This window comes from Roseateles sp. P1_C1_2 (genome assembly GCF_056406535.1).
In genome coordinates this window covers 1-53,326 of record NZ_JBFUAB010000034.1, presented here as the reverse complement: position 1 = coordinate 53,326, position 53,326 = coordinate 1, and the positions used below count along the sequence as shown (strand labels likewise).

49 protein-coding genes are annotated in these 53,326 nt (G+C 68.0%); 29 read left to right on the top strand and 20 right to left on the bottom strand.

Annotation, left to right across the window (positions count from 1 at the left end):
- Positions 1–789: citrate/2-methylcitrate synthase (locus AC1D2H_RS27860; protein ID WP_478013133.1), on the top strand; the 789-nt coding region annotated here is incomplete at its 5' end.
- On the opposite strand, the gene AC1D2H_RS27855 is transcribed toward AC1D2H_RS27860, so the two are convergent.
- A complete protein-coding gene (locus AC1D2H_RS27855; RefSeq protein ID WP_478013132.1) occupies positions 777–2,888 on the bottom strand; it encodes a TonB-dependent receptor plug domain-containing protein in 2,112 nt (703 codons plus the stop codon). The two genes, AC1D2H_RS27860 and AC1D2H_RS27855, sit on opposite strands and share 13 nt — an antisense overlap.
- A 529-nt stretch (positions 2,889–3,417) precedes the next feature.
- Here AC1D2H_RS27855 and AC1D2H_RS27850 point away from each other — a divergent pair.
- Complete coding sequence (locus tag AC1D2H_RS27850; RefSeq protein WP_478013131.1) at positions 3,418–4,395, top strand: ABC transporter substrate binding protein; 978 nt, start codon at positions 3,418–3,420, stop codon at positions 4,393–4,395.
- A gap of 8 nt (positions 4,396–4,403) precedes the next feature.
- Positions 4,404–6,083: an ATP-binding protein gene (locus AC1D2H_RS27845; RefSeq protein ID WP_478013130.1), complete on the top strand. Its 1,680-nt coding sequence runs from the start codon at positions 4,404–4,406 to the stop codon at positions 6,081–6,083.
- Between the two features lie 43 nt (positions 6,084–6,126).
- Here AC1D2H_RS27845 and AC1D2H_RS27840 read toward each other — a convergent pair whose 3' ends face one another.
- From AC1D2H_RS27840 to acnA, 8 genes are all read right to left on the bottom strand, one after another.
- A complete protein-coding gene (locus AC1D2H_RS27840; protein ID WP_478013129.1) occupies positions 6,127–6,957 on the bottom strand; it encodes a hypothetical protein in 831 nt (276 codons plus the stop codon).
- A gap of 35 nt (positions 6,958–6,992) precedes the next feature.
- Positions 6,993–9,371 (bottom strand): ATP-binding cassette domain-containing protein, encoded by a 2,379-nt coding sequence (locus AC1D2H_RS27835; protein WP_478013128.1) that lies wholly within the window; start codon positions 9,369–9,371, stop codon positions 6,993–6,995.
- Positions 9,372–9,373: 2 nt separating this feature from the next.
- Entirely contained in the window at positions 9,374–9,784 is a 411-nt protein-coding gene (locus AC1D2H_RS27830; RefSeq protein ID WP_478013127.1) for a VOC family protein, read from the bottom strand.
- Positions 9,785–9,825: 41 nt separating this feature from the next.
- A complete protein-coding gene (locus AC1D2H_RS27825) occupies positions 9,826–10,269 on the bottom strand; it encodes a helix-turn-helix transcriptional regulator (protein ID WP_478013126.1) in 444 nt (147 codons plus the stop codon).
- Positions 10,266–11,381, bottom strand: a complete 1,116-nt coding sequence (locus AC1D2H_RS27820; RefSeq protein WP_478013125.1) for an acyltransferase family protein — start codon at positions 11,379–11,381, stop codon at positions 10,266–10,268. Before AC1D2H_RS27820 ends, AC1D2H_RS27825 begins: the two co-directional genes overlap by 4 nt.
- Positions 11,382–11,450: 69 nt before the next feature.
- A complete protein-coding gene (locus AC1D2H_RS27815; RefSeq protein ID WP_477933766.1) occupies positions 11,451–11,954 on the bottom strand; it encodes a hypothetical protein in 504 nt (167 codons plus the stop codon).
- A 128-nt stretch (positions 11,955–12,082) separates the two neighbouring features.
- Positions 12,083–13,159, bottom strand: a complete 1,077-nt coding sequence (locus AC1D2H_RS27810; RefSeq protein WP_478013124.1) for a M35 family metalloendopeptidase — start codon at positions 13,157–13,159, stop codon at positions 12,083–12,085.
- 198 nt (positions 13,160–13,357) lie between these two features.
- Complete coding sequence (acnA, locus tag AC1D2H_RS27805; RefSeq protein WP_478013123.1) at positions 13,358–16,069, bottom strand: aconitate hydratase AcnA; 2,712 nt, start codon at positions 16,067–16,069, stop codon at positions 13,358–13,360.
- Positions 16,070–16,414: 345 nt separating this feature from the next.
- Between acnA and AC1D2H_RS27800 the strand changes: the two genes are divergently transcribed.
- From AC1D2H_RS27800 to dut, 12 genes are all read left to right on the top strand, one after another.
- Positions 16,415–17,764 carry an MATE family efflux transporter gene (locus AC1D2H_RS27800; RefSeq protein ID WP_478013122.1) on the top strand — a complete coding sequence of 450 codons (1,350 nt, stop codon included), beginning with the start codon at positions 16,415–16,417 and terminating at the stop codon, positions 17,762–17,764.
- Positions 17,765–17,842: 78 nt separating this feature from the next.
- On the top strand, positions 17,843–18,826 hold the full coding sequence (locus AC1D2H_RS27795) for a BMP family lipoprotein (RefSeq protein ID WP_478013121.1): 984 nt from the start codon (positions 17,843–17,845) through the stop codon (positions 18,824–18,826).
- 76 nt (positions 18,827–18,902) lie between these two features.
- Positions 18,903–20,438 carry an ABC transporter ATP-binding protein gene (locus AC1D2H_RS27790; protein ID WP_478013120.1) on the top strand — a complete coding sequence of 512 codons (1,536 nt, stop codon included), beginning with the start codon at positions 18,903–18,905 and terminating at the stop codon, positions 20,436–20,438.
- The gene (locus tag AC1D2H_RS27785; RefSeq protein ID WP_478013119.1) at positions 20,435–21,538 is read left to right on the top strand and encodes an ABC transporter permease; all 1,104 of its coding nucleotides are present in this window, start codon (positions 20,435–20,437) and stop codon (positions 21,536–21,538) included. Before AC1D2H_RS27790 ends, AC1D2H_RS27785 begins: the two co-directional genes overlap by 4 nt.
- Positions 21,538–22,512, top strand: a complete 975-nt coding sequence (locus AC1D2H_RS27780) for an ABC transporter permease (RefSeq protein ID WP_478013118.1) — start codon at positions 21,538–21,540, stop codon at positions 22,510–22,512. Before AC1D2H_RS27785 ends, AC1D2H_RS27780 begins: the two co-directional genes overlap by 1 nt.
- 1 nt (position 22,513) lies before the next feature.
- A complete protein-coding gene (cdd, locus tag AC1D2H_RS27775; protein WP_477933750.1) occupies positions 22,514–22,930 on the top strand; it encodes a cytidine deaminase in 417 nt (138 codons plus the stop codon).
- Between the two features lie 8 nt (positions 22,931–22,938).
- The gene (locus tag AC1D2H_RS27770; RefSeq protein WP_478013117.1) at positions 22,939–23,775 is read left to right on the top strand and encodes a purine-nucleoside phosphorylase; all 837 of its coding nucleotides are present in this window, start codon (positions 22,939–22,941) and stop codon (positions 23,773–23,775) included.
- Complete coding sequence (gene deoC, locus AC1D2H_RS27765) at positions 23,772–24,536, top strand: deoxyribose-phosphate aldolase (RefSeq protein ID WP_478013116.1); 765 nt, start codon at positions 23,772–23,774, stop codon at positions 24,534–24,536. Before AC1D2H_RS27770 ends, deoC begins: the two co-directional genes overlap by 4 nt.
- Entirely contained in the window at positions 24,537–25,850 is a 1,314-nt protein-coding gene (deoA, locus tag AC1D2H_RS27760) for a thymidine phosphorylase (protein ID WP_478013134.1), read from the top strand.
- Positions 25,850–26,593, top strand: coding sequence for a tRNA (guanosine(46)-N7)-methyltransferase TrmB (gene trmB / locus AC1D2H_RS27755; protein ID WP_478013115.1), 744 nt, complete (start codon positions 25,850–25,852; stop codon positions 26,591–26,593). Before deoA ends, trmB begins: the two co-directional genes overlap by 1 nt.
- A gap of 36 nt (positions 26,594–26,629) precedes the next feature.
- Positions 26,630–27,835 (top strand): bifunctional phosphopantothenoylcysteine decarboxylase/phosphopantothenate--cysteine ligase CoaBC, encoded by a 1,206-nt coding sequence (gene coaBC, locus AC1D2H_RS27750; protein ID WP_478013114.1) that lies wholly within the window; start codon positions 26,630–26,632, stop codon positions 27,833–27,835.
- Complete coding sequence (dut, locus tag AC1D2H_RS27745) at positions 27,835–28,284, top strand: dUTP diphosphatase (RefSeq protein WP_478013113.1); 450 nt, start codon at positions 27,835–27,837, stop codon at positions 28,282–28,284. The genes coaBC and dut overlap by 1 nt, the downstream gene beginning before the upstream one ends.
- A 26-nt stretch (positions 28,285–28,310) precedes the next feature.
- Here dut and AC1D2H_RS27740 read toward each other — a convergent pair whose 3' ends face one another.
- Positions 28,311–28,832, bottom strand: a complete 522-nt coding sequence (locus AC1D2H_RS27740) for an FKBP-type peptidyl-prolyl cis-trans isomerase (RefSeq protein ID WP_477933738.1) — start codon at positions 28,830–28,832, stop codon at positions 28,311–28,313.
- A 40-nt stretch (positions 28,833–28,872) separates the two neighbouring features.
- On the opposite strand from AC1D2H_RS27740, the gene AC1D2H_RS27735 reads away from it, so the two are divergent.
- The 3 genes from AC1D2H_RS27735 to AC1D2H_RS27725 all read left to right on the top strand — a co-directional run bounded on the left by AC1D2H_RS27735 (position 28,873) and on the right by AC1D2H_RS27725 (position 30,847).
- Positions 28,873–29,988 (top strand): JmjC domain-containing protein, encoded by a 1,116-nt coding sequence (locus AC1D2H_RS27735; protein WP_478013112.1) that lies wholly within the window; start codon positions 28,873–28,875, stop codon positions 29,986–29,988.
- Positions 29,985–30,479 (top strand): hypothetical protein, encoded by a 495-nt coding sequence (locus AC1D2H_RS27730; protein WP_478013111.1) that lies wholly within the window; start codon positions 29,985–29,987, stop codon positions 30,477–30,479. Before AC1D2H_RS27735 ends, AC1D2H_RS27730 begins: the two co-directional genes overlap by 4 nt.
- Positions 30,480–30,643: 164 nt before the next feature.
- Positions 30,644–30,847, top strand: coding sequence for a hypothetical protein (locus tag AC1D2H_RS27725; RefSeq protein WP_477933732.1), 204 nt, complete (start codon positions 30,644–30,646; stop codon positions 30,845–30,847).
- A 118-nt stretch (positions 30,848–30,965) separates the two neighbouring features.
- Here AC1D2H_RS27725 and AC1D2H_RS27720 read toward each other — a convergent pair whose 3' ends face one another.
- The 7 genes from AC1D2H_RS27720 to AC1D2H_RS27690 all read right to left on the bottom strand — a co-directional run bounded on the left by AC1D2H_RS27720 (position 30,966) and on the right by AC1D2H_RS27690 (position 37,202).
- The gene (locus AC1D2H_RS27720; protein WP_477933730.1) at positions 30,966–31,748 is read right to left on the bottom strand and encodes an MBL fold metallo-hydrolase; all 783 of its coding nucleotides are present in this window, start codon (positions 31,746–31,748) and stop codon (positions 30,966–30,968) included.
- 28 nt (positions 31,749–31,776) lie between these two features.
- Positions 31,777–32,952: an outer membrane protein assembly factor BamC gene (bamC, locus tag AC1D2H_RS27715; RefSeq protein WP_477933728.1), complete on the bottom strand. Its 1,176-nt coding sequence runs from the start codon at positions 32,950–32,952 to the stop codon at positions 31,777–31,779.
- Positions 32,953–33,022: 70 nt separating this feature from the next.
- Positions 33,023–33,904 (bottom strand): 4-hydroxy-tetrahydrodipicolinate synthase, encoded by an 882-nt coding sequence (gene dapA / locus AC1D2H_RS27710; RefSeq protein ID WP_477933726.1) that lies wholly within the window; start codon positions 33,902–33,904, stop codon positions 33,023–33,025.
- Between the two features lie 44 nt (positions 33,905–33,948).
- Positions 33,949–34,452: a class I SAM-dependent methyltransferase gene (locus tag AC1D2H_RS27705; protein ID WP_478013110.1), complete on the bottom strand. Its 504-nt coding sequence runs from the start codon at positions 34,450–34,452 to the stop codon at positions 33,949–33,951.
- Positions 34,449–34,574 carry a hypothetical protein gene (locus AC1D2H_RS27700; RefSeq protein ID WP_477933722.1) on the bottom strand — a complete coding sequence of 42 codons (126 nt, stop codon included), beginning with the start codon at positions 34,572–34,574 and terminating at the stop codon, positions 34,449–34,451. The genes AC1D2H_RS27705 and AC1D2H_RS27700 overlap by 4 nt, the downstream gene beginning before the upstream one ends.
- Positions 34,571–35,794 carry an MFS transporter gene (locus tag AC1D2H_RS27695; protein ID WP_478013109.1) on the bottom strand — a complete coding sequence of 408 codons (1,224 nt, stop codon included), beginning with the start codon at positions 35,792–35,794 and terminating at the stop codon, positions 34,571–34,573. The genes AC1D2H_RS27700 and AC1D2H_RS27695 overlap by 4 nt, the downstream gene beginning before the upstream one ends.
- 13 nt (positions 35,795–35,807) lie before the next feature.
- Entirely contained in the window at positions 35,808–37,202 is a 1,395-nt protein-coding gene (locus AC1D2H_RS27690; protein WP_478013108.1) for an amidohydrolase family protein, read from the bottom strand.
- Between the two features lie 55 nt (positions 37,203–37,257).
- On the opposite strand from AC1D2H_RS27690, the gene AC1D2H_RS27685 reads away from it, so the two are divergent.
- The 6 genes from AC1D2H_RS27685 (at position 37,258) to AC1D2H_RS27660 (ending at position 44,486) form a co-directional block, all read left to right on the top strand.
- Positions 37,258–39,252 carry a DNA topoisomerase IV subunit B gene (locus AC1D2H_RS27685; RefSeq protein WP_478013107.1) on the top strand — a complete coding sequence of 665 codons (1,995 nt, stop codon included), beginning with the start codon at positions 37,258–37,260 and terminating at the stop codon, positions 39,250–39,252.
- Entirely contained in the window at positions 39,252–40,283 is a 1,032-nt protein-coding gene (locus AC1D2H_RS27680; RefSeq protein WP_478013106.1) for a histone deacetylase family protein, read from the top strand. The genes AC1D2H_RS27685 and AC1D2H_RS27680 overlap by 1 nt, the downstream gene beginning before the upstream one ends.
- Positions 40,280–40,804 (top strand): GNAT family N-acetyltransferase, encoded by a 525-nt coding sequence (locus AC1D2H_RS27675; protein WP_477933712.1) that lies wholly within the window; start codon positions 40,280–40,282, stop codon positions 40,802–40,804. The genes AC1D2H_RS27680 and AC1D2H_RS27675 overlap by 4 nt, the downstream gene beginning before the upstream one ends.
- Positions 40,801–41,466, top strand: a complete 666-nt coding sequence (locus tag AC1D2H_RS27670) for a lytic transglycosylase domain-containing protein (RefSeq protein ID WP_477933710.1) — start codon at positions 40,801–40,803, stop codon at positions 41,464–41,466. The genes AC1D2H_RS27675 and AC1D2H_RS27670 overlap by 4 nt, the downstream gene beginning before the upstream one ends.
- On the top strand, positions 41,463–43,790 hold the full coding sequence (gene parC / locus AC1D2H_RS27665; RefSeq protein ID WP_477933708.1) for a DNA topoisomerase IV subunit A: 2,328 nt from the start codon (positions 41,463–41,465) through the stop codon (positions 43,788–43,790). Before AC1D2H_RS27670 ends, parC begins: the two co-directional genes overlap by 4 nt.
- Before the next feature lie 201 nt (positions 43,791–43,991).
- The gene (locus AC1D2H_RS27660; RefSeq protein ID WP_477933707.1) at positions 43,992–44,486 is read left to right on the top strand and encodes an FxDxF family PEP-CTERM protein; all 495 of its coding nucleotides are present in this window, start codon (positions 43,992–43,994) and stop codon (positions 44,484–44,486) included.
- Between the two features lie 97 nt (positions 44,487–44,583).
- Here AC1D2H_RS27660 and AC1D2H_RS27655 read toward each other — a convergent pair whose 3' ends face one another.
- Together AC1D2H_RS27655 and AC1D2H_RS27650 are read right to left on the bottom strand one after the other, a co-directional pair.
- Positions 44,584–45,081, bottom strand: a complete 498-nt coding sequence (locus tag AC1D2H_RS27655; RefSeq protein WP_478013105.1) for an outer membrane protein assembly factor BamE — start codon at positions 45,079–45,081, stop codon at positions 44,584–44,586.
- Positions 45,082–45,091: 10 nt separating this feature from the next.
- Positions 45,092–46,132, bottom strand: coding sequence for a quinone-dependent dihydroorotate dehydrogenase (locus AC1D2H_RS27650; RefSeq protein ID WP_478013104.1), 1,041 nt, complete (start codon positions 46,130–46,132; stop codon positions 45,092–45,094).
- A 123-nt stretch (positions 46,133–46,255) separates the two neighbouring features.
- On the opposite strand from AC1D2H_RS27650, the gene AC1D2H_RS27645 reads away from it, so the two are divergent.
- The gene (locus AC1D2H_RS27645) at positions 46,256–47,998 is read left to right on the top strand and encodes a zinc ribbon domain-containing protein (RefSeq protein ID WP_478013103.1); all 1,743 of its coding nucleotides are present in this window, start codon (positions 46,256–46,258) and stop codon (positions 47,996–47,998) included.
- On the opposite strand, the gene AC1D2H_RS27640 is transcribed toward AC1D2H_RS27645, so the two are convergent.
- Positions 47,995–48,939, bottom strand: a complete 945-nt coding sequence (locus AC1D2H_RS27640; protein ID WP_478013102.1) for a LysR family transcriptional regulator — start codon at positions 48,937–48,939, stop codon at positions 47,995–47,997. The two genes, AC1D2H_RS27645 and AC1D2H_RS27640, sit on opposite strands and share 4 nt — an antisense overlap.
- Before the next feature lie 105 nt (positions 48,940–49,044).
- Here AC1D2H_RS27640 and AC1D2H_RS27635 point away from each other — a divergent pair, with 105 nt between their 5' ends.
- The 4 genes from AC1D2H_RS27635 to AC1D2H_RS27620 all read left to right on the top strand — a co-directional run bounded on the left by AC1D2H_RS27635 (position 49,045) and on the right by AC1D2H_RS27620 (position 53,150).
- Complete coding sequence (locus AC1D2H_RS27635) at positions 49,045–49,971, top strand: DMT family transporter (protein WP_478013101.1); 927 nt, start codon at positions 49,045–49,047, stop codon at positions 49,969–49,971.
- Between the two features lie 30 nt (positions 49,972–50,001).
- On the top strand, positions 50,002–51,123 hold the full coding sequence (locus AC1D2H_RS27630; protein ID WP_478013100.1) for a 3-deoxy-7-phosphoheptulonate synthase: 1,122 nt from the start codon (positions 50,002–50,004) through the stop codon (positions 51,121–51,123).
- A gap of 104 nt (positions 51,124–51,227) precedes the next feature.
- Positions 51,228–51,656 (top strand): DUF2141 domain-containing protein, encoded by a 429-nt coding sequence (locus tag AC1D2H_RS27625; RefSeq protein ID WP_478013099.1) that lies wholly within the window; start codon positions 51,228–51,230, stop codon positions 51,654–51,656.
- Positions 51,657–51,668: 12 nt separating this feature from the next.
- Positions 51,669–53,150 (top strand): carotenoid oxygenase family protein, encoded by a 1,482-nt coding sequence (locus tag AC1D2H_RS27620; protein ID WP_478013098.1) that lies wholly within the window; start codon positions 51,669–51,671, stop codon positions 53,148–53,150.
- The last annotated feature ends 176 nt before the right edge of the window (positions 53,151–53,326 follow it).

The following is a 53,326-nucleotide window of genomic DNA, read 5'->3' as shown; positions in this document are numbered from 1 at the left end:
ACAGGTGGCCGCATGAAGCCTCTGCAGACACGCGCCGGCAAGGCCTTCGTCGGCACGCGCGCCGTCTTCCTCGGGCAAGACCTGCACCAGGATCTGCGCCACGCAGACTGGGTCGAGCTCTACATGCTGTCGATCACCGGCCGGCGTTTCGACGCCGCCGCGCTGAAGCTGCTGCATGCGATGTGGGTCTGCACCAGCTACCCCGACGCGCGCCTGTGGAACAACCGCGTCGCGGCACTGGCGGGCAGCGCGCGCAGCACGCCGGCGCTGGGCATCTCGGCCGCGCTCGGCATGTCGGAGGCGACGGTCTACGGCGGACATCCCTGCGTGCGCGCCATCGACTTCCTGACCGGCGCGCAGCGCCGCGTTGGCGCGGGTGAGTCGCTGGCTGACATCGTTCAGCAGGAGCTGGCTCAGCGCCGCATCTATGGCTACGGCCGGCCGATCCATTCGACCGACGAGCGCCTGCCCTGGTTGCTGGGCATTGCGCGTGAACAAGGGCTGGCCGACGGACCGCACCTGGCCCTGGCGCACGAGGTCGAGCGCCTGCTGGTGGCGCGCGACGCGCGCTTGAAGATGAACTACGCGGCGTTCACCGCCGGGTTGGCCGCAGACCTGGGCCTGTCGGTCACCGAGTTCCACCATTTCCAGGTGCCGATGCTGCTGGCGGGCATGACGCCTTGCTTCATCGAGGCGGCCGAACGACCGGCGGGCGCTCTGTTCCCGCTGTCCTGCGAGCACATCGCCTACGAAGGAACGGCCAAGCGGCCGTGGCCTCAGAAGCGATAACTCGCTTGGGCCGACAGCGAGCGGCCCGCCATCGGCAGGTCGTTGGCGATGCCGGCGCTGGGCAGGCTGGGCTCGCGCACGTCGGCGTCGAAGGCGTTCAGCAGCGCGAAGGACAGCTCCCAGCCCGTCTTGGCGAGCGGCGCCCTCAGGCTCACGTCCAGCGTCGTGTAGCCGCGCAGGTTGGGCCGCGCGTCCCCGAACGCGCGCACGCGGTCGCCCACATGGTTGACCCGCCCGCTGAGCGTGGAGCCGCCCGCGAACGACCAGTCGAGCCGGGCGTTCAGGTGCTGGTGCGGCGCATAGCCGGCGTCGGTGCGGTTGAGCTCGTCGATGGAGCGCTGGTAGGCATAGCTGCCGGCAAAGCGCAGGTCGCGCCGCGCGTCCCACACCCACTCCACTTCGGCGCCGGTGCCATGTTGCGAGCCGGCGTTGCGGAAGGTCGCGCCGGGCACGGGCGCCGGGTTGGGGGTGGTCTTGATGATGTCTCCCATCTCGTAACGGAAGACATTGAAGTTCAGCTGCAGCTCGCGGCTGGCATGCCATTGCAGCGCCGCTTCGACGGTGCGCATGGTTTCGGGCCTGATGGCCGCATTGCCGCTGGCCACCGGGTTGACGCCGTACTGCTCGTTGAGCGATGGCGCCCGGAACGCGCTGCCGTAAAGCAGCTTGGCGGTGAGGTCCAGGCTGGCGTCCCACACCAGCGCGACGCGCGGGTTGGTGGTGCGGCCGAAATCGGAGTAGCGGTCCTGCCGGACGCCGGCCGTCAATGTCCAGTCGGGCGCGAAGCTCCATTCGTCCTGGACGTAGGCGTAGTCGACGCGGCGCTGGTGCGGCGCCAGGAAGGAGTCGTTCACCGGCGCCTCGATGAGCTGGCCACCTGGCGTGGGCACCGGCACGCCGGTGAGAGGCCCAGAAGTGATGACGTTGAAATTCCTGAACTCCCGGGTGCGGTAGAGATTCAGGTCATCGTGGCCCAGGCCCATGCGCCACTGGTGGCCGGCCCAGCCGCTGTAGCTGACGGCCGCGGAGGCGCGCAGCTGCCGTTCCCAGGTATTGGGCGAACCGAACACGCCGTTCGGGAACGAGCCGCCAAAAGCGCCGGGCGGGAACAGCTGGACCGGCACCGACAGTTTCTGCGTGTAGTGCAGATAGCTGGCGTTCGCGCTCAGGCGCCAGCCCGGCGCCAGGTCGACGTCATTGACACCGGTATCCAGGACTTTCCGCTGGGATCCCATCCGCCCCACGGGGTCGAGGGCGCCCGCGATGCCCGCGCCCGTACCCACGTCGCGGCGGTCCTTGTAGCCGGCATGCAGCCGCCACTTGCCGTAACCCAGCTCCAGGCCGCCATCGACGGCGTGATAGGCCGTGTTGACCGGCCCCGGCGCCAAGCTGGCCCGGGTGCCGAAGACAGCGTCCAGGCCGGTCTGCGCGTCCGACTCGACGATGCGCCTGAAGCCGTCGCTGCGCCCCACGCGCAGGAAGGCCGCCAGGTCCAGCGCTCCCAGCTTGCCGCCGTGCTGCAGCCAGGCGTCTGTCGTGTTGAACGAGCCGGCACGCAGGCCCAGCTCGGTGCCCTGGATGTCCTGGCCGCTCTTGGTGATGATGTTGATGACACCCGAGTACGCGTCGGCGCCGTACAGCGCCGAGCCCGGGCCGCGGATGATCTCGATGCGCGCGATGTTCTGCAGCGGCAGGCCGCCCCAGATGATGCCGCGGCTGCCGACATACAGCGTGGTCATGGGCACGCCGTTCTGCAGCATCAGCACCTGCGGATTGAAGTCGCTGGCCACGCCGCGGATCAGGTATTGCGGCGAGTAGGCGCCGTTGGCGCGGCTCACATGCAGGCCCGGCACGGTCTCCAGCACCTCATCCAGGTCGGCGGCGCCCATGGCCGCGATGTCCTGGGCGGTGATGACGGTGGCAACCGCAGGCGCGCGCCGCAAGGTCTGGGCGGTGCCGGTGGCGATGCTGATGGTGGTCTTGTCGCCGTAGATCTGCGCCAGTTCTTCCTCTTCGCTCGGTGTCTGCGCGAAAGCGACCGGCAGCCCTGCCGTCCAGCAGGCGCTGCCCAGAATCACCAAACCAAGGAAAGGTCTCATTGCCAGCTTCTCCGACGAGGGCGGTGAATGGGCGCGTATTGTGCTGTCGCCGCGGTGGTGCCAGGAGGCTTGTGGCAGGGGATCGTGGCGCTTCGTGAACTCTGCCCGACAAGCGGCGCCACAGGGCTGTCGGGGCTGGGGGCGTCTGCATAATGCCGCACGCCGCGCCCGGCGTTGCCGTGCCCCTGAAGCCGATTTGATTGCCCCCTGGTTGCCCGCCCCAAGCCACTTGCCGCATCTTGCGGCGACGGGTGCTTGCCGGTGCGGCCATCGCATGGGCCTCGGCGCCCGGCCATGCCGCCGCGCAGACCGACGAAGACGGACTGCCCATCGCCCGCAGCGACCGGCGCTCGGTGAGCATCGCGGCCGGCACGCGCCAGCCGCTGCGGCGGTGGCATTGTCAACGATCTGCCGGTCTACCCGCGGGCCACTCATGTGCAGGTCATGGTCCGGTTCTGAACCCGGCCCCTTTGCATAATGCCGCCCACCCCTCCTGCCCCTCAATGCGCCTCCATCCAACACGCTTTCCTTGACTGAGCCCGTTTGCCCCGTCCAAGCCACGCGCCGCGCCCTGTTGCGACAGGCCTTGGGCGGTGCCGTGGCGTTGGCCGGCGGTGGGGGGGCGGCCGCGGCCGAGCTCGGGCGGCAACTGGTGGTCGTCTACCCGGAGCTGGGTGACCCCTTCCGCCAAGTCTTCACGAGCATCATCGAAGGCATTGAAGACAAGCTGGGAGGTGCGGTGACGAGCTTTGCGATCGCCAACAACGCCAGCCCGGCGCAGGTCGCCGACGATGTGCGCAAGCGCGACGTCAAGGTGCTGATTGGCCTGGGTCGTGGCGGCATGCGCGTCGCGGCTGCCTTGGCGGATGAGCTGGCGGTGATGGTGGGCTGCGTCGTGTCGGTGCAGGAGTCGGAGGCGCGCAGCTTCCCCATCCACACGCTGGCGCCCGACCCGGCGCTGCTGCTGGCGCGGCTCAAGCGCCTGAAGCCAGGCACGCGGCGCGTGCATCTGGTCTACGACCCCAAGCTGAATGCCTGGCTGGTGAAGCTGGCGCGGGAGGCGGCGCGCGCCGAAGGCCTGGAGCTGTTGGCCCAGGAGGCCGCCGACCAGGCCGAGGCCCTGCGCGCCTACTCGCAGCTGCTGGCCTCGGCCGATGCCGCCCGCGACGCCGTCTGGCTGCCGCAGGACCCGACGACGGTGGACGACAACGTCGTGCTCACGCTGGTGCTGAAGGAGGGCTGGAACCGCAACATCGCCGTGTTCTCCAGCCACCTGGCCCATGTGAAGCGCGGTGCGCTGTTTTCTCTCTACCCGGACAACCACGAACTTGGGCGCTCGCTGGCCGTGTCGGCGCAGCGCCTGGCCGCCAGCCCCAAGACGGGCGTGGCCGGTGTGCTGCCGTTGCGCCAGGCGCGGGCCGCCATCAACATCCGTACCGCCGCGCACCTGGGGCTTGACGTCGCCTCGGTGCAGTCGGGATTCGATCTGGTCTACCCCACCAGCTGAGGCCCAGCTTGACGCCACCCCTTCCACTGGACAGCCAGCCACCCGCCATCCTCCGGGATGAGCGCGTGCCCCTGGCCCCGCCGCCGCAGCGCCCCTGGCCGCTGCGCGTCTATGCGCGCTGGCTCAGGGAAACCTCGTTCCGCCGCCATCTCAGCGTGGCCGTCGCGCTGGGCACCCTCTGCCTGGCCCTGCTGATGGCCGCCGTCAACGCCTGGCAGGGCGGCCGCCAGGTGCGGGCCATGCTGATGGAGCAGGGGGGGCGCGTCGCGGCCAACCTGGCCTCCAACAGCTCGCTGGCCCTGCTCTATGCCGCAGCCGACAACGCGGAGGAGGCCGTGCGCGCATCGCTGGCCTTCCCGGATGTGATGGGCATCGAGATCCGCGACACCAAGGGCCGGCTGCTGCTGGCGCTCGGCCCCGAACGGGACCGCCTGCCCACGGCGACGTCGCCGGCAACGCCTGACCCCGCGGCCAGCGAGCCCTGGCTCGATCAGGAGACCGAGGACAGCTGGGCCTTCGCCGCGCCGGTCTGGACCCGCCCCGAGGCCTCGCCCTTTGACGTGACCCTGCGCCCGGCCCAGTTGCTGGGCCATGTGCGCATCGTGCTGAGCAAGGCGACGCTGCACCGCACCCAGGCCTCGCTCTTCCTCGCGAACTTCGGCGTGGCCGTGCTGTTCGCGACCGTCTTCCTGCTGGCGGTGCGCTTCCTGATCCTGCGGCTCACCCGGCCGCTGGGTGCCTTGTCCCAGGCCATGGAGAGGGTGGAGCTTGGCGACAGCGACGCCCGCGCGCCGGCGGGCGGCCCGCGCGACATCGCGGCGATGGCCGAGACCTTCAACCGCATGATCACCGCGCTGCAGGAACGCGAGACCGAACTCGGCGCCCACCGCGACCACCTCGAGGATCTGGTGCGCGAGCGCACGCTTGAACTCAGCGACGCCAAGGAGCGCGCCGAGATCGCCAGCCGCGCCAAGAGCCAGTTCCTGGCGCGCATGAGCCATGAGCTGCGCACGCCGCTGAACGCCGTCATGGGCTATGCGCAGATCCTGAAGATGGACAACGGCCTGACGCCCAAACAGCGCAATGGCCTGGACATCATCCACAGCAGCGGCCAGCACCTGCTGACGCTGATCGTCGACATCCTGGACCTGTCGCGCATCGAGGCCGGCAAGGCTGAGCTGCGCATCGGCCCCGTCGAGCTCGTCCCGCGCCTGCAGGCCGTCGTCGACATCGTGCGCGTGATGGCCGAGGACAAGCACATCACGCTGGATCTCCAGCACGACGCCAATCTGCCGGCCGTCGTGCTGACCGACGAGAAGCGGCTCAACCAGATCCTGTTGAACCTGCTGGGCAATGCGGTCAAGTTCACCCACGTGGGGGGCGTGCTGCTGATGGTGCGTGCACTGCCACCGTTGGCCGACACGGAGCCGGGCCATGTGCGACTGTGCTTCGAAGTGCAGGACACCGGCGTCGGCATCGCCGAAGACCAGGCCGCACGCCTGTTCGAGCCCTTCGAGCAGGCCGGCAGTGCCGAGCAGCGCGTCGGCGGCACCGGTCTGGGCCTGGCCATCAGCCGCCAGCTGGTGCGCATGATGGGCGGCGAGATCCAGCTCGAGAGCCGGCTGGCCCAGGGCAGCCGGTTCTGGTTCGAGATCAGCGTGCCGGTGCAGGACAGCGCCTCGAGCTAACGGCGGTGGGCCAGCAATGGCAAGGACGGGATGGCCGACAGGCTCAAGGGCTCGTTGCAGCAGTTTTCAGATGAGCTCCGCAAGATGCCAATAGCTTGTCTCGCCCAATATTGCGCCCGCCGGTTTCATTCACCTCTTGATAGGCGATCGTCTGCATCAGCTCCGCAAAGGATCTGTATCTGTAAGCCCCCGCCAGTTGGGGGGACAGAAGCCAAGCTTCCCATTCACCGTCAGCAGTGACTTCCAGTGGATTGATCAACAGAACAGCCCCCTGTTCAAGCTCGCCCACCTTGATCAGCTTGTCCAGGTAGGACCATCTGAAGAAGTCCTGCTTGTCGTTGTATTGGTAGTAGTCGGCGTCAGACAAAGGGCGCTCGGCCGTGCCTCCCATCGCCTGGTGCCATACGCTCCAGTTGACTGTGTCCACGGTCTTGAACAGACCGACGGAAGAGATCGGGAGAAAGTTGGATGGGTGTGGGGATTCGCTCCTGGGCATCGCGAGCCATTGGCCGCCGGTCACCAAGGAGAAGTGCCGAAATGATCTCGGAAGCGCTCCGCTGTTCAGCTGCTTCTCCAGATGCACCAGAGCGACAGATCTGGCGTCATGTTCTTTGTCGCCAATAGCGGCTAGCTGATTGGTGCTCTCTTGAGTGGGCGAATCTCGCTTTCCTGTGCGCCGCAGGCCCTCGTTCCAGCAGGTGAGGAAATTCAACCAGTCGGATTCCGAGGAGACGTATCCGGAATTGATTTCCTTCATGCTTTTTGCAGCCGTGGCCGGGTCCTCCGCACGCGGCGAACAGCCTGCGAAAGCACAGATGACGGGGATCACCGCGGTGGCGTTTCTTAAGGCGATCAACTTGCTGACCCCATTCAAGTTCGAATCCTTCAGGTAGCGGAGGAATGCAGTCCTCAGCGCCGCTTGCGTGGCGGGGCACCGAGGTTCACAGGGGAGCCTACATAGTCCGCCAGATGCTGCCCCGTCAGTGTTGAACCTGCCTTGACCAGATCGGCCGGCCTGCCCTCGAAGACGACCTTGCCGCCGTCATGCCCGGCGCCCGGCCCGAGGTCGATGATCCAGTCCGCATGCGCCATGACGGCTTGGTGGTGCTCGATGACGATGACGGATTTGCCAGAGTCGACGAGGCGATCCAGCAAACCCAGCAGCTGCTCGACGTCGGCCAGGTGCAGGCCGGCGGTGGGCTCGTCCAGCACATAGATGTCGCCCTTCTCGGCCATCTGTGCCGCCAGCTTGAGGCGCTGGCGTTCGCCGCCTGACAAGGTCGTCAGCGGCTGTCCGAGGCTGAGGTAACCCAGGCCGACGTCGGACATGCGTTCCAGGATGGCGTGTGCAGCGGGCGTCAGCTTGGCGAAGAACGCCGTTGCTTCGGCGACCGACATGGCCAGCACCTCGCTGATGTCCTTGCCACCCAGCTTGTAGTCGAGCACCGCGTTCTGGAAGCGCTTGCCGCCGCAGTCCTCGCAGACGGTCGACACGGTGGCCATGGGCCCCAGGTCCGTGAAGATCAGGCCGTTGCCATTGCAGGTCGGGCAGGCGCCCTCGGAGTTGGCGCTGAAGAGGGCCGGCTTGACGCCGTTGGCTTTGGCGAAGGCGCTGCGGATGGGGTCGAGCAGGCCGGTGTAGGTGGCCGGGTTGCTGCGCCGCGAGCCGCGGATGGCAGCTTGGTCGATGGCGACGACGCCGTCCAGCTTGGACACCGAGCCGTGGATCAGCGAGCTCTTGCCCGAGCCGGCCACCCCGGTGACGACGCAGAGAACGCCCAGCGGGATGTCGACATTGACCTTCTGCAGGTTGTGCGTGCTGGCGCCGCGAATCTTCAGCGCGCTCGTGGATTTGCGAACGGTGTCCTTCAGCGCGGCGCGGTCGTCCAGGTGGCGCCCGGTCAGCGTGCCGCTCTTGCGCAGGCCGGCGACGCTGCCCTCGTAGACCACCTCGCCACCCGCCGAACCGGCGCCGGGTCCGAGGTCGACGACATGGTCGGCAATCGCGATGACCTCGGGCTTGTGCTCGACGACGAGGACGGTGTTGCCCTTGTCGCGCAGCCGGCCCAGCAGCTCGTTCATGCGCTGGATGTCGTGCGGGTGCAGGCCGGTCGTCGGTTCGTCGAAGACATAGCTGACGTCCGTCAGCGAGGAGCCGAGGTGGCGGATCATCTTGACGCGCTGGGCCTCACCGCCCGACAGCGTGCCGGTCGGCCGGTCCAGCGACAGATAGCCCAGGCCGATCTCGGCAAAGGCGTCCAGCAGATGACCCAGCGCCTTCAGCAACGGGGCAACTTCGGCGCCCTTGAGCCCGCGCACCCAGTCGGCCAGATCGCTGATCTGCATGGTGCAGGCATCCGCGATGCTGTGCTTGCCGATCTTGCAGGACCGTGCCGCTTCGCTGAGCCGCGTGCCGTGGCATTCGGGGCAGGTCTGGAAGGTGATGACGCGATCGACGAAGGCGCGCACGTGCGGCTGCAGCGCGTCAACGTCCTTGGACAGGAAGGACTTCTGGATCGACGGAATCAGGCCGGCATAGGTCAGGTTGATGCCGTCGACCTTGATCTTGGTCGGCTCCTTGTGCAGCAGGTCGTGCAGTTCGCGCTTGGTGAACTTGGCGATGGGCTTGTCGGGGTCGAAGAAGCCGCAGCCGCGGAAGATGCGGCCGTACCAGCCTTCCATGCTGTAGCCGGGGATGTTGATCGCGCCGCCGTTGAGGGACTTGCTGGCATCAAACAGCTCGCTCAGGTCGAAATCGCTGACCGAGCCCATCCCCTCGCAGCGCGGGCACATGCCGCCGGTGCGCGAGAAGGTCTGCTTGACGGCCTTGCTGGCGCCGCCCTTGTCGACGGTGATGACGCCGGTGGCCTGCACCGACGGCACATTGAAGGCGAAGGCGCTGGGCGGGCCGATGTGGGGCTTGCCGACGCGGCTGAACAGGATGCGCAGCATCGCGTTGGCGTCGGTCGCCGTGCCGACCGTGGAGCGGGCGTTGGCGCCCATGCGCTCCTGGTCGACGATGATGGCCGTGGTGATGCCCTCCAGCACGTCCACCTCGGGCCGCGCCAGTGTCGGCATGAAGCCCTGCACGAAGGCGCTGTAGGTCTCGTTGATGAGGCGCTGCGACTCCGCCGCGATGGTGCCGAAGACCAGGGAGCTCTTGCCCGAGCCCGACACGCCGGTGAACACCGTCAGCCGCCGCTTGGGGATGTCGACGCTGACATCCTTGAGGTTGTTCTCGCGCGCGCCCTGGACGCGGATGCGGTCGTGGTTGTCAGCGCCTCCCATGCTCAGCGACGCTCTTGAATGCGGAGCAGATTGCCGGCGGGATCTCGGACTGCGCAGTCGCGCACGCCATAGGGTTGCATCGTCGGCTCTTCGACGATCTCGGCGTCCTCGGCTTGCAGCTTGGCGAAGGTCTTGTCCAGGTCGGCGGTGGCGAGGATGAGCATGCCGAAGGTGCCCTTGGCCATCATCTCGGTGATGGTGCGGCGCTCGTCCTCGGTGATGCCGGGCGTGACCGCCGGCGGGTGCAGCACGATGGAGGTGTTGGGCTGGCCGGCCGGGCCGACCGTGATCCAGCGCAGGCCGTTGTAGCCGACGTCGTTGCGCACCTCGAAACCGAGGGTGTCGCGGTAGAAGGCCAGCGACGCCTCCGGGTCGGATTGGGGCAGGAAGCTGGAGTGAATGCTGATGTCCATTTGGGGATCTCCGTGAGAGTGGTTAGGGCACGGAAAGAAGTCTAGGTTTCGCTCTCCTGCGGCGCTTCTCGATTCCTGATCGGTTTGGTCACCTGGCGTGCGACGCAGGCCGGCATGCCTTGCGTGGCCAGGGCCTGGTCGCGCTTGTAGGCGCTCGGCGATTGGCCCACCAGCTCGCTGAAGCGGGTGCTGAAGGTGCCCAGCGACGAACAGCCCACGGTGAAGCAGGCCTCGGTGACGCTCACGTCGCCACGCCGCAGCAGGGCCATCGCGCGCTCGATGCGCCGCGTCATCAGATAGCTGTAGACCGACTCGCCATAGGCAATGCGGAACTGCCGGCTCAGGTGGCCGCCCGACATGTGCACGCCGTGGGCCAGGGCCTCGACGTCCAGGGGTTGGGCGTACTCGCGGTCGATGCGGTCGCGCACGCGGCGCAGGCGCGCGAGGTCGCGCAGGTGGAGTTCGGAGCCGGGCAGGATCGTCATGCCGGCATGCTGCCAGCTTCAACGGCTCGCGGCGAGCGGGCCAGCCGGTCGCGCAGCTGCAGGCCCGGCTTCTCGACGAGATAGTGCAGGGCGGCGCCCACGGCCAGGATGACGACGGCATAGACCGGGAACAAGGCCAGCCCCTGCAGCGGCAACGCGGGTGCGATCCAGGTCTGGACGGCGTGCATCGCGAGCTTGTGGCTGAGATACAGGCTGTAGGAGACGGCGGCCAGCCAGCCGGCGCCGGGCACGGTCCAGCGGCCCAGCCAGCCCTGCCGCGAGGTGGCGGCCAGCACCAGCAGGCCGAAGCCCCAGGACAGCAGCGGCCAGCCGATGGCGTTGGCGATGAGGCCGGTGCGCTCCCGGAACAGCGCGAAGGCGAGGACGGCGGTGGCTAGGCCGGCGACCGTCAGCAACGTCGAGCGCGCCTGCAACCTGGCCCACCACTGCGGACGGTAGACATGGATGGTCGCCAGCATGACGCCCACCAGCAGGCCGTCCAGGCGCATCCAGGTCGGGTAGTAGATGTCCTCGATGAACCAGTTGCGCTGCGGCTGGAGGGCGTCGTTGTGCAGCCAGACGCCGGCGCGCAACGCGATGCCGCCGAGCACCAGCAGGGCGCACAAGCCGATGAAGCGTGGCGCCGAGGGCCGGCGCGTGAACCACCAGGCGAGCAGCGGGAAGCACAGATAGAAATGCTCTTCCACGCACAGCGACCAGGCGTGCGAGAAGGCCTGGTTGTGGCCGTAGTCGATCAGCAGGTTCAGCGTGAAGCTGGCGAACTGCCACCAGGCTTCCAGATTCGGCTCTTCGCGCAGCACGGGGAAGGCGACATAGACGGCCAGCACGACGGCGAAGGCCGGCAGGATGCGCCAGGCCCTGCGCCAGTAGAAATCGCTCAGGCGCAGGGCCTCGCCACGCTGCAGCGTGCGCAGCAGCTGCGAGCCGATCAGGAAACCGCTGAGCACGAAGAAGATGTCCACGCCGGCCCAGCCGAAGCGGGTCAGCCAGGTCCAGTCCGGCCCCAGGCCGCCGATCAGGAAAGTGTGGAAAAACATCACCCAGACGATGGCAATGCTGCGCAGGAGGTCGAGGCCGGGAAGGCGATGCATGACTGAGGGTGTGCGACGAAGGGACGAGAGCGTAGCGCCAGCCCGCGCGGGTGTCGTTCGTCAGTGCAGTCAACGTGTCAGCGTGACTTCGCCGCAGTCCTGGTCCAGGCCCTGGTGCCGGGCACGCGGCCGCGGGGGTGTGCCGCGGCTCATCACGTCATGCCAATGCCAGCTGGCCTTCAGGCGCAGCACGCCGGTGGGCGGTAGTGCGAAGGCGTCGTTCAGCGTCAGCTCAGCGCTCAGGCTCTGGCCGGCGGGCAGGTGCAGATAGTCCTCGGCCGAAGGATCGCCGCGCTTGCGCATCGCACCCTGGAAGGCCAGTTCGCCCTGCGCCGTGCTGGCCTTGACGAAGGGGCCGAACCAGGCGCCCTCGAAGGGGCTGCCCCAGCGCAGCAGGTGCAGGCTGCGCTTGCCGGTGTTGCTCAGCTTGAACTGCAGCGCCACCTGCCCGTCGGGCTTGGCGGTGGCCTGGAACTGGCAGCTCAGCTCGGTGGATGGGATGGGGGCGGCCATGGTCAGGGGGCTGGTGGCGAACAGCGCAAAGGCTGCGGCGAGCAGGTGAGGGCGCATCATGGCCGGCAGCCTAGCCGAGGCGCGAGCCCTCGGCAGCCCCCCAAAAAAAAGGGCGCCGCCCGAGGGCGGCGCCAACACGAGGGAACTCCTGTCCACCGCCTGGCCTGACGGTGGTTGTCGATCCGGACTCAGTTCTGGAAGGGCGTGTTCTCGGCGAAGTACTCGTGGTTGTCCGAGTTGTCCAGGGCCTTGGTCGGGTTGGACTTGGCCAGGCTCTTGGCCGCGCTCTGGCCATAGGCCCAGTCGTCGGTGCCGGCGATGACGTTGAAATGCATCATCTCGTGCACCAGCGTGCCGCCCTTGCTGTCGGTGCCCGTCATCGGCGCGCTCCAGAAGGCGCCGCAGACGTAGATCTTGTACGGCTGGGTCGGGTAGACATAGGCATAGGTGCCGCTGTCCTTGCAACTGCAGTCCAGCGTCAGCGCGGCGCCCTGGAAGGCGTTGCGGGCCTTGGTGTAGTGGTCCCGGGCCGTGGCCCAACGCGAGGACGTGTAGGCGCCGAACCAGGTCGTGTAGCGCGCCGTGCCCGACGGCGTGCCGTTGAGGTAGGTGGTCGAGCTGGCCGCGTAGTTGGTGGCCGCCGTGACGGCCGAGGCCAGCGAGGACTTCTGGCTGCTGGTGCAGGAGCCGGTGTAGGAGATGCTGGCCGCCAAGGCCGTAGCATCGGTGCGCGCCGTGGTGGCCACGTCCCCACCATCGGCGCTGGCGGCATCGAGTTTCTCGTTGCGGCCTTGCGTCCACAGATAGGTGGCGGCGGCGCTGTGCAGGGACTGGGCGCCCGAGCCATGGGTGCCGCGGTCGCTGTGGAACTCGATCGCGTAGCGGCCGTTCTTGCTGAAGTCGTAGTGGCCGGTCAGTTCCACCTCGTAGTTCAGCGTCGCGCTGGCGGCGATCTCGACATAGTCCTTGGCCTGGGGCGCGGCGCGCTTGATGACGGCGCCGGTGTAGCGCACCGGCCGGTCGTCGCGGGTCACGGTGAACAGCGCGCCGCTCATGGAGTCGCTGGGCAGCTGCCAGCGCAGCACTTGCACCGCGCTGCGGCAGCGGTTGGTCACGGCGACGCCCACGTGGACGTCCACGTCGCCGTTGACGACGGGATTGGCGCTGCTCAGGCGCACATCCAGACATTCGGTGCCGGCGGCATAGCTGGCGCTCGTGGCGACAACGGCAAAGGCGGCGGCGGTCAACTTGAACCAGGTCTTCATGCAAGCTCCTGTCGGCCCCGATGGGGGCACTGGGTTGAAGAAGTCGCGGATTCTGGTGAGCTGCGCGGCCGGCGCGTCCTGGGACAAGCCTGTCCCTGAAACCTGCTGCGTAGTTGTCTAGACAGGGCGAACCATGAAAAAAGGAGCCAGCGCTCGCGAAAGCGCTGGCTCCCCAGGCTTGGGGCCTTGACCGTGGCGTCAGGCAGCGAGCAGCTGCCTGAGGACAAAAGGCAGGATGCCGCCGTGGAAGTAGTAGTCGACCTCGATGGCGGTGTCGATGCGCAGGGTCAGCACGACGGACTGCGTGCTGCCGTCCGGGCGGGTGATCGTCATGACCGCGTCGCCTTGAGGTTTGATCTCGTTGGCCAACGTGATGTCTATCGTCTCGGCGCCGGTCAGGCCCAGTGACTCCCAGCTCGTGCCGGCCTTGAACTGCAGCGGCAGCACGCCCATGCCGATCAGGTTGCTGCGGTGGATGCGCTCGAAGCTCTTGGCGATGACGGCCTTGATGCCCAGCAGCTGGGTGCCTTTCGCGGCCCAATCCCGACTCGATCCGGTGCCGTACTCCTCGCCGGCAAAGATGACGGTGGGCGTGCCCTCCTGGATATAGGCCATCGCGGCGTCGTAGATGGTGGTCTGCAGGCCGTCCTTGAGCGTGTAGCCGCCTTCCTCGCGCGAGCCGTCGGGCCGCGCCGGCAGCATCAGGTTCTTCACGCGCACATTGGCGAAGGTGCCGCGCATCATCACGTCGTGGTTGCCGCGGCGGGCACCGTAGGAATTGAAGTCGGCCTTGAGCACGCCGTTCTCGGTCAGGAACTTGCCGGCCGGCGTGGTTTCCTTGAACGAGCCCGCGGGGCTGATGTGGTCGGTGGTGATGGAGTCGCCGAACAGCGCCATGACCTTGGCGCCCTTGACGCCCGACACCAGCGCCGGCGGCACCATCGTGAAGCCCTCGAAGAAGGGCGGCTGGGCGATATAGGTGCTCTTGGGCCAGTTGTAGACCTGGCCCTTGACGCCCTTGATCGCGTCCCAGAGCTTGCCGGGCTGCTTGGCGACCTTGTCGTAGTTCTCCTTGAAGGCCTTGGCGTTCATCGCGAACTTCATCAGCGCATAGATCTCGTCGCTGCTGGGCCAGATGTCGCCGAGATAGACCGGCTTGCCCTTTTTGTCGTAGCCGACGGGCTCGGTCATCAGGTCTCGCCTGACGTTGCCGGCGATGGCATAGGCGACGACCAGCGGCGGGCTGGCCAGGAAGTTGGCCTTCAGGTTGGGGTGGATGCGGGCCTCGAAGTTGCGATTGCCCGACAGCACGGCGGCGCAGACGAGGTCGTTGTCCTGGATGAGCTTGTTCAGCTCAGGCGTCAGGTCGCCGGCATTGCCGATGCAGGTCGTGCAGCCATAGGCCGCGACGTTGAAGCCCAGCTTCTCCAGATAGGGCAGCAGCCCCGCCTTCTCCAGGTATTCGGTGACGATGCGCGAGCCCGGGGCCAGCGAGGTCTTGATATGAGGCGCGACCGTGAGGCCGGCTTCCACGGCCTTCTTGGCCAAGAGACCTGCGGCCAGCAGCACGCCGGGGTTGCTGGTGTTGGTGCAGGAGGTGATGGCGGCGATCAGCACGTCACCGTTCTTCACCGGGATGCCCGACTCGGTGACGAAAGGCTGGGCCAGCTTTTCGGCCGGCTGGTTGAAGCCGTTCTCGGCGATGGGCTTGCTGAAGAGTTCGCCGAAGGTGCTGGACAGGTTGGTGATCTCGATACGGTCCTGCGGGCGCTTCGGCCCGGCCAGGCTGGGCGCGACGGTGCCGAGGTCCAGCGACACGACCGAGGTGAAGTCGATGTCGCCGGCCTTGGGCACGCCGAACATGCCCTGCGCCTTCCAGTAGGCCTCGAAGGCCTCGATCTCGGCGTTGGTCCGGCCTGTGCCCTTGAAGTAGTCGACGGTCTTCTCGTCAACCGGGAAGAAGCCCATGGTGGCGCCGTATTCGGGCGCCATGTTCGCAATCGTGGCGCGGTCGGGCAGGGCCAGGGTGCGGGTGCCTTCGCCGAAGAACTCGACGAACTTGCCGACAACCTTGTGCTTGCGCAGGATCTCGGTCACGGTCAGCACCAGGTCGGTGGCCGTCACGCCTTCGCGCAACTTGCCGGTCAGCTCGAAGCCGACGACGTCGGGGGTCAGGAAATAGACCGGCTGGCCCAGCATGCCGGCCTCGGCCTCGATGCCGCCCACGCCCCAGCCGACGACGCCGATGCCGTTGATCATGGTCGTGTGGCTGTCGGTGCCGACCAGGCTGTCGGGGTAGTAGACGCCGTCCTTGCCCTTGTGCACGCCGCGGGCCAGGTACTCGAGGTTGACCTGGTGGACGATGCCGAAGCCCGGCGGCACGACGCCGAAGGTGTCGAAGGCCTGCATGCCCCATTTCATGAACTCGTAGCGCTCGCGGTTGCGCTCGAACTCCAGCTTCATGTTCAGGTCCAGCGACTTCTTGGTGCCGTAGTAGTCGATCATGACGCTGTGGTCGACGACCAGGTCCACCGGCACCAGCGGCTCGATGGCCTTGGGGTTCTTGCCCATCGCGGCCGCCACGTTGCGCATCGCGGCGAGATCGGCCAGCAGCGGCACGCCGGTGAAGTCCTGCAGCACGACGCGGGCGACGACGAAGGGAATCTCGTCAACGCGGGCGGCGTTGGGCTTCCAGTTGGCGAGCTGCTCGACGTGCTCGGCCGTCACCTTCTTGCCGTCGCAGTTGCGCAGCACGCTTTCGAGCACGATGCGCATGGAGATGGGCATGCGCGACACGTTCGGGAAGGTCTCGGCCAGCTTGGGTAGGGAGAACAGCTGGCCAGACTTGCCGGTGGCAAGCTTGAACTGGGTCTGGGTGTCGGCAAACGCGTGAGCCGCGGGTTTCGGCATGGTTACTCCTATAGGATGACTGGGGTCTATTGGCCTGTGAGTCGTCCCCGCGTGAGGTCCCGCTCAGGGCCAAATCTAGGCGCAAGGCGCCGTCGGGTTGGTGACCCGGCGAGCACTTGCAACAACGAGTTGGCCCTGAGCGGGACCTCACCCTTCGGGCTGGGGTGGCCAAGGGCGCAGCGCGTTGTTGCAGCCCTTGCCCAGGCGGCCAGCCTGAGCGGCGGACTGCGCCTAGCTCTGCACCCTTGGCCACCCCAGCGCGGGGACGATTCACAGGTCAATAGACCCTAACCATTCTGGCGAGCTTGTCGTGACTTGTGTGAATCCCGTCGTTAAGACTTGGTTATGACCGCCTTGTCCGCTCGCCCGCGCCTGTTCGCGCTGACCTGGCCGATGCTGCTGGAGCTGCTGCTGGGCATCGGCATCGGCATCATCGGCACGGGGCTGGCCGCCCGCCTGTCCGACAACAGCGGCGCCGCCTTCGGCCTGGCCAACCAGGTCTTCGCCGCGGTCTTCGTTCTGTTCCGCGTCATTGGCGCCGGCGTCAGCGTCGCGGTCACTCAGGCCCTGGGTGCCGGCCGGCGCGACCAGGCCGACGCGGTGGCGCGCGCTGTGGTCGGCGCCAGCACCTGGCTGGGCGTGGGCGGTGCCGTCGTGGCGCTGCTGGCCGCCGGCCCCTTGCTGACGCTCGTGAACGCGCCGCCCGAGGTCGCGCCGCTGGCCAAGGTGCTGCTGCAGGCGCTGGCGCCGGCTCTGATGCTGGACGCCTGGAACGCCAATATGTCCAGCGTCATGCGCTCCCATCTGCGCAGCCGCGAGGCGCTGGCCGTCGTCATCGTCATCCAGGTCATCACGCTGGTGGTGGCCCTGCTGGCCATGCCGCGCCTGGGGCTGGTGGGTTATGCGCTGGCCTGCGCCCTGGGGCGCGGTTTCGGCCTGGCAGCGCACATCCTGCTGTGGCGCACGCGCCTGAACCTGCGCCTGCGCGCGGCGGACTGGTGGCGGCTGGTGCGCGCGCCGCTGAAGACCGTGCTGCACATCGGCATTCCCGGCGCGGCAGAGAACATCTCCTGGCGCCTGGCCTTCATGACCAGCCTGGCCGCCATCGCCCAGCTCGGCGCCCATGCGCTGGCGACGCACGCCTACACGATGCAATTCCTGCACGTGATCCTGATGTTCAGCCTGGCCATCAGCTTCGCGGTCGAGATCATGGTCGGCCACATGATCGGCGCGGGCAAGCTGCATGCGGCCAACCGCCTGGTGCGGCGTTCGCTGGCCTTGGGCATAGCTCTGGCGCTGATCGTCTCGAGTGCCTTTGCACTGGCCGGCCCTTGGCTGCTGACCCGCTTCACGTCCGACCCGGGCATCGTCGCGCTGGGCTGCACCCTGCTGTGGTGGACGGTGCTCGTCGAGCCGGGGCGCTCCTTCAACCTCGTCGTCATCAATGCGCTGCGCGCAACCGGGGATGCCCGCTACCCCGTGATGGTGGGCTCGGCCTCCATGGTCATCGTGCTGGCCGGCGGCAGCTGGTTCCTTGGGGTTTACCTGGGGTGGGGCCTGGTTGGCGTGTGGATTGCTTATGCCGCTGATGAATGGATTCGCGGCCTTTTGATGTGGCGACGTTGGGCGACACTGGGGTGGTTGCCCCATGCCCGGGCGGCTCACCGCCGGTTGCGTCATGCCAAGGCCGGGTGAATCGGTATTTTCCTACCCAGTAAAACTTGAGGGATGTTTTCTACAATGCGCCCCTTTCGCCTTGCCCGAGTCCGCCCCATGACTTCTTCTCTGCCCCGTCTTGCTGCCCTGACGCTGTTGCTGGCGTCGGCCATGGCCCAGGCCCAGGCCCAGCAGCCCGCGGTGATCTTCGACATGGGCGGCAAGTTCGACAAATCCTTCAACCAGGCCGGCTACCAGGGTGCCGAGCAGTGGAAGAAGGAAACCGGCAAGACCTATCTCGAGTTCGAGATCAGCAACGACACCCAGCGCGTGCAGGCCATCCGCCGCATGGCCGAGCGGGGTGCCAGCCCCATCATCAGCATCGGCTTCGCCCAGGCGTCGGCCCTGCAGCAGGTGGCCAAGGACTTCCCGAAAACCCAGTTCGCCATCATCGACGCCAAGGTCGACCTGCCCAATGTGCAGTCCACGCTCTTCAAGGAGCATGAGGGCAGCTATGTGGTCGGCGCCATGGCCGCCCTGGTCAGCAAGACCGGCAAGGTCGGCTTCGTCGGCGGCATGGACATCCCGTTGATCCGCAAGTTCCAGTGCGGCTACGAGCAGGGCGCCAAGGTCACGAACCCGAAGATCGAGGTGTTCTCGAACATGACGGGCACCACGTCCACGGCCTGGAACGACCCGACGCGCGGCGGTGAACTCGCCAAGGCCCAGTTCGCCAAGGGTTCGGACGTCGTCTTCGCTGCGGCCGGCGGCACGGGCGTGGGCGTCTACCAGGCGGCCAAGGACGCAGGCAAGCTCGCCATCGGCGTGGACAGCAACCAGAACCACATCCAGCCCGGCACCATGCTGACCTCCATGGTCAAGCGCGTGGACGTCGCCGTCTACAACGTGCTCAAGGGCTGGAAGCCCGGCGTGCAGGTGCTGGGCCTGAAGGAAGGCGGCGTGGACTACGCCGCCGACGAGAACAACGCCAAGCTGCTGAACCCGGCGCTGAAGGCCAAGGTCGATGCCGTGAAGGCCGACATCATTGCCGGCAAGGTGAAGGTGGCCGACTACATGGCGGACAACGCCTGCAAATTCTGATGGCCTTGCGGGATGGACCTGTCGGCGTACCCGCCGGCAGCTCCGTTCCCCACTGATTCAGACTCAGCCTTCGCACATGACCGCTATCGCCGTCCGCCTTCAGGGTATCTCCAAGCGCTTCGGCGCCGTGCAAGCCAATCGCGAGGTGTCCTTCGACATCGCCGCGGGCGCCGTGCATGGCCTCGTCGGCGAGAACGGTGCCGGCAAGAGCACGCTGATGGCCATCCTGTACGGCTACTACCACGCCGACTCGGGAACCATCGAGGTCAACGGCCAGCAGGTTCACATCGCCAACTCGCAGCAGGCCATTGGCCTGGGCATCGGCATGGTCCACCAGCACTTCATGCTGGTCGACACGTTGAGCTGCCTGGAAAACATCATGCTGGGCGCCGAGGGCGGCTTCTTCCTCGCCGCCTCCAAGGCCAAGGTGCGCGCCAAGTTGGAAGCGCTGATGGCCGAGACCGGCCTGCAGGTCCACCTCGACGCCTTGGTCAGCGACCTGCCGGTGGGCGAACTGCAGCGGCTCGAGATCCTCAAGGCGCTGTACCGCGGCGCCAGGATCCTGATCCTGGACGAGCCGACGGCGGTGCTGACGCCGCAGGAGACCGACCAGCTCTTCGTCACGCTGCGCCGCCTGAAGGAGCGCGGCACGACCATCATCCTCATCACGCACAAGCTGCGCGAGGTGATGAGCCTGTGCAGCGCCGTCACGGTGATGCGCGCCGGTCAGGTCGTCGAGACGCGCGGCATCGAGGCCTGGAGCGAGGAGTCGCTCGCCGAATCCATGGTGGGCCGCAAGGTCACGCTGGGCCGCCCGGAAGGCCTGGAAGTGCATGCCGGCGAAGTGCGGTTGCAGGCTGCCGGCCTGAGCCTGAAGCACGCCAACGGCGTGCCCGCGCTGAAGAACGTCAGCCTGACGCTGAAGGCCGGTGAGATCGTCGGCGTGGCTGGCGTGTCGGGCAACGGCCAGAGCGAGTTGCTGGAGGTGCTGTCCGGCCTGCGTGCACCCGAGGGCGGCCGGCTGGAGCTGGGCGGCCAGGCCTTCACGCCCGAGGCCTGGCTGGATACCGCCCAGGCCCGCCCGCTGCGCCTGGCCCATGTGCCCGAGGACCGGCATGCCGTCGGCCTGGTCATGAGCTTCCCGGCCTGGGAATCCGCCGTGCTGGGCTACCAGGGGCTGCCCAAGTACCGCAAGGGCGCATCCATGAACCACGCCGCCATGCGTGATGCGACCCGCGCCATGCAGGAGCGCTTCGACGTGCGCCCGCGCGACGAGAACCTGGGCTCTTCCAAGTTCTCCGGCGGCAATCAGCAGAAGCTCATCCTGGCCCGCGAGATCGGCGAGCAGCCGACCGTGCTGCTGGTGGGCCAGCCCACCCGCGGCGTGGACATCGGTGCCATCGAATTCATCCACGGCCAGTTGCGCGCCCTGCGTGACGCGGGCTGCGCCGTGCTGCTGGTCAGCAGCGAGCTGGACGAGATCCTGGCCCTGGCCGACCGCGTCGTCGTCATGAACTGCGGCCGCATCACCGGTGAGCTGGCCATCGAAGACTGCGATGAAAAACGCCTCGGCCTCTTGATGGCCGCACAAGAAGAACGAGTGGCTGCATGAGCCAACCCATCCAACTTCCCCGCTGGATCGACATCGGCCTGCTGCCGCTGTGGAACCTCGCCATCGCCCTGGTCGTGGCCGGCCTCGTCGTCATGGTCATCGGCCACAGCCCTTGGCAGGCGCTGACGGTGCTGCTCAACGGCGCCCTGGGCAGTGTGCGCGGCCTGGGGTATTCGCTCTACTACGCGACGACCTTCATCTTCACCGGCCTCGCAGTCGCGGTGGCCATCCATGCCGGTCTGTTCAACATCGGCGGCGAAGGCCAGGCGACGCTGGGCGGTGTCGGCGTGGCCTTTGTCGCGCTGTGGCTGGGCGCCAAGCTGCCGGCCATCGTGCTGTTGCCGCTGCTCGTCGTTGCCGCCGCCTTCTTCGGCATGCTGTGGGCGGCGCTGCCGGCCTATCTGCAGGCCTGGCGCGGCAGCCACATCGTCATCACGACGATCATGTTCAATTTCCTCGGCGCCGCGCTGAACGCCTATCTGCTGGTGAACTGGCTGCGGCCGGCCGGCAGCATGTCGGTCGAGTCGGCCGAGTTCGCCGAGAGCGCCCGCATGCCGGCCCTGCACCAGATCGCCGCGGCCCTGGGTTATGAGCTGCCGTCGTCGCCGCTGAACCTCAGCCTCGTCATTGCGCTGGTCGCCTGTGTCTTCGTCGGCTGGTTCCTGTGGAAGAGCGCCGCCGGCTATGCGGTGCGCTCGGTGGGCAGCGCGCCACGTGCGGCGCACTATGCCGGCATCCGCCCGCGGGCCCAGGTCATGATCGCCATGGCCATTTCCGGCGCGCTGGCCGGCATGGTGGGCATCAACGAGATCTCGGGCGTGCAGGGCAAGCTGACGCTGGACTTCGTCGCCGGCGCCGGCTTCACGGGCATTGCCGTGTCGCTGATGGGCCGCAACCATCCCGTCGGCATCATCCTCGCGTCGCTGCTGTTCGGCGTGCTCTACCAGGGTGGCGTCGAGGTGTCGTTCGAGTTGCAGGGTTTCTCGCGGGAGATGGTCGTCACGGCCCAAGGCCTGATCGTGCTGTTCTCCGGCGCGATGGCCACCGTCAGCGCGCCGCCGTTCGCTCGCCTGTATGCCGCTGTGAAGGGAGGCCGCTGATGGATGAAGTCCTGATCGCCTCGGTGATCGCGTCCACGCTGCGCGTCAGCGCGCCGCTGCTGCTGTGCGCCATGGCCGGCGTGCTGTCCGAGCGCGCCGGTGTCGTCGACCTGGGCCTGGAAGGCAAGATGCTGTTCGCCGCCTTCGCCGCTGCGGCGACGGCCTCGGTCACGCATTCCACCGCCTACGGCCTGATGGCCGCCATCGCCGTCGCCTGCGTCGCCTCGCTGCTGCACGGCTTCGCCTGCGTCAGCAACCGCGGCGACCAGGTCGTCTCCGGCGTCGCGCTGAACATGATCGCGGCCGGCCTCACGGTCGTGCTGGGCATCGCCTGGTTCCAGCAGGGCGGCCAGACGCCACCTATCGATCCCGACGTGCGCCTGACGGCCCTCGCCAAGGGCTTTGCCGAACCCCAGCCGGGCAATTGGTTCGCCTCGGTCTTCGGCCACGGCTTTCTGAGCCACAACGTGCTGGTCTATGTCGCCTTCCTGATGGTGGCGGCGGTCTGGTTCTTCCTCGAGCGCACCCGCCCGGGCCTGCGCCTGCGCGCCGTTGGCGAGAACCCGGCCATGGTCGAAGCCGCCGGCATGTCGGTGCAAGGCCTGCGCTACCAGGCGCTGCTGATGAACGGTGTTCTCTGCGGCCTGGCGGGCTCCTATCTGACGCTGGCCCAGAACGCCTCCTTCTCGCCCAATATGACGGCCGGCCGCGGCTTCATCGCGCTGGCCGCGATGATCTTCGGCAAGTGGAAGCCGCTGCCGACGATGGCCGCCTGCCTGCTGTTCGGCTTCCTGGACGCGGTCGCGATCCGCATGCAGGGCGTGCAATTGCCTGCTGGATTGGGCGGGGGCGAAGTACCCGTGCAGCTGATCCAGGCTTTGCCTTACATCTTGACTGTGGTCCTTCTGGCTGGCTTCATTGGTTCTGCGATCGCTCCGAAGGCGCTGGGCAAGCCCTACGTGAAGGAACGCTGAGATGGAATTGAGCCAAGACCTGCTGAACCGCCTGCTCGCCGAGTCGCTGCGTGCCCGCGAGTTCTCGCATTCGCCTTACTCCAAGTACAAGGTCGGCGCCGCCATCCTGGACGAGCAGGGCCGCATCCATATCGGCGCCAACATGGAGAACGCCTCCTACCCGCAGGGCTGGTGCGCCGAGCCCTCGGCGCTGACGGCMATGATCATGGCCGGCGGCAAGCAGGCCAGGGCGGTCCTCGTGACCGGCCCGGGCCCGGGCACCATCACCCCCTGCGGCGGCTGCCGCCAGAAGCTGCGGGAATTCTCCGTGCCCGAAGAGCTCATCGTCATTGCCGGCGACCCGGGCGGCATCCGCCAACGCTGGACCCTGGCCGAACTGCTGCCCCACAGCTTCGGGCCCTCCCATCTGAATTTCTGAGGTTTCCCATGATCGACAACAAAACCCTCGACGTCGCCATCTCCGCGAGCGTCGAGAAGCTGCAATCCCTGTACGGCAGCGCGCCTGAAGTCGCCGTGGTGCTCGGCTCCGGCTGGGCCGGCGCGGTCAGTCATGTGCAGGAAGCCCAGCACCTGCCCTATACCGAGCTGCCGGCCTTCCCGCAGCCCAAGGTCGAGGGCCATGTCAACGAGATCGTCGTCGGCCACATCGGCGGCCAGCGCGTCATCTTCCTGCGTGGCCGCGCCCACACCTACGAGAGCGGCGACTGCACCGGCATGGCTGGCGCACTGCGCACGCTGAAGCGCTGGGGCGTCAAGCTGCTGCTGCAGACCAATGCCTCCGGCTCGCTGCGCGGCCACATGCCGCCCGGCAGCCTGATGCTGATCGCCGACCACATCAACGCGCCGCAACGCAGCCCGCTGGTGGGCGAGCAGGGCAGCCACCGCTTCGTCGACATGGTCAACGCCTATGACGCCGACCTGCGCAAGCATGCGCTGGCCCTGGCCAAGCGCGAGAACCTGATGCTGGGCGAGGGCACCTATTGCTGGGCGCTGGGCCCGCAGTTCGAGACGGCCGCCGAGATCCGCATGTTCGCCGCCTGGGGCGCCGACGCCGTCGGCATGAGCACCGTGCCCGAGACCATCCTGGCCCGCCACGCCGGCCTCAAGGTGATGGGCATTGCGCTGATGACCAATATGGCCGCCGGCCTGTCGGCCGAGGCGCTGACGCACGACCTGACGCTGAAGCAGGCGCAGATGTCGGGTGAGCGCGCTTCCTCCTTCCTGGCCGCGCTGGTGGCCAGCTTGCAGGGCGTCGAGCTGTGACCACCGATCTGAAGGCCGCGGCCCGTACCGCGCTGGCCTGCCTGGATCTGACCAGCCTGAACGACGCCGACACGGCCGCCGACATCGACGCGCTGTGCCGCCGCGCGCAGTCCGCTTACGGCCCGGTGGCGGCTGTCTGCGTCTGGCCGCGCTTTGTCGCCCAGGCCCGCGCCGCGCTGCCGGCGGCTATCAAGGTCGCTGCAGTCGCCAACTTCCCTGAGGGCACGCTGGATCAGCAGCGCGCGCTGGCCGATGTCGCCGAGATCGCGCAGGCCGGCGGCGATGAGGTCGACGTCGTGTTGCCTTACAAGGCCTTGATCGCCGGCGACAGCACCGAGGTTGCCGAGTTCCTGTCCGAGGTCCGCTTCGCCTCGCGCCCGCTGACGCTCAAGGTCATCATCGAATCCGGCGAACTGGCGACGCCCGAGCGCATCGCGCAGGCCACGCGCCTGGCGCTGGCGGCCGGCGCCGACTTCGTCAAGACCAGCACCGGCAAGACCAAGGTCGGCGCGACGCCCGTCGCGGCCGCCGTCATGCTCAAGGAGATCGCCGCGAGCGGTCTCTCCGCCGCGGGCTTCAAGGCCTCGGGCGGCGTGCGCTCGGTGGCAGATGCCGCCGGCTACATCGCCCAGGCCGAAGCCGCGCTCGGCGCTGCCGCACTGAACCCCCAACGCCTGCGCTTCGGCGCCAGCGGCCTGCTCACCGATATCGAATCCGTTCTCTCTGGCGCCGACTCGGTCACAACGACCTCGGCCTACTGAATCATGCTTGCCCAAGAAATCATCCGCGCCAAGCGCGACGGCCAGGCGCTCAATGAAGCGCAGATCAACCACTTCGTCCGTGGCCTCGTCGACAACTCCTGGAGTGAAGGCCAGGTGGCCGCTCTCGGCATGGCCGTGTTCCTCAAGGGCATGGGCCGCGACGAAGCGGTGCTGCTGACCCGCGCGATGATGAACTCCGGCCGCGTCATGCGCTGGCCCGACATGCCCGGCCCGGTGCTGGACAAGCACAGCAGCGGCGGCGTGGGCGACAAGGTCAGCCTGATGCTCGCGCCCATGGTGGCCGCCTGCGGTGGCTATGTGCCGATGATCGCCGGCCGCGGCCTGGGCCACACCGGCGGCACCGTCGACAAGCTCGAAGCCATCCCCGGCTACACGACGACGCCCGACCCGGCAAAGTTCGACCAGATCGTGCGCACGCTGGGCTGCGCCATCATTGGCCAGACGGCCGACCTGGCGCCTGCCGACAAGCGTTTCTACGCGACGCGCGACGTGACGGCCACCGTCGAGAGCGTGCCGCTGATCACCGCCAGCATCCTGTCCAAGAAGCTCGCTGCCGGCCTCGAGGGCCTGGCCATGGACATCAAGTGCGGCAATGGCGCGTTTGCGTCCACGCCTGAGTTCGCCAAGGAACTCGCCGAGAGCATCGTCGCGGTCGCCGGCGGCGCGGGCCTGAAGACCCGCGCGCTGATCACCGACATGAACCAGATCCTGGGTACCGATGTCGGCAACTCGCTGGAAGTCATCGAGACCATCCGCTACCTGAAGGGCGAGCACCGCGAGCCGCGCTTGCACGAGGTCACGCTGGCCCTATGCGCCGAGATGCTGGTGCTGGGTGGCCTGGCCGCCAGCACTGCCGCTGCGCGCGTGAAGCTGCAGGCCGCGCTGGACTCCGGCGCTGCGGCCGAGAAGTTTGCCAAGATGGTCGTGGCGCTGGGCGGCCCGGCCGACCTGATGGAGCGGCCCGAGGCCTATCTGATCGCGGCTCCGGTGGTGAAGCCCGTCCTCGCGCCGCATGCGGGTGTCATCACCACCATGTCGACCCGCGATCTCGGTGTGGCCATCGTCGAGCTGGGCGGCGGCCGCCGCAAGGCAGGGGATGCCATCGACATGCGTGTCGGCTTCTCGGCAGTGAAGCCGCTGGGCACGCGCGTCGCCGCCGGCGAGCCGCTGGCGCTGATCCACGCGGCTGATGACGCCGCCGCAGACCGCGCCATCGCGTCCTATCTCGCCGCCTGTTCGCTGGGCGACGCCGACATCGCCGCCACGCCGATGGTCATGGCCGAGGTGGGCTGATGGAAGAGAAAGAGGACCCGCCGCGCCGGGCCATCAAGAGCTTCGTCACGCGCGCTGGCCGCATGGGCACGGGCCAGATCAAGGCCTTGGCCGAGCTGGGCCCGAAATTCGTTTTGCCCTACAAGCCCGAGCGCCTGGATGCTGAAGCCGTCTTCGGCCGCAAGGCACCCCTGGTGCTGGAGATCGGTTTTGGCATGGGCGGCGCCACTGCCGAGATCGCCGGGACACTGCCCGACCATGACTTCATCGGCTGCGAGGTGCACGAACCCGGTGTCGGTGCGCTGCTCAAGCTCATCGACGAGAAGCAACTGAACAATATCCGCATCGTCCAGCACGATGCGGTCGAAGTGCTGCGCGACATGATCGGCCCCGATCTGCTGGCCGGCGTGCACATCTTCTTCCCCGACCCCTGGCACAAGAAGCGCCACAACAAGCGTCGCCTGATCCAGCCCGAGTTCGTTGCCAAGCTGGTGCAGCACATCGCGCCCGGCGGCTATCTGCATTGCGCGACCGACTGGCAGCCCTATGCCGAGCAGATGCTTGAAGTGCTGACGGCCGATCCCCATCTCCTGAATACCGCGGCCGCTGCAACGGGTTACGCTGACAAGCCCGCCTACCGCCCCCTGACCAAGTTCGAGAACCGCGGCATCAAGCTCGGGCATGGCGTGTGGGATCTGGTGTTCACCAAGGAGCGCCGGGCCGCCCCAAGCTCCTTGGACCCCCTCGGGGGGCGGGCCAGGTGAAGCCCGGCCCTCGGGGCCAACAGGATTGAAACGTTGATGACGACAAGCCCACTGCACGGCAAACACATCCTGCTGGCCATGACCGGCGGTATCGCCGGCTACAAGATCGCCGAGCTGACGCGCCTGTTCGTGAAGGGCGGCGCGACGGTGCAGGTCATGATGACCGAGGCAGCCGAGCAGTTCATCACCGCGGTGACCATGCAGGCCCTGTCCGGCCGTGCCGTCTATACCAGCCAGTGGGATGCGCGGCCCGACAACAACATGGCCCACATCAACCTCAGCCGCGAGGCCGATGTGATGCTGGTGGCGCCTGCCAGCGCCGACGCCATCGCAGCCCTGGCGCAGGGCAGGGCGGACGACCTCGTCAGCCTGACTGCGCTGGCGCGCCGCATCCATGAATGCCCGCTGCTGGTCGTGCCGGCGATGAACCGCGAGATGTGGGCACACCCCGCCACGCAGCGCAATGTCGCGCAGCTCAAGGCCGACGGCGCCACCGTCATCGGCCCGGCCAATGGCGACCAGGCCTGCGGCGAGATCGGCGATGGCCGCATGCTGGAGGCGCAGGAGATCTTCGACGACGTCGAGGCCTTCCTGGCACCCAAACCCTTGCGCGGCAAGAAGCTGCTGATCACCGCCGGCCCGACCTTCGAGCCCATCGACCCGGTGCGCGGCATCACCAACCACAGCAGCGGCAAGATGGGTTTCGCCATTGCCCGCGCCGCCGCGGAGGCGGGTGCCGAGGTCACGCTGGTGGCCGGCCCGGTGCACCTGCCCACGCCGCGCGGCGTGCAGCGCATCGATGTGCAAACCGCCCAGCAGATGTACGACGCGGTGTTGCCGCAGGCCGCGCACCAGCATGCCTTCATCGCGAGTGCGGCCGTCGCCGACTGGCGCCCCGCGCAGTCGCACGAGCACAAGATGAAGAAGGCCGAAGGCGGCGCGACGGCACCAACCATCGCCATGACGGAGAACCCCGACATCCTCGCGGCCGTCGCCAGGCTGCCCAAGCCGCCCTACTGCGTTGGCTTTGCGGCGGAGAGCGAGAAGCTCGCCGAGCATGCCGACGCCAAGCGCCGCCGCAAAGGCATTCCGCTGATCGTCGCCAACCTCGGCCCGGCCACCTTCGGCCGCGACGACAACGCGCTGCTGCTCATCGACGAGCAGGGCCAGCGCGAGCTGCCGCGCGCAGACAAGCTCAGCCTCGCGCGCGAGCTGATTCAAGAACTCTCCAAGCGACTCTGATGACCCCGATTGACCTGCAAGTGCTCGACGCCCGCATGGCCGAGCAGATCCCCGCCTACGCCACGCCCGGCAGCGCCGGCCTGGACCTGCGGGCCTGCCTCGACGAGGCGATCCAGCTGGCGCCCGGCCAGACGACGTTGATCCCGACCGGTTTGGCCATCCACATCGGCGACCCGGGCCTGGCGGCCATCATCCTGCCGCGCTCTGGCCTGGGCCACAAGCACGGCATCGTGCTGGGCAACCTGGTCGGCCTGATCGACAGCGACTACCAGGGCCAGCTGATGGTGAGCTGCTGGAACCGCGGCCAGACCGAGTTCACCATCCAGCCCTTCGAGCGCATCGCGCAACTCGTCATCGTGCCGGTCGTGCAGGCGCAGTTCCGCCGCGTCGACAGCTTCGACACGTCCGAGCGCGGCGCGGGCGGTTTCGGCTCGACCGGCAAGGCATAAAAAAGGCGCCGTGAGGCGCCCTTGAATTAGTGAATCGGCTCGTCCGGCGGTGCGCCCGTCTGCACCATGAAGATGGGCTCGCCGACCGAACCGGCCTGCGCCTCCTGCTCGGTCGCCGCACGCACGTCCAGCAGGGTCAGGTGCATGCGCAGGCCAATGCCCGCCAGCGGGTGGTTGCCGTCCAGCACCACATGCTCGGGATAGACCTCGGTGACGGTGTAGACGACGTCCTCGGGCATGCCTTCGGTGGCCGCGCCTTCGGGCAGGCCTTCGATCTGCAGGCCGGGTTCGACGCCGTCCGGGAACAGGCCGCGCGCCTCGAAGCAGACGAGGTTGGAGTCGTAGTCGCCGAAGGCCTCCTCGGGCTGGAGTGCGAGGTCGGCCTCGAAGCCGACTTCCTGGCCCTCCAGCGCAGCCTCGACCTTGGCGAACAGGTCTTCGCCGCCATACAGGAATTCCATGGGCTCGGCCAACTCATCGATGAGCTGGCCCTGGGCATCTTCAAGTCTCCAACGCAGGGAGACGACACAGGGGCGGGTCACTTGCATGGCGGCAATTTTCCCACACCGCCCTCGGCACAATGTCCGCATGCAGATCGCACTCCCCACTCCCATGCTCGCCGGTCTCAGCCCGGCGCAGTTCATGCGCAAGCATTGGCAGAAAAAGCCCTTGCTCGTGCGCCAGGCCTTCGACGCCGCCACGCCGCCCGCCTCGCTGAAGGAATTGGCCGCGCTCGCCGCGCGCGACGACGTCGAATCCCGCCTCGTCACGGCCTTTGACGGCGACTGGAAACTCAAGCAAGGCCCCATTGCGCGCTTGCCGGCCATGAGCAAGCCCGGCTGGACGCTGCTGGTGCAGGGCCTGGACCAGCACCTGGCCGAGGCGCGCGCGCTGCTGGACCTGTTCCGCTTCGTGCCCGATGCGCGCGTGGACGACCTGATGCTGTCGGTCGCCAGCGACGGCGGCGGTGTCGGCCCGCATTTCGATTCCTACGACGTCTTCCTGATCCAGCTGGCCGGGCAGCGCCGTTGGCGCATCAGCGCCCAGCGCGATGCGGTGCTGCGCGAAGACGTGCCGCTGAAGATCATTGCCAACTTCAAGGCCGAAGAGGAATTCCTGCTGGAACCCGGCGACATGCTCTATCTGCCACCCGGCTGGGCGCATGACGGCGTCGCGGTCGGCCCCGGCTGCATCACCGGCTCGGTGGGCTTTCGCGCCTCCAGCGTCGAAGGCCTGGCAGCCGAGCTGCTGCCGCGCCTGCTGGACGACGTCGACAGCGCGGGCAGGCTCTACGCCGACCCGCGCCAGGACGCGACCGCGGAGCCGGCCCGCGTGCCCGCCGCCCTGCTGGACTTCGCGCGCCGCGCTGTCGAGGCCGCCGTGCAGCGGCCCCAGGCACTGGAGCGGGCCCTGGGTGAGGCGCTGACCGAGCCCAAGGCCACGGTCTGGTTCGAGCCCGGCGAGCCGCTGCCGCAGGGGCAGGGCGCCATGCTCGACCGCCGCAGCCGCATGCTTTACGACGCTGCCCATGTCTTCCTGAACGGCGAGAGTTTTCGCGCCGGTGGCCGCGACGCGGCGTTGATGCGCTCCCTGGCCGACAACCGGGCGCTGAGCGCCGCCGAAGTCGGGCGCCTGTCGGCCGGTGCGCGCGAACTGCTGGATCAATGGACTGAGGACGGTTGGGTGCAGCCGCAGATGCCATGAACGCACAAAACTTTGCCAGCCGCGCGGACTTCCAGCGCCTGCTCGTCGAAGCCCTGGCCTGGGTCAGCGAACAAGGCTGCCGTGAGCTGCATGCCTGGGATGCAGGCTTTGTCGACTGGCCGCTGTCCGATGCCACCGCGCTGGCTGCGCTGACCAGTTGGGCCCGGACGGGCCGCCAACTGCATCTGCTGGCCCTGCAGTACGACGACGTGGTGCGCCGCCACCCCCGCTTCGTGCGCTGGCGCCGCGACTACGCGCATTGCGTGACCGCCCGCGCCATCGACCCCGAGATCAGGCTGGAAGTGGCGCCGGAGAGCATGCTGCTGGCTGTCGGGGCCGACTCAACCTTGAGCTTGCGGCTTTTCGACCGTCATCTATGGCGTGGCGAAGTCAGCCTGGACCCCGCCGAGCGCCTGCGCGGCCTGGAATGGTTTGATGCCCTGGCACAACGCTCCAGCGACGCATTTGCGCCCACGACTTTGGGACTGTGAGTGCATATGACATGCAAACCCCTATAATCACGGGCTAGGCGGGGGAAGCGCTCGAGGTTTTCCGCGTCTTGTTCTGTCGGGGTCGGCCGTTGGTGTGCAAAAAGCACTGGCGCACGACCCCAAAATTATGGTGTGCACCGTCGTTTAAACGTTTGAGGACAAGTATGAATAAGTCGATCCTGTTGGCTTCCCTGTTGGCTGTTGCTGCTCTGACCGCTTGCAGCAAGAAGGAAGAACCCAAGGTTGAAGCCCCCGTGGCTGCCCCGGTTGCTGCTGCCGCTTCGGAAGCCGCTTCGGCTGTTGCCGATGCCGCTTCGGCCGCTGCCAGCGCTGTTGCCGACGCTGCTGCGTCCGCCGCTTCGAAGTAATCGCTTCGTCCCCACGGAAAAAGCCGTCGCTGCGCAAGCAGCGACGGCTTTTTTCTTTCAATCCGGCTTTTTTCGGCCGCGATTACAAAACTTTGCGCCGGTCGATTCCGGGCTGACCTCAGTTCAGGGCCAGCCAGTCCAAACCCAAGGTCGGGTGGGCGACGCGAATATCTGATTCGGCCTCGCCGAGCGCGGCGGCCATTGCGGCGCGTGCCAGTTCGGGTGTGTTGTTGTGCTCGCTGAGATGGGCGGCGGCGACCGTCTGCAGGCCTGCATGCAGGCAGCGGCTCAGCAGGTCGGCGGCGGCGGCGTTCGACAGGTGGCCATGGCTGCCGAGGATGCGCTTCTTGAGCGCCGGGTGATACGGGCCGCTGCGCAGCATGCCCTCGTCGTGGTTGAACTCGAGCAGCAGGGCGCGGCATCCCGCCAGCGCCTGCGCCACGCCGGCCGGTGCGCTGCCCAGGTCGGTCACGATACCCAGGCGCAGTGCGCCGTCGTCCAGCACCAGTTGCAGCGGCTCATTGGCGTCGTGAGGCACCGAGAAGGGGCTCAAGGCCATATCCCCCATCGCCATGACCTCGCCATCCCTGGCGATGCGCAGCAGGGTCGGGTCGAAGTCGGCGTTGCCGACGGCCCGCCAGGTGCCGCGGCTCATGATCAGCGGCAGCCGAAAGCGCGTCGCGAAGGCGAGTGCGCAGCCGATGTGGTCGCCATGCTCGTGGGTGATGAAGACGGCGTCGACGTCTTCAGGGGCGCAGCCCGCGCGAGCCAGCCGCCTGACCAGCTCGCGGACGCTGAAGCCGGCATCGACGAGCAGTCGCGTGCTCGTGATGCCCTGGCTGGCCTCGACCAGTGTCGAGTTGCCGCCGCTGCCGCTGCCGAGGCTGCAAAAGCGCATCACGGCAGCGACTTCCGTGCAGCAGCGAGGCTTACTTCAGGTCATCCATCAGCAGGCTGAGGATGCGCTTGGCGTTGTCGTCCGCGATGGCCTGGCCACGGTCGTCCAGGATGCGCACCGTGCTCTTGACGCCCTCGGCCTTGACGGCGACGCGGTAGCGCACCGGCGTGGCGGCCTTGGCGCCGAAGAGACGCTGGAAGAAGTTGGGCTCGTCCTTGCCGGCCTGCTCGGGGTCGGCGTAGCGCAGGTAGAAGAGGCCGGCGGCGCGGTCGCGGTCTTCGATGGTGAAGCCATGGCGGTCCAGCGACAGGCCGACGCGGCGCCAGGCGCGCTCGAAGCCGTCGTTGACGCTGAGGCTGTCGGGCACCTCGGACAAGGGGCGACGGGCGGCTTGGGCTTCGCCGCCGACCCTGAGCGTGCTGGGCGTCGTGGCCGCGGCGGGCGAGCCCGCTTCGGCGACGATGGTCTTGGCAGCGTCTTCCTTGCCGCCGAGCTTGAGCATCAGGCGCGACAGCATCTCGGCTTCGAGATAGGGGTCGGCCGGACGGTTCTGCCAGGCGGTGGATTCACGGCCCTGCGAGGTGTAGACCTCCTGCATGCCGCGGTGGCTGATGAAGATGTCGGTGCCGGTGGAACTGCGCTCCACACGGGTGCGGTACATGTCGCGCTCACCGGTGGAATACAGGCCGTCGAAGACCTTGCCGATGGTGGAGCGGATGAAGTCCTGCGGCAACTTGGCGCGGTTCTCGCCCCAGTTGGTCTCCATGGTGCCGACCTCGGGCTGCTCCTTGACGACCTCAAGGCCGCGTTCCTGCCAGAAATTGCGGATCTGCGGCCACAGCTGCTCCGGCGTGGCCGAGGTGTGCAGCCAGCGCTCGGCGCCGCTGCGTTCCAGGCGCACATCACCGGTGGCATTGGCGGCCACGCTGCCGGCCACCAGGGACTGGGCGTTGACCGAGTTCGCCGGCTTGACGGCGGACAGGGCCGAGGCGGTGATGGAGCCGCCCTGCACCTGGGCGCGGTTGTCCTTGGCGAGCTGGGTCAGATCGGGCGGGACGTCCAGGCCCTGGGTCTGGCGGGAGGCGGCCTTGTAGTCGACCTTGTCGGTCGAGAACATGCTGTCGATGGTGCTGCAACCGGCAAGCGACAGAACAAAGGCCGTGCAGGCCAGACGGGTCGCCGTGGGGCGGAGCGAGGAAACAGACATCACGCTGGAAATCTCCGGGGAACTAGAACGCCGGACAAGGCCGGCGCAGCCGCGCATTAGACCAGAGCCTTCAGAGCAATCCGGCTTCGACCATGGCCTGGCCAACGCTGGCCTGGCCGGCGCTGGTGAGCGGGGTGATGGGCAGGCGCAGCGCCCCGCCGCAACGGCCCAGGCGGGACAGGGCCCACTTGGCCGGGCCGGGGCTGGGTTCGCAGAACAGCTGCTTGTGCAGGCCAAGCAGCTGCAGGTGCACCTTGCGGGCCTCGATGGCATTGCCTTCGATGGCCAGGCGGCACAGCTCGGCCATCTGGCGCGGCGCGACATTGGCCGTGACGCTGACGTTGCCGTGGCCGCCGAGCAGCATCAGGGCCACGGCCGTGCCGTCGTCACCCGAGTAGATGTGAAAGCCCGCAGGCGCATGCTTGATCAGGAAGGCCGCGCGCTCGATGTTGCCGGTGGCTTCCTTGACGCCGAAGACGCCGGGCAGGCTGGCGCAGCGCAGCGTGGTCTCGGGTGCCATATCGGCGACGGTGCGGCCGGGCACGTTGTAGAGCATCATGGGGATGTCCACGGCCTCGGCAATCGCCTTGAAGTGCTGGTAGATGCCCTCCTGCGAGGGCTTGTTGTAGTAGGGCACGACGGACAGCGTGCAGTCCGCGCCGACTTCCTTGGCGTAGCGGCTCAGCTCGATGGCCTCGGCCGTGGAGTTGGCGCCGGTGCCGGCCAGGATGGGGATGCGGCCCTTGGCATGCTCGACCGCGACACGGATGATTTCGCGGTTTTCTTCCATGCTGACCGTGGGCGACTCGCCGGTCGTGCCGACGACGCCGACGCAGGCGGTGCCTTCCTCGACATGCCAGTCGATCAGGCGGCGCAGGGCGGGGTAGTCGATGCTGCCGTCCTCGTTCATCGGGGTGACGAGGGCGACGATGCTGCCGAGGATGGGCTTCATGGTGGGAATTTCTTGAGGAATCTGGCGATTTTAGGCTGCCCGAGTCACAACTCTGGCGGCCGAATCGCCGCAACGCGCTGGACGAAGCGTGGGTTGACGCCATCTTCGAACAGGTCTTCGTAAGCCACGATGCGCCAGTCCGCGCAAACGCGCAGCAACTCGCCGCGCTGCAGCAGGAAATCGGGCCGGGACGGCCGGCCGATGGTCTGCTGGCCATCGGCAAAGGTCTCCCAGATCAGCCAGCCGCCCGGCCTGACGGCGGCGCGGATGTCGGCGAACAGCGGCCGCCAGAGGTAGTTGCAGACGACGACCAGGTCGAATTCGCGATCCGACAGCGGCCAGGGGCCATCCTCGATGTCGGCGGTCACGATCTCGGCCAGGTCCTGCAGCGGCGCCGTGGCGGCCGCGTCGCGATCGACGCCCGTGACCTGCCAACCCGTGCCCACCAGCCAGTGCAGATTGCGCCCCGACCCACAGGCCACGTCCAGGGCGGCGCCGGGCGGCGTGGGCGCCAGGCGCCGCAGCCAGGCCGAGGGTTCGCTGCTCATCCGAAGCAGGCCCAGATCTGCTCGCTGAGCTGGACCATGACGGCCGGGTGGCGGTAGGCCAGCACGGTGGCCGCCAGCACGGCGACGGCCAGCGTCGGCCAGAGCCAGCGGCCGGGCTTCATGCCGGCTGCGCCTGTACCGAGCGCGGGATGGGTGTCTCCCGCACCGGCAGGTTTGCCAGCATCGCCATGATGCCCAGCGCCACGGCCAGCCACCAGACGACGTCGTAGCTGCCGGTCGCGTCGTAGAGGCGACCGCCCAGCCAGACGCCCAGGAAGCTGCCGATCTGGTGGCTGAAGAAGACGAAGCCACCGAGCATGGACAGGTGCTGGGCGCCGAAGATCTGCGCGACGACGGCATTCGTCGGCGGTACCGTGGACAGCCACAGGAAGCCGATGACGGCGGCAAAGATGTAGACGCTCATCGGCGTCAGCGGCACCGAGATGAAGGTCACGATGGCCACGGCGCGCAGGCCGTAGATGGCCGACAGCAGATAGCGCTTCGGATAACGCTGGCCCAGCGAGCCGGCCGCATAGGTGCCGAAGATATTGAACAGGCCGATCAGCATCAGCGCGCCGGTGGACACCTCGATGCCCAGCCCGTGGTCCTTCAGATAGCTTGGCAGGTGCACGCCGATGAAGACGACCTGGAAGCCGCAGACGAAATAGCCCAGCATCAGCAGCTGGAAGCTGCGGTAGCCGAAGGCTTCGCGCAGCGCCTGGCCGATGCTCTGGTGCGTGCCGCTGAAGGCCGCCATGCTGCGCTCGCGCACACCCAGAGCCAGCGGCACGATCAGCAGGGCGGCGCCCGCCAGCAGGACCAGCGCCGTCTGCCAGCCGAGGTGGCTGATCAGCCAGGTCTCGATGGGGATCATGACGAACTGGCCAAAGGAGCCCGCCGCCGCCGCGACGCCAAAGGCCCAGGAGCGCTTCTCCGGCGACACCGTGCGGCCCAGCACGCCGTAGATGACGGCATAGGTCGAGCCCGACTGGGCGATGCCGATCAGCACGCCGGCGCTCAGCGTGAACGTCAGCGGGTGGCTGGTCACCGCCATCAGCAGCAGGCCCAGCGCATAGGTCAGGCCGCCCATCACCAGCACCTTCCAGGCGCCGAAGCGATCGGCCAGCATGCCGGCGATCGGGCCGGCGGCGCCCCAGGCCAGGTTCTGCACCGCCAGCGCGAAGGAGAAGGTCTCCCGCGTCCAGCCCCGCTCCGTGATGATGGGCTGCAGCCAGAAGCCGAAGCCGTGGCGGATGCCCATGGACAGCGTGACGATCATGGCGCCGCAGAGCAGCACCTGCTGGACGGACAGTCCGGTGGAGGCGGGACGGGGGGTAGTCATGCAGCGACTGTAATCAGCGCTGTTTGGCCTTGCTCGGCGCCTTGCTTTGGGTCTTGGCTGGGGCCTTGGCGGCCTTGCCGGTCTTCTTCTTGGCGGAGGCTTTCGGCGGATCCGCCGTCGACGTGCTGGCCTGGGAACTGGACGCGGCCACGTCCGCCAGCCGGGTCAGCAGCCGGCCCTGCTTGACGCGCAGCATGGGCATGTCGACTTGGGCCAGGTCGGCCAGCGGGTCGCTGCCCAGCACGAGGAAGCTGGCCTCGCAGCCCGGCTCGAAGCAGCCCAGCTTGCGGCCGGGGAAGAGGGCGCGCGGCGTGTCCTGCGTGGCCAGGCGCAGCAGCGTCGCGCGGTCCAGGCCGAGGTCGTCCAGCGCGTGCAGTTCGGCGCGGGCCGTGGCGATGAAGACGTCGGAGCCGATCAACAGCGGCACGCCGGCCGCCTGCAGGCGGGCCAGGTTGGCGCGCTGGATCTCGCGCATCGCCGCCAGCGCTGCGGCGTCGAGCTTGAAGAGAGCGGTGGCCGCCGTCGTCGTGATGACGGCCGTGCGCTGGCGTGCGGCCTGGGCCGCGGCCGCCTCGCTGATCGTGAAGCGCTCGGGGGCCTCGTCGAGCGTGTTGGCATAGCCGGGCAGATGGGCGATGGCATCGACGCCGGCGGCCAGGGCCGCGTCGAAGTCAGCCGCCGTCTCGACATGGGCGACGACGCGCCGGCCGTCGGCGTGGGCCAGGCGCGTCAGCTCGGACGCCGTGTCGGGCCTCAGGCCGAGGCGGCCGAACATGGCGGGTTGCTGCCGCAACTCGGGGCGCTCGCTGTGGGCCAGCACGATGCGCAGCCAGCCGCCGCCGCGTGCCTTGATGACCGGCCATTGGGCGATGGCCTGCTCGGGGCTGTCGACCAGGACGATCTGGTTCTGCGCCGCAGCAGCCTCGGCGCTGGGTTCCGGCAGCACGGCGGCCAGGGGGTAGCCGTCGGGGGACGTGATGCAGGCGGTCACGAAGCTGACGTCGGGCGCGGCCGGCGTGGCCGCCAGCGGCCTCACCTCGGCGACGCCGGCGGGGTCGCCACACAGCATGGCCGCGTAGAAAACGCCTTCGTCGATGTATTTGTCCGCGAACTGGCCCCAACCCCAGGCCGTCTGCAGGTTGTGGTTGTGCGCCTCCGCCAGCGGGGCTATGAGCACCTGGCCGCGCATGTCCATCTTGCGGTTGACCTTGGCCGGCTTCCTGGCGACGAACACGCCGTTCTCGACGTAGAGGTTGCCGCGCTGGATCTGCCGGCCGTCGAACCAGCGGGCGTTCTTCAGTTCCCAGGACAGCGGGGCGCTGGCCTGGTAGGGCTGTTGCGGGGGCTGCGGCGTCTGGGCCTGTGAAAAACTACAGGTCAGCAACAAGCAAGTGATCAGGAATCTCAAGCGGCAGGACTCGTTTTCGAGGGCCGCGAATCCTACTTCTTAGAATCCCGCCCCTATGTCGAGCCGTTCCCCCGCCACTCCCGCCGCCAAATCTGCCGAATATGGCGAAGCCTCCATCCGTGTTCTGAAAGGCCTGGAGCCCGTCAAACAGCGGCCGGGCATGTACACCCGCACCGAGAACCCGCTGCACTGCATCCAGGAGGTCATCGACAACGCCGCCGACGAGGCGCTGGGCGGTTTTGGCAAGCGCATCGACGTGACCCAGCATGCCGATGGCTCGGTGTCCATCGCCGACGATGGACGCGGCATTCCCTTTGGCCTGCACCCCGAAGAAGGCGTGCCGGTCGTCGAGATCGTCTTCACCCGCCTGCATGCCGGCGGCAAGTTCGACAAGGGCTCGGGGGGCGCCTACAGCTTCTCCGGCGGCCTGCACGGCGTCGGCGTGTCCGTGACCAATGCGCTGGCCAAGCGGCTGGAAGTGGCGGTCTGGCGCGACAAGCAGGTCGCCGGCATCGCCTTCGAGCATGGCGACGTCGTCCAGCAGGTCGTCAGCCGCCCTGCCGCCAGCGGCGACCGCAAGCAGGGCACGACGGTGCGAGTCTGGCCCGACGCCAAGTATTTCGAGAGTGCCGAGCTGCCCAAGCATGAGCTGGTGCACCTGCTGCGCTCCAAGGCCGTGCTGATGCCGGGCGTGACGGTCACGCTGAAGATCGAGAAGACCGGCGAGACGACGACCTGGCTCTACAAGGCCGGCCTGCGCGACTACCTGGCGCAGTCGATGAACAGCGACCCGCTGATCCCGCTGTTCGAGGGCGAGGGTTTTGCCACCGCCGGCGAGAGCGAGAACTTTGCCGAAGGCGAGGGCGCCGCCTGGTGCGTGGCCTTCACCGAGGATGGCGCGCCGCTGCGCGAGAGCTATGTGAACCTGATCCCGACGGTGGCCGGCGGCACGCACGAGTCCGGCCTGAAGGACGGGCTGTTCGGCGCCGTCAAGGGCTTCATCGAAATGCATTCGCTGCTGCCCAAGGGCGTCAAGCTGATGCCGGACGACGTGTTCTCGCGCGCCAGCTTCGTGCTGAGCGCCAAGGTGCTGGACCCGCAATTCCAAGGGCAGACCAAGGAGAGGCTGAACTCCCGCGACGCGCTGCGCCTGGTGTCGGCCTATGTGAAGCCGGCCCTGGAGCTGTGGCTCAACCACCATGTCGACCACGGCAAGAAGCTGGCCGAACTGGTCATCAAGCAGGCACAAACTCGGCAACGCGCCAGCCAGAAAGTCGAAAAGCGAAAAGGCTCCGGCGTGGCCGTGCTGCCCGGCAAGCTGACCGACTGCGAAAGCCGCGACCTGCTGCACAACGAGGTCTTCCTCGTCGAGGGCGATTCCGCCGGCGGCAGCGCCAAGATGGGTCGCGACAAGGAGACCCAGGCCATCCTGCCGCTGCGCGGCAAGGTGCTGAACTCTTGGGAGGTCGAGCGCGACCTGCTGTTCAAGAACAACGAGATCCACGACATCTCGGTGGCCCTGGGCGTGGACCCGCACGGCCCCAACGACACGCCGGACCTTTCCGGCCTGCGCTACGGCAAGGTCTGCATCCTGTCGGACGCCGACGTCGACGGCTCGCACATCCAGGTGCTGCTGCTCACACTCTTCTTCCGCCACTTCCCCAAGCTGGTGGAGACCGGCCATGTCTTCGTTGCCCGCCCGCCGCTGTACCGCGTGGACGCACCGGCGCGCGGCAAGAAGCCCGCTGCCAAGCTCTATGCGCTGGACGAGGGCGAACTGACCGCCACGCTGGACAAACTGCGCAAGGAAGGCGCCCGCGAAGGCAGTTGGAGCATCAGCCGCTTCAAGGGCCTGGGCGAGATGAACGCCGAGCAGCTGTGGGACACGACGCTGAACCCCGACACGCGCCGCCTGTCGCGTGTCGAGTACGGCCAGATCGATTTCGCCGCGACCGTGGAGTCCTTCAACAAGCTGATGGGCAAGGGCGAAGCCGCCTCGCGCCGCGAGCTGATGGAGCTGCACGGCGACGCCGTGGAGATCGACGTCTGATGAAGACCGTCTACAACGCCAACCACGCGGCGCATGCGGCAACGCATGAGTTCTTCCGCGGCCGTCTGGTGCCGGCGTTCGAGATTCCGGCGCGGGCCGACTACATCCTGCAGGCCGTGCAGGCCGCCGGCCTGGCCGATGTGCTTGCGCCTGTCGACCACGGCCGTCAACCGCTGGAGCGTGTGCATGCCAAGCGCTATCTGGACTTCATCCAGGGCGCCCATGCCGAGTGGCTGGCGACGGGGGGCGAGGGTGACGCCTTCCCGGCCGTCTGGCCGGTGCGCTCGCTGCGCAGTGATGTCGAGCCGGCAAGTTTTGCGGCTCGCATGGGCTTGTATTCGATGGACAGCGGCACGCCGTTGACGTCGGGCAGCTGGGCCGCGGCCTATGCCGGCGCACAGGCGTCGTTGACCGGTCTGGACCTGGTGCTGGCCGGCCAGCGCTCGGCCTATGTGCTGACCCGCCCGCCCGGCCACCATGCCGGCGCCGACTTCTTCGGTGGGTACTGCTTCATTAACAACGCCGCCGTGGCCGCCCAGGCCGCGCGTGATGCCGGCCTGGCGCGCGTCGCCATCCTGGACGTCGACTACCACCACGGCAACGGCACCCAGGCCATCTTCTACGACCGTGCCGACGTCTTCTACGCCAGCATCCACGGCGACCCGCGCACCGAATACCCCTTCTTCCTCGGCCATGCCGACGAGACCGGGGCGGGGGAGGGCGTGGGCTTCAATGCCAACTTCCCGCTGCCTGTCGGTGTCGCCAACGACGACTGGTTCGCCGCACTGGACGCGGCGCTTGCACGGCTGACGGCCTACCAGCCCGATCTGCTCATCGTGTCGCTGGGCGTCGATACCTACGGCGGCGACCCGATCTCGCACTTCAAGCTGGACGAGCCCGAGTTCCGCCGCATGGGTCAGCGTCTGGCGGCCTTTGGCGCGCCGACGCTCTTCATCCAGGAAGGCGGCTATGCGACCGAGGCCATAGGCCGCAACGTGGTGACCGTGCTGCAAGGGTTTGAAGGCGCATGAGCTTGCGTCTGCGCCCGACCATGCTGTCCGACCTCGACTGGGTCGTGTCGCTGGAGCGCGACGGTGCCAACCTGCCCTTCATCACGCCGTGGGAGCGCACGCAGCACGAGGGGGCGATCCGCTTCCCCGATTCGCGCCACTTCATCCTCGAAGAAGGCGATGAATTGACACGCATCGGCTTCGTCATCCTGCAGGGCTGCCGCAACCCGAACGGTTCCGTCGAGCTGAAGCGCCTGGTGCTTCAGCCCAAGGGCCGCGGGCTGGGGCGGGCGGCCGTGCGACAGCTCAAGGCCATGGCTTTCACGCAGCTCAAGTCCCACCGCTTCTGGCTCGACGTGAAGGCGCTGAACACACGCGCCTTCGAGCTGTATCGCAGCGAAGGTTTTGTCGAGGAAGGCCGCCTGCGCGAAAGCGTGCGCGTGGCCATCGATGGCGCCGACGGCTATGACTCCTTGATCGTCATGTCGTTGCTGGACCGCGAATACCAGGCGCGCGTCGCGCTCGGGCTGGAGGCGGCATGACGCGCTGGCTGCCGTTGCTGCCTCTGCTGCTGCTGCTGCTGGCCCTGCCCGCGCGAGCCGACCTCTGGGGCTATGTCGACGCGAGCGGCATGGCCCATTTCGCCTCCACGCAGATCGACGCGCGCTACAAGCCCGTGCTGGGCAGCGTGGGCATGCAACGCGTGCCCGGCAAGGCCGACGCGGGGCTGGCCCTGCTCAACTGGCTGGACATCGCGCCCGAAGTGAAGGCCGTGCAGCCCTGGGTGCGCGAGGCCGCCGCCCAGCATGGCGTGGATGCCGAGCTGCTGAAAGCCATCATCGCCGTCGAGTCCGGCTACCAGCGTGGCGCCGTGTCGCCCCGTGGCGCGCTGGGCCTGATGCAGATCACGCCCGAAACGGCCTCCCGCTATGCGACGCCGGCCGATGCCGCGCGTCTGATTGAACCCCGCATCAACATCCACACCGGCGCCCGCATGCTGGCCGACCTGTTGCGCCGCTTCGGCCACATCGACGCGGCGCTGGCGGCCTGGAATGCTGGCGAAGGTGCGGTGCGCCGCGCTGGCAACCGCGTGCCCGATATCGACGAAACCCAGGCCCATGTGCATCTCGTCCTCGAGTTGTACTGGGCTTTGCTGCAGCAGAGCCAGCCGGCCCGCGCTCAGCGTTTGACCTTGCATCCATGAGTTCCCAGACCCCCATCGATTTCAACCCGCCCACCGACGGTGGTGACGACAACGCGCTGACGCTGGCCGCCTATGCCCAGCAAGCCTATCTCGAGTACGCGCTCAGCGTTGTCAAGGGCCGCGCGCTGCCGTCGTATTCCGACGGCCAGAAGCCCGTGCAGCGCCGCATCCTCTACGCCATGCATCGCCTGGGCCTGGGCTGGAGCGGCAACTCCGGCGCCAAGCCCGTCAAGGGCGCCAAGGTCGTGGGCGACGTGCTGGGCAACTTCCACCCCCACGGCGACCAGTCGGTCTACGACGCCCTGGTGCGCATGGCGCAGGACTTCTCGCTGCGCTATCCGCTGATCGACGGCCACGGCAACTTCGGCAGCCGCGACGGCGACGGTGCTGCGGCGATGCGCTACACGGAAGCGCGCCTGGCCCCCATCGCGCGCCTGGTGCTGGACGAGATCGATGAAGGCACGGTGGACTTCCGCGCCAACTACGACGGCACGACGCAGGAGCCCATCGAGCTGCCGGCGCGCCTGCCCTTCGTGCTGCTGAACGGCGCCAGCGGCATCGCCGTGGGCCTGGCCACCGAGATCCCCAGCCACAACCTGCGTGAAGTCGCGGCGGCGGCGGTGGCCCTGCTGAAGGACGACAAGCTCAGCGACGACACCCTCTTCGACCTGATTCCCGGCCCCGACTTCCCGGGCGGCGGCCAGCTCATCAGTGCACCCGAGGACATCCGCGCCGCCTACACCTCGGGTCGCGGCAGTCTGAAAGTGCGAGCTCGCTGGAAGATCGAGGACCTGGCGCGCGGCCAGTGGCAGCTCGTCGTCACCGAGCTGCCGCATGGCACCAGCGCCCAGAAGGTGCTGGAAGAGATCGAGGAGCTGTCCAACCCCAAGGTCAAGGCTGGCAAGAAGACGCTGTCGGCCGAGCAGCTGCAGCTCAAGGCCGGCCTGCTGGCCGTGCTGGACGGCGTGCGCGACGAGTCCAGCAAGGACGCGGCCGTGCGCATCGTCTTCGAGCCCAAGAGCCGCACCGTCGAGCAGCAGGACCTCATCAACACGCTGCTGGCCCACACCAGCCTGGAAAGCAGCGCGTCGGTCAACCTGACCATGATCGGCGCCGATGGCCGGCCGACGCAGAAAAGCCTCCGCGAGATGCTGGCCGAATGGGTGGGCTTCCGCCAGACGACGGTGCGCCGCCGCACCGAGCACCGCCTGGCCCACGTCAACGACCGCATCCATGTGCTCGAAGGCCGGCAGCTGGTGCTGCTGAACATCGATGAGGTCATCCGCATCATTCGCGAGTCGGATGAGCCCAAGGCGGCGCTGATCGCCCACTTCAAGCTCAGTGACCGCCAGGCCGAGGACATCCTCGAAATCCGCCTGCGCCAGCTCGCCCGGCTGGAGGCGATCAAGATCGAGCAGGAGCTGGCCAAGCTGCGCGACGAGCGCGCCAAGCTGGAAGACATCCTCGGCTCGGCCGCCGCGCTGCGCCGCACCGTCATCAAGGAGATCGAGGCCGACGCCAAGCAGTACGGCGACGACCGCCGCACGCTGATCCAGGCCGAGAAGCGCGTCACCGCCGAGGTCAAGATCGTCGACGAACCCGTCACCGTCATCGTCAGCCAGAAGGGCTGGGTGAGGGCGCTCAAGGGCCATGAGGTGGATGTCGCCGCCCAGACCTTCAAGGCCGGCGATGCGCTGTGGGGCGCGTTCCGCTGCCGCAGCGTCGACCCCCTCATCGTCGTTGGCAGCAATGGCCGGGTCTACTCGGTGCCGGTGTCGACGCTGCCGGGTGGCCGCGGCGACGGCCAGCCCATCACGACGATGATCGAGCTGGAGACCGGCAGCCAGATCGCTCACTATGTCGCCGGGGCGCCCACGCAGCGCCTGGTGTTCGCCGGCTCGACAGGCTACGGCCTCATTGCCCAGCTCGGCGATCTCGTCGGCCGCCAGAAGGCCGGCAAGACCTTCCTGGCGCTGGACGATGGCGAAGCGCCGCTGTTGGCCGCCGTGCCCAACGACGCTGTTGCGTTGCAATTGGGTGTGCTGAGCGCCGAGGGCCGCCTGCTGAGCTTCCCTCTGGATGAACTCAAGCACCAGCCCAAGGGCGGCAAGGGCCTGATGCTGATGGACCTTGAGGCCAAGGACAGCGTCGCGTCCGTCGCCTGCTTCACGACCCAGCTGCGCGTGCTCGGCAGCGGCCGTGGCGGCAAGCCGCGCGAGGAGCTGTTGAGGAACCAGTCTCTCGCGGCCCACGCAGGCAAACGCGCCCGCAAGGGCAAGGCTGTGGATGGCCTGCAGAAGGTGGCGCGTCTGACGAGCGAATGAGGTGCATGCGCTCGACAATGGTGTCAGGGCGACGTGACTTGGTGCACATCTGACAGACCCTGGTGAATCGTTTACATCCTGCTACAAGATAGCTGCGCGGCCTCCCTAGCCCGTGGGGTGCCAATGTCTTGGCGAAACTTCGCTGCACTGCACAATGATTTCCGGCGGTTGTGCTTGACCGTCAAAGTCAGGAGCTACGCAATGAAGTTGAAAACCCTAGCCGCCGCCTCGGTGGTGGCGCTAACCGCGCTCAGCAGCCACGCTGCCGACACCAACTGGGGCACACATGACCTGCTCGAAGTTGGCGTTGGCAGTACCGCCGGCGGAGCAATCTTCGACACCTTCTCGTTCTGGCTGGGTTCACAGTCCAGCGTCGCGAGCAGTGTCGTGTCCTTCGGTACCGTCGTCGGCGGTGCCTACAGCCTGTATTCCTTCGGTTCCGATGGTCTGAAGGGCACGGGAGACGACGTCGGCATCGGCGCCTGGACATTCAGTGGCACGCCCGCCGTGCATACGGTGTCCCTGGCCTCCGGCAGCTACTACTACTCGGTACTCGGCGGCGCCCCAGGCGGTGCCAGCTACGTGATCAGCTCGGCTGCCACGGCGGCTCCGGTGCCTGAACCCGAGACCTATGCCCTGCTGGGCGCGGGTCTGGGCATCATCGGCTTCCTCGCCTCGCGCCGCCGCCGCGACTGATCATGAACGGACTGCCAGCGCGCCCTTCGCGGGCGTGCCGGCGGTCGGTCCAGCGCTACAGCCCTGGCAGCCTTGCGCCGCCAGGGCTTTTTCATGCTCAGTCGTCGAAGCCAGGAAAGAGCCGGCTCGGAAACACCATGCTCTGCGTCGTGCGTACGACGACGCCGTCCTTGAAATGGACGTTGAAGCGCATGCCGTAGCCGGTCTGGTCGGGTTCAATGGTCCAGTCCCAGACGTCCTCGCCGCTGAGGCGGAAGAACACCCGTGTGCGTTCGCGTCCGAGCAGGCGGCTGACCTGCTCAGGCGTCATGCCGGGCTCGATACGGGCACGCCCCGCGGGTGAGAGGCCGTCCTCGACGCCAACCAGTCGGCCATCGGCCGCGAGGCGCACCCTGTAGTTGTGCTGGCCCATGGGCTGGCTCGAATACTCGAGCGTCCGGCCGCCATCGGCTTCGGGCCAGACGCGTCCGGCCTGGCCATAGATCGCGACGACATCCGCTTGCGTGCTGACGCCGGGTTGCAGCCGCGCATCACGGTCCGGCGTCGCGCAGCCGGTCAGCAGCGCGGTACACAGGGCAAGGGCGGCGAGGCGCATGGCAGTGGACTCAGCGTTGGGCGAGGGCCCTCGCGCATTCGCTGACGAGGGCCGGGCCCTTGTAGATGAGGCCGGTGTAGACCTGCACAAGGTCGGCGCCCGCTTCGATCTTGGCGCGGGCATCTGCGCCGCTCAGCACGCCGCCGACGCCGATGATGGGATAGCCGGCCGGCAAGGCCGTGCGCAGCAGGCGGATGACGCGGTTGCTGGCCTCGAAGACCGGCGCGCCGGACAGGCCGCCCATCTCGTTCGCGTGCGCCAAGCCCTGGACCTTGTCGCGCGCAATCGTCGTGTTGGTCGCGATGACGCCGTCGATGCCGTTGGCCTTCAGCGACTGAGCGATGACGCCGACCTGGTCTTCTTCGAGGTCGGGCGCGATCTTGACGAACATTGGCACGCGCCGGCTGCTCTGCGTGTCCAGTCGCTGCTTGCGTTCCTGCAAGGCGCCCAGCAAGGCATCCAGCGCTTCGTCGCTCTGCAGCGCGCGCAGGTTCTTGGTATTGGGGCTGGAGATGTTGACGGTGATGTAGTCGGCATGCGGGTGCACGCCCTCCAGGCCGAGCAGATAGTCGTCGGCCGCGTTCTCGATGGGCGTCGCGGCGTTCTTGCCGATGTTCAGGCCGAGGATGCCGCCGGCCTTGCGAAAGCTGTGGGCGCGCTTCACGTTGGCGATGAAGCTGGCCAGGCCCTCGTTGTTGAAGCCCAGGCGGTTGATCAACGCATTCGCCTCGGGCAGGCGGAACATGCGCGGCTTGTCGTTGCCGGGCTGGCCCTTGGGCGTCACGGTGCCGACCTCGATGAAGCCGAAGCCCATGGCGCCCAGGCCGTCGATGCAGCGGCCGTTCTTGTCCAGGCCGGCAGCCAGGCCGATGCGATTCGGGAAACGCAGGCCGGCGATCGTCACCGGGTCGCTGATGCGTTCGCCGCACCACAGCATCTGGGCCGGCGTGTTCTGCAGCTTGGCGATGCTGTTCAGCGTCAGCTCGTGGGCGTGTTCGGGGTCCAGGCCGAACAGGAAGGGGCGGGTGAGGGCGTAGGGGATCAGCGGCATAGCCCGCGATTCTCTCAGCCGCTGCCGGCGAGTTGGCCCAAGTGCATTACGCTGGCGCGCTACCGGCGGTGTCGTGTGCCATGGCTTGCCGGTCCCGGGGATCACTTCAACAAGGAGCTCCACTTGAGCTACGACTACAGCTCGGCCGGCGCCACGCTGGAGCTACCCAACCCCTACAAGGTTCAGAACCATCTGTTGCTGGCGTCCAGCGCGGTGCTCGTCCTGGCGGGGCTGTACGTGCTGGTGGCTGCCAGACACACGCTGGCGCCCATCCCACTGGGCATTGGCATCGCCTTGCTGTTCGTTGGCGTGCTGGCTTCGGGTGTGGCGGCCAAACGTCTGCGCTTTTTCTTCGGCCGCGGCCGGCCGCATTCCCTGGCGCCGGACATTCCACAGGCGGCCAGCGGCAACTCGCCCGCGGCGGATGAGATCAAGCGCCTCTTGCGGGAGGGCGCGCTGACCTATCCGGAGCCGTCGGGTGCCATCGATGGGGTGCTGTACCACTGGGTGCCCAAGCTCATCACGGCGCCCTTGCCCGTGCAGAGCCAGGCTCGAAGCGCCTTCTTCAACGTGTGTGCGATGGTGGCGGCCTCGCTCAGCTTCGTGCTGGCCTGGGGCGTTTTCGGCACCGAGTCCAGTCGGCCGCTGCTGTCGGCGGCCTACTTCGCCTTCGGGCTGGTCTTTCTGCTGCGCCCCTTCCTGGGTGGTGGGCGGGCCGAACTCAGCACCCGCACGCTCGTGCTGTTGATCGTGGCAGCGGTGATCGGGCCTGCCGTCGTGAGTGTTGTCAGCAAGGGGCTGCCGGCGCTGCCGTTCTCGCTGGCGCCGCAGACCTTCATGCTGCTGATCTCGGGCACGGTGGCCTCGGCGCTGCTGCTGCTGGCCTCGCTCAACCAGATCGCGCCACCGCCGCCCACGCAGACGAGTTCGGAGCAGCTGCGCCTGTCGCTGAACGTACCGCCGGGCCTGCTGCTGGATGAGCTTGAACGCCGCATGCAAGAGCAGTGGACGGAGCGCATCCCCAATCGCCGCTACGCGCGCGCCGTGCCAAGCATCCAGCCCGAGCTGCATTCGGGGGCGTTCAGCGGCGAGCTGCTGGAGGAATCTCAGCCCATTCCGATGCCGAACATGGTGCCGGCGTCGGTTCTGCAGGCCCTGGGATCGGAACGCCACCGCTTCCTTGCCGCCCTCGACCTCTACGCGACAGTGCTGACGCTCGCGGCCAGCGTTTGTGGTTGTCTGGTCGCCCAGCGCGCGTTGCAGGGGCAGGAGCTGCCACTGCAGTTGCTTGGCGCGTCGACCATCTTCCTGGTGGTCGCAGGCTTCTGCCTGCGTTCGTCCGCGCAGCTGTGGGGGCGTTTCGACTTCCAGTCCGTCATGACCTGGGTCGAGATGGAAGGCACCTACCAGACCGCCAGCGTCGGCACTGGAAACCAGCTCACCGCCCGGGTACAGACGAGCAACCAGATCGTGCGCACCGAAGCAATGACCTTGCGCATCTGGCGTGCGCGGATCGAGTCCGTCGTGTTCGGCAAGGACGGCTCGCGCCAGATCACCGCGATGTTCTCCACCGATGCCGAGGCGAAGGAACTGGGCCAGCACCTGAGCGATTTCGGCCGCAGCCGTGCCAGCCTGGTGGCGCCCAACAGCGCCGAGGACATGAACCGCATCGCCGCGCTGGCGCAGACGGAACGGGCGCTCACGGGCGCCGTGGGCGCACCGGCTCTGCCAGGCGAGGCAGCCACCCTGCTGGCCTCGCCCAGCAGCGCCGGAGCGCCGGCGCAGCAGCTGTTCTGCCGGCACTGCGGGGCGCGCAACCTGCCAGACGCGCGTTTCTGCCAAGGCTGCGGTGAAAAAATCGGTTAGCTCTCCCGGTCCCAGGGCGGCACGTCGCCCATTTTCTCCAGCATGAAGTCGATCAATGCCCGCACCTTGGGCGCCGGGTGGCGGCTGGGCAGGTAGACGGCGTAGAGGGTGTTGGCGTCGGCCAGGCCGCCGACCGGCTGCCAGTCCGGCAGCACGGCCTGGAGCCGCCCGGCGCGCAGGTCGGCGCCGACGGCATAGGTGGGCAGCACGGCCAAGCCCAGGCCGGCCAGCGCCGCGACGCGCAGCGACTCGCTGCTGTTGGCCGTCAAGCCGCTTTCGAAGCGCAGGGCGCCGCGGGTCTCGACCTCGGCCTCACCGCTTTCAGCGTGTCGGAAGCGCCAGCGATCGGGCGACTGCAGATAGCCGAAGCGCAGGCAGCGGTGGCCGGCGATGTCGTCGACTGCCTGAGGCGCGCCATGGGCCTCGAGATAGGCCGGCGCCGCGCAGAGGACAAAGCGGATCGCCGCCAGCCGCCGCGCCACCAGGCCGTCCGACGGCTTGTGCGTCAGCCGCAGCACCACGTCAAAACCTTCCTCGGCCAGGTCGACGTAGCGGTCGTTCAGGCCCAGCACGACGTCGATCTGCGGATGCCGGGCGCAGAACTCGGCCATCAGCGCCGTGAACTGCAGATTGCCGAAGGCCGTGGACACCGACAGCCGCAGCACGCCGCGCGGCTCGTCGCGGCGACCGGCGAGTTCGGTCTCCAAGGCGAGTGACTCGTCCAGCAACCTCAGCGCGCGCTCGTAGACGCTGCGCCCCTCGGCCGTGGGGCTGACGCTGCGCGTCGTGCGGTGCAGCAGCCGCGTGCCGAGTTGGTCCTCCAGCCTCACCACCTGCTTGCTGACGGCCGACTTGGTCGTGCCCAGCAGGCGGGCGGCGCCGGAGAAGCCCTTGGCGTCGACGACGCGGGCGAAGGCTTGCAGGTCTTCAAGGCGGCCCATGGTGACTGTCCTCCGTTTGGAAACTCTTAATCTATTTTCAGATGGATTGTGTCTCGATTGATTGATTTCTAGAGTGCAGACATGTCTCTTCAAGGAGTCGCCACCATGTCCACCACCACCCTGTCAGCTTGCGCGGCCCGGTCCTTCCGGCCCAGCGCATTCGACCGTCTGCTCGGCGCCGCGGCCGCGTCCAGCCTGCCGTTGCTCTTCATCCTGCTGTGGAGCAGCGGCTATGTGGCCGGCAAGCTGGCCTTGCCGCACACCGGGCCGCTGACCTTGCTGACACTGCGTTTCGGCCTCGCCGCCGTCGTGCTGCTGGCGGTCGCTGCCACCACCGGCGCGCCCTGGCCGCACCGCGCCCGCGGCTGGGCGCATCTCGCCGTTGTCGGCCTGCTGATGCAGGTGCTGCACTTCTCCTGCATCTACTTCGCGCTGCAATGGGGCCTGAGCGCCGGCGTCGCCGGCCTGCTGATCGGCCTGATGCCGCTGGCCACCGCCCTGGGGGCCCATCTGTGGCTGGCTGAGCGCATTGGCTCGCGGCAGATGCTGGCCCTTCTCGGCGGCCTGGTCGGTGTGGCCCTGGTCATCGCCGACAAGCCGCTGAACGGCGCCTGGACGGCCTATGCCGTGGCCGGCCTGGGCCTGCTGGGCCTCGTCGCCGGCACGCTCTACCAGAAGCGCTTCTGCGCCCACATGGACCTGCGCAGCGGCGCCGGCGTGCAGATGGCGGTGTCCGCCCTGGCCGTGGCTGCCGTCGCCTGGCCGACCGAGCACTTCGCCATCGACTGGGCGCCCGAGCTGATCGGCTCCTGGCTGTGGCTGGGCCTGGTCAACTCCATCGGCGCCTTCAGCCTGATGTTCATCATGATCCGCCGTGGCCAGGCGGGGCAGGTCGCGCGCCTCTTCTTCCTGATCCCCGGCGTGTCGGCGCTGATGGGTTTCGTGCTGCTGGGCGAGCGCCTGGAGCCCCTGGCGCTGGCCGGTTTTGGGCTCTCTGCGCTGGCCGTGTGCTTTGCGGCCGCCAAGCGGTGAAAATGCGGGGCTTCCCTGGGAGCCCTGCACATGAAACCCCTCGACGACCCCCACCACGACCGCGAAGCGGGCTCCCGCGACGAAACCCGCGACACCACGCGCACCGACGACACCCGCATCGGCGCCGTCCGCGCGCTGATCAGCCCGGCCCTGCTGCTCGAAGAACTGGCCATCCCCGATGCGACGCTGGAGTTGGTCGAGCGGGCCCGCCAGGAGATCAGCGCCATCCTGCACGGCCAGGACGACCGCCTGCTCGTCATTGTCGGCCCCTGTTCCATCCACGACCACGACCAGGCGATGGACTACGCCCGCCTGCTGAAGACGGCGCGCGAGGAGCTGAGCAGCGACCTGCTGATCGTCATGCGCGTCTACTTCGAGAAGCCGCGCACGACGGTGGGCTGGAAGGGCTACATCAACGACCCGCGCCTGGACGGCAGCTTCCACATGAACGAGGGCCTGCGCCTGGCCCGCCAGCTGCTGCTGGACGTCAACGGCCTGGGCCTGCCGGCCGGCACCGAGTTCCTGGACCTGCTGTCGCCGCAGTACATCTCCGACCTGATCGCCTGGGGCGCCATCGGCGCGCGCACGACCGAGAGCCAGAGCCACCGCCAGCTGGCCTCGGGCCTCTCCTGTCCGGTCGGCTTCAAGAACGGCACCGACGGCGGCATCAAGGTCGCCAGCGACGCCGTGCTGGCCGCCAGCAGCGCCCATGCCTTCATGGGCATGACCAAGATGGGCACGGCGGCCATCTTCGAGACCCGCGGCAACCAGGACTGCCACGTGATCCTGCGCGGCGGCAAGGCGCCCAACTACGACGCGGCGTCGGTCAATGCGGCCTGCGATGCGCTGAAGACCTCGGGCCTGCGCGAGCAGGTCATGATCGACTTCTCGCACGCCAATTCCAGCAAGAAGTACGAGCGCCAGGTCGACGTCGGCCGTGACGTCGCGGGTCAGATCGCGGGCGGCGACGCGCGCATCACCGGCGTCATGATCGAAAGCCATCTGCAGCCCGGCCGCCAGGACCTGGCCGAGGGCCAGACCAAGGCCGACCTGAAGCCCGGCGTGTCCATCACCGATGCCTGCCTGGGCTGGAGCCAGACCGAGCCGCTGTTGCGCGAGCTGGCTGCGGCCGTCCGCACGCGTCGGGGTTAAACCCGCTCGCGCCGCCGGGCTCCCACCCGTCGCAGCGCGCTCGCGCCGCGGCGGGGCGGTTCCCATCATTCAGCCATCCCAACCGCTGAATGCTGGAGACCGCGATGAAACGACAAGCCCTTGCCGCCGCCCTGTTTGCCCTGCTGCCGCTGTGCAGCCAGGCGGCCGACATCACCCTCGAGGTCGAGGGCCTGGACACCAGCCGCCTGCAGGGCGCCTCGCTGATGGTGGCCGTCTTCACCGAACCCGCCGGCTGGTTGCGTCAACCTCAATCTGGCCACCGCTTCAACCTCGACGCCGCCGCCAACGGCAAGTTCAGCGTCGTGCTCAAGGGCCTGCCCGACGGCCCGCTCGCCATCAGCCTGTTCCAGGACGCCAATGCCAACGGTCGCCTGGACATGAATGCCATGGGCATCCCGGTCGAGCCCTTCGGCTTTTCCAACAACGCGGCCGGCAACTTCGGCCCGCCGCAGTTCGAGCAGGCCGTCGTGATGCCGGTGGCCGGCGTGCCGGTCAAGGTCAAGCTGAACTGAGCGGAGGCGGCCATGAGCACGACCCGCCGTTCCCTTCTTGCCGCGCTGCTGGCCGGCGGCCTCAGCCCCGAGTTGCTGGCCCTGGGCCTGCCGGCCGAGGGCTTCGCGGCTGGCGCGCCAGAACTCGAGCCGCTGCGCGGCCTGAGCGGCGAGAGCCTCGATGGACATGCCGTCATCGCAGGCCGCCTGCCGGCTGCGCTGCGCGGCCGCTATTTCCGCAACGGCCCCGGCCTGATGCAACGGGCCGGCCAGCGCTACAGCCATTGGTTCGACGGCGACGGTCTCGTGCAGTCCTGGCAACTGCAGGATGGCCGCGCCAGCCACCGCGCCCGCTTTGTCCAGACCGACAAGTTCCGCGCCGAGCAGCAGGCCGGCCGCTTCCTGCTGCCCGCCTTCGGCACGGCCATCAAGGCCGAGCTGCCGGTGCGTGGCCCCGACAGCGTCAATGCGGCCAACACCAGCGTGCTGCTGCAGGGCGACCACCTCTATGCGCTGTGGGAGGGCGGCAGCGCCTACGAGCTGGACCCGGCGACGCTGACCACGCGTGGCGTCAAGATCTGGGCGCCCGAGCTGCGCGGCATGCCCTTCTCGGCCCACCCCAAGGTCGAGCCCGACGGCACGGTGTGGAACTTCGGCACCGCCAATGGCCGCCTGGCGCTTTACCAGATCGATGCCGACGGCAGCGTGCGCCGCCATGCGCTGCTGGACGACATCGACGCCCCGGCCATGCTGCACGACTTCGCCGTCTCCCAGCACCACCTCGTCTTCCTGCTTGCACCCATCAAGCTGGACATCGCCGCCGTGCGCGCCGGCCAGTCCATGCTCGGCGCCATGCGCTGGGGTGCGGACCAGCCCACCCGCGTGCTCGTCGTCGACAAGGCCGACTTCTCGCGCCGCCGCGTCTTCGAGATGCCGGCCTGCCATGTCTTCCATTTCGGCAATGCCTGGGACGATGGCCGCCTGCTGCGCCTGGACTATGTACAGGGCGTGCCGCTGCCGGAGTTCAACGCCAGCGCCGAGCAGATGATGCGCGGCCAGCGCACGGGCCGCGAGGTGTCCACGCCGAGCGTGCTGGAGATCGACCTGCAGGCCGGCCGGCTGCGGCTGGCCGCGCGCGACGAGGCCGTCGAGTTCCCCGTCGTCGACCCGCGCGTCGTGGCCCAGCGCCACCGCTTCGTCTGGTACCCGACGGCCGTCGACACCGGTGCGCGCTGGGGCTTCAACGGGCTGATGCGGCTGGACATCGACAGCGGCGCGCGCGAGCGCTTCAGCTTCGGCAACGACACCGTCGTCGAGGAGCATGTGCTCGTGCCCAGGCCCGGCAGCACGAAGGAAGGCGAGGGCTGGCTGGTCGGCATGGGCTATGACGTCAAGCGCCGGCGCAGTTTCCTGAGCGTCTTCGACGCGATGCGCCTGGCCGACGGCCCGCTGGCCCGCGCCTGGCTGCCCTACGCCGTGCCCTACGGCTTTCACGGCAAGTTCTATTCCGCCTGACGCGTCTGTCTCTGAGGGCCTGTTGACGCTAGGGCAACGGGTCGCGTTGTCGCCAAAAAGGCCGCGAGTAAGGCGCAAAGCGGAGCCGGGTTGGACACCCGGCGAGCATTTGCAACGCCACGCGCGGCTTTTTTTGGCGACAACCCTTCGGGAAGGCCCGTCGCCAGGGGCCACTC

Bases quoted from the DNA above. Each gene is read 5' to 3' on its own strand.
- AC1D2H_RS27855 (WP_478013132.1), bottom strand. From the start codon at position 2,888: ATGAGACCTTTCCTTGGTTTGGTGATTCTGGGCAGCGCCTGCTGGACG.
- AC1D2H_RS27835 (WP_478013128.1), bottom strand. From the start codon at position 9,371: ATGGGAGGCGCTGACAACCACGACCGCATCCGCGTCCAGGGCGCGCGC.
- AC1D2H_RS27830 (WP_478013127.1), bottom strand. From the start codon at position 9,784: ATGGACATCAGCATTCACTCCAGCTTCCTGCCCCAATCCGACCCGGAG.
- AC1D2H_RS27825 (WP_478013126.1), bottom strand. From the start codon at position 10,269: ATGACGATCCTGCCCGGCTCCGAACTCCACCTGCGCGACCTCGCGCGC.
- AC1D2H_RS27820 (WP_478013125.1), bottom strand. From the start codon at position 11,381: ATGCATCGCCTTCCCGGCCTCGACCTCCTGCGCAGCATTGCCATCGTC.
- AC1D2H_RS27815 (WP_477933766.1), bottom strand. From the start codon at position 11,954: ATGATGCGCCCTCACCTGCTCGCCGCAGCCTTTGCGCTGTTCGCCACC.
- AC1D2H_RS27810 (WP_478013124.1), bottom strand. From the start codon at position 13,159: ATGAAGACCTGGTTCAAGTTGACCGCCGCCGCCTTTGCCGTTGTCGCC.
- acnA (WP_478013123.1), bottom strand. From the start codon at position 16,069: ATGCCGAAACCCGCGGCTCACGCGTTTGCCGACACCCAGACCCAGTTC.
- AC1D2H_RS27800 (WP_478013122.1), top strand. From the start codon at position 16,415: ATGACCGCCTTGTCCGCTCGCCCGCGCCTGTTCGCGCTGACCTGGCCG.
- AC1D2H_RS27795 (WP_478013121.1), top strand. From the start codon at position 17,843: ATGACTTCTTCTCTGCCCCGTCTTGCTGCCCTGACGCTGTTGCTGGCG.
- AC1D2H_RS27790 (WP_478013120.1), top strand. From the start codon at position 18,903: ATGACCGCTATCGCCGTCCGCCTTCAGGGTATCTCCAAGCGCTTCGGC.
- AC1D2H_RS27785 (WP_478013119.1), top strand. From the start codon at position 20,435: ATGAGCCAACCCATCCAACTTCCCCGCTGGATCGACATCGGCCTGCTG.
- AC1D2H_RS27780 (WP_478013118.1), top strand. From the start codon at position 21,538: ATGGATGAAGTCCTGATCGCCTCGGTGATCGCGTCCACGCTGCGCGTC.
- AC1D2H_RS27770 (WP_478013117.1), top strand. From the start codon at position 22,939: ATGATCGACAACAAAACCCTCGACGTCGCCATCTCCGCGAGCGTCGAG.
- trmB (WP_478013115.1), top strand. From the start codon at position 25,850: ATGGAAGAGAAAGAGGACCCGCCGCGCCGGGCCATCAAGAGCTTCGTC.
- coaBC (WP_478013114.1), top strand. From the start codon at position 26,630: ATGACGACAAGCCCACTGCACGGCAAACACATCCTGCTGGCCATGACC.
- dut (WP_478013113.1), top strand. From the start codon at position 27,835: ATGACCCCGATTGACCTGCAAGTGCTCGACGCCCGCATGGCCGAGCAG.
- AC1D2H_RS27740 (WP_477933738.1), bottom strand. From the start codon at position 28,832: ATGCAAGTGACCCGCCCCTGTGTCGTCTCCCTGCGTTGGAGACTTGAA.
- AC1D2H_RS27735 (WP_478013112.1), top strand. From the start codon at position 28,873: ATGCAGATCGCACTCCCCACTCCCATGCTCGCCGGTCTCAGCCCGGCG.
- AC1D2H_RS27730 (WP_478013111.1), top strand. From the start codon at position 29,985: ATGAACGCACAAAACTTTGCCAGCCGCGCGGACTTCCAGCGCCTGCTC.
- AC1D2H_RS27725 (WP_477933732.1), top strand. From the start codon at position 30,644: ATGAATAAGTCGATCCTGTTGGCTTCCCTGTTGGCTGTTGCTGCTCTG.
- bamC (WP_477933728.1), bottom strand. From the start codon at position 32,952: ATGTCTGTTTCCTCGCTCCGCCCCACGGCGACCCGTCTGGCCTGCACG.
- dapA (WP_477933726.1), bottom strand. From the start codon at position 33,904: ATGAAGCCCATCCTCGGCAGCATCGTCGCCCTCGTCACCCCGATGAAC.
- AC1D2H_RS27705 (WP_478013110.1), bottom strand. From the start codon at position 34,452: ATGAGCAGCGAACCCTCGGCCTGGCTGCGGCGCCTGGCGCCCACGCCG.
- AC1D2H_RS27700 (WP_477933722.1), bottom strand. From the start codon at position 34,574: ATGAAGCCCGGCCGCTGGCTCTGGCCGACGCTGGCCGTCGCCGTGCTG.
- AC1D2H_RS27695 (WP_478013109.1), bottom strand. From the start codon at position 35,794: ATGACTACCCCCCGTCCCGCCTCCACCGGACTGTCCGTCCAGCAGGTG.
- AC1D2H_RS27685 (WP_478013107.1), top strand. From the start codon at position 37,258: ATGTCGAGCCGTTCCCCCGCCACTCCCGCCGCCAAATCTGCCGAATAT.
- AC1D2H_RS27680 (WP_478013106.1), top strand. From the start codon at position 39,252: ATGAAGACCGTCTACAACGCCAACCACGCGGCGCATGCGGCAACGCAT.
- AC1D2H_RS27675 (WP_477933712.1), top strand. From the start codon at position 40,280: ATGAGCTTGCGTCTGCGCCCGACCATGCTGTCCGACCTCGACTGGGTC.
- AC1D2H_RS27670 (WP_477933710.1), top strand. From the start codon at position 40,801: ATGACGCGCTGGCTGCCGTTGCTGCCTCTGCTGCTGCTGCTGCTGGCC.
- parC (WP_477933708.1), top strand. From the start codon at position 41,463: ATGAGTTCCCAGACCCCCATCGATTTCAACCCGCCCACCGACGGTGGT.
- AC1D2H_RS27660 (WP_477933707.1), top strand. From the start codon at position 43,992: ATGAAGTTGAAAACCCTAGCCGCCGCCTCGGTGGTGGCGCTAACCGCG.
- AC1D2H_RS27655 (WP_478013105.1), bottom strand. From the start codon at position 45,081: ATGCGCCTCGCCGCCCTTGCCCTGTGTACCGCGCTGCTGACCGGCTGC.
- AC1D2H_RS27650 (WP_478013104.1), bottom strand. From the start codon at position 46,132: ATGCCGCTGATCCCCTACGCCCTCACCCGCCCCTTCCTGTTCGGCCTG.
- AC1D2H_RS27640 (WP_478013102.1), bottom strand. From the start codon at position 48,939: ATGGGCCGCCTTGAAGACCTGCAAGCCTTCGCCCGCGTCGTCGACGCC.
- AC1D2H_RS27635 (WP_478013101.1), top strand. From the start codon at position 49,045: ATGTCCACCACCACCCTGTCAGCTTGCGCGGCCCGGTCCTTCCGGCCC.
- AC1D2H_RS27630 (WP_478013100.1), top strand. From the start codon at position 50,002: ATGAAACCCCTCGACGACCCCCACCACGACCGCGAAGCGGGCTCCCGC.
- AC1D2H_RS27625 (WP_478013099.1), top strand. From the start codon at position 51,228: ATGAAACGACAAGCCCTTGCCGCCGCCCTGTTTGCCCTGCTGCCGCTG.
- AC1D2H_RS27620 (WP_478013098.1), top strand. From the start codon at position 51,669: ATGAGCACGACCCGCCGTTCCCTTCTTGCCGCGCTGCTGGCCGGCGGC.